The following is a 44,267-nucleotide window of genomic DNA, read 5'->3' on the forward strand; positions in this document are numbered from 1 at the left end:
GAGCCGGTGCGAAGACGGTCGGGCATGAGCCGGACGCCGACCGCGAGCCGGAGCCCGGGGTGGCCTGAGGGGCCCCGAGGGGGCGTGGGATTACCGCAGTTAACGCAGGGCGTCGATAGCGCCAACTCCCGTCGCGAGGGGGTTTCTTGACGCGGGCATGGCCTCATACTCACTGAGGCCATGCCCGCGTCCCCCGCCTTTTTCTGGAGTCTCCGTGGCACTCATCACCCGTCGTAGAGCCCTCACCATCGGTGCCGCGCTCGCCGGCACCGCAGCCGTCCCCGCGTACGCCGAGGCGAGCGAGCGCGGACACAGACCCCGACCCCGACCCCTCGTGCGTGCCCACGCGCACAACGACTACGAGCACCCCCGGCCCCTGTTCGACGCGCTCGACCACCGCTTCGGCAGCGTCGAGGCGGACATCTACCTCGTCGACCGCGCTCTCCTGGTCGCCCACGACCCGATCGACCTCGACCCCACCCGGACCCTCGAATCGCTCTACCTGGACCCCCTGGCCGCCCGCGTGCGTGCCAACCGCGGTTCGGTGTACCGGGGTTACCGCCACACCCCCTTCCAGCTCCTGATCGACATCAAGACCGAGGGCGCGGCGACGTACCTCGAACTCGACCGCCACCTGCGCCGCTACCGGCACCTGTTCACCACGTACGCGCACGGCAAGGTGCGCCGCGGTCCCGTGACGGCGGTGATATCCGGCGACCGGGCGGCCCGCGCGCCGATGGAGGCCCAGCGAGTGCGCCGCGCCTTCTACGACGGCCGCCTCGCCGACCTGGGCAGCGCGGCCCCCGCCTCGCTCATCCCGCTGATCAGCGACAACTGGACGCTCAACTTCAGCTGGCAGGGTGTGGGCGCGATCCCCGCCGCCGAGCGCGACAAGCTGCGCGGCATCGTCTCGGCCGCCCACAAGCGCGGGCAGCGCGTCCGCTTCTGGGCTACGCCCGACCTGGCGGGACCGGCGCGCGACGCGGTGTGGGGCGAGCTCCTGGCCGCCGGAGTCGACCACTTGAACACGGACGACCTCGCGGGCCTGGAGGCGTTCCTCGACGCCCACGGGCAGTAGCCCCCCGGCCCGGATCCGGACGGGAAGCGGCCCGGACAGGGACGGGACGCGTTCCGGCCGAAGCAACGCCCCGGCACATAACACCCGTTCGGAGGACATGCCGGTCGCCCGGACGGTCCCTCCGCTGCGCCACACTCGGCCCAGAGCCGCGGTGTGGACGTGGCGGAGGAGGTTGTCCCCATGGCCATTTCGGTCTCTGTGGTGCTGCTGCTGGTGATCCTTGCAGTGGTCTTTCTGCGCAACGGCGCGCTGAAGTTCTCGCACGCCCTGGTCTGTGCGCTGCTCGGTTTCTACCTGGCGAGTTCGAGCATGGCGCCGACCATCCACAACGGGGTGACGGCCGCCGCGGACATCGTCAGCGGCTTGCAGCCGTGATCACGCCGGCATGATCATTGCGTGTTCATGAACAACTGTCACCTTTCCATGGACACTTCAAGGGTCTGGCCCTAGCTTCGGCCCATGCCGCGTCGCAGAACCCTCAGCAGTGCCCTCGCCCTGACCGCGCTCACGGTCTCGGCCGCGTCCTTCGCGTCTCCCGCCCGGGCTGACGACATACCGAAGGCGCCGGGGCACCGGCTCGTCGACCAGTACTCCGGCACACCCGCCGAACCCCGCCCGCTGCCCGGCGAACAGCCGCCCCAGCACCCCCACCTCGCGGCCAACGGCCGCAGCGGGATGCACGCGGACGCGGCGGGCAGCGGAACGTACCCCTGGAACGGACCGCTGGGGAAGAAGCCCGAGGTCAGCAGCGAGAAGATGGCGGCGCTCGGCGGCGAGTGCGCCACCGTCACCTTCGACAAGGCCGGACGCATCGTCACCGTCTGCGGCACGTTCACCGGTTTCCTGGTCAAGCTGCTCGACCCCAAGACGATGGCGACGCTCGCCGAGTACAAGCTGCCGCAGCGCCCCTCCACCGTCGAGGCCATCACCCGCCTGGACTTCTCGAAAATCTTCAAGGACACCTCGGGCGGCGCCTACTCGTATCTCGACAACGAGGACCGGCTCGTCCTGGCCGACTCCCGCCAGCACATCGTGCGGCTCGCGCACGAGCAGACGGCGGACGGCAGTTGGCGGTTCGTCGTCGACAAGGACTGGGATCTGACGGCGCACGTGCCGCACGACTGCGTTACCTGGTCAAATCTCTACCCGAGCGGCGAATGTGACCCGGTCACGTCGGTGATGCCCGACTGGGAGGGCCGCATCTGGTGGGTGACCCGGCAGGGCCGCGTCGGCACGGTGGACCCCGGGTCGGGCGACATCCGCTCCATCCGCCTCGAAGGCGAGGAGATCCAGAACTCCTTCTCCGTCGCCGAGGACGGCGTGTCGATCGTCTCCGACCACGCCCTCTACAGCTTCCGGGCCGGGGCCGACGGCACCCCGAAGGCCGTCTGGCGCCAGACCTACGACCGCGGGACGGGCACCAAGCCCGGCTCGGTGAACCAGGGTTCGGGCACCACCCCCGACCTCTTCGGCAAGGGCGACGCCGACTACGTGGCGATCACCGACAACGCCGACGACCGCATGAACGTCCTCGTCTACCGCAGGGGCGACGACGTCGCCGACGACAAGCGCCTCGTCTGCAAGGTCCCCGTCTTCCGCTCCGGCGCGTCCACCACCGACAACTCGCTGATCACCTGGGGCAACAGCCTCGTCGTCGAGAACAACTACGGCTACGAGAACATCACCTCGCTCACCTTCGGGCGCAGCGTCGTCGGCGGCGCCAGCAGGATCGACGTACGCGAGGACGGCAGCGGCTGCGACACCGTGTGGGAGAGCGACGTCCGCGCCCCCTCGAACGTGCCCAAGCTGTCCACCGCCTCCGGGCTGCTGTACTTCTACACGAAGGAGCCCAACAGCCTCGGCATCGATGCCTGGTACCTGACGGCCGTCGACTTCCGCACCGGCGAGACCAAGTGGAAGCGCCTCGCCGGCACGGGCATCGCCTACGACAACAACTGGGCGCCGGTCACCCTGGGGCCGGACGGCACCGCGTACGTGGGCGTGTTCAACGGCCTGGTGGCGGTGCGGGACACCGAGTGAGCGCGTCCCGCCCGCACGGGGTTCAGCCGACGCGGTCGGCCGGACCCACCTCCAGCCAGGTGTAGCGGTCCGCCGAGCCGTTCTTGCCGTGGTTCTCGTGGGTCGTCTCCAGGAGGAGGCCGGTGTCCGGGTCGACGATGTAGCGGTCCGTCATCCGGTACTTCACGTCCTTGCCGGGGCCGGTCGAGAACCCGATGGTGGACCACCTGATCTCGAAGGCGACACCCGGGCGCCCCTTGCTGTCCTCGACATCACCGATCAGCTTCACGCCGGGGGTGTCCGCGAGGATCCGGAAGAGGGTGGCACGCAGTTCGGGGCTCGCGGGCGAGTCCTCCAGCAGGGCCGTCACCTGGTGGCGGCGGCTCTCGCCGTCCCTCGGCAAGAGCGCGGTGAGCGCCTTCTGGCCCGTGGGCAGCTTGTCGAGCGCGGGCCAGGTCAGCCACTTGCTGCCCACGGACCACTTCTTGGTCTTGCTCCCCTTGCCCGGCGCGTGGACCGTGCCGTTCGCATCCACCGTCCAGATGCGGCCCGCCCGGTCGAAGTAGGTGGTCGTCGTCGCATTCCCGTCGTCCTGGTTCACCGTCTCCATACGGACCTTCCAGTACGGGGACGCGGCAGCGGCCGGGGATCCCGCCGCGACGGTCGCCATGTCGTCCAGGAACTGCGCCGCCGACGCGGTGGCCGCCGGCTCGCCGCCCAGGTCGAGGACCGGATAGGCGACGGCGCCCGCGGCGATCGCGGCCACCGCCGCCGCGGCGACCAGGAGCCTGCGGCGGCGCGGAACCGCACGGCCGCGCAGGGGGACCACGGTCGCATCGCGGCGCGCGGCGTCCGCCACGGCGGCCTGCGCCGCCGCCACCGCCCCGGCTGCGGGCGGTGCCACGTCACCCGCCGCGATCAGGTCATCGGCGCCGGGAAAGTCGAGCAGGTCAGCGCGTTCGTTCATGACGGTTCTCCAGTCAGCTTCAGGGGCGCGCTCGCGCGCAGCCGGGTACGGGCGCGGTGCAGCCGCGAGCGGGCCGTCCCCGCGGGGATGCCGACCGCCGCGGCGGCTTCGCCGGGCGTGAGCTGCTCCCAGGCGACCAGGAGCAGCAACTCCCGCTCTTCCGGCGGGAGTCCGGCAAGGAGCTCACGCAGCCGTGGGGCCACCAGGGCCGCGTCGAGCCGCGCGTCCACCGCCTCCCACGGGTCGTCGTCGCCCCCGCCGGGCGGTCCCGGCCGTTGCTGCGCGAGCCGCCGCCAGTGCGCCGACAGGACGTTGCGTGCCACGCCGAACAGCCAGGCCCGTGCGGGGCCGCGGGCCGCGTCGAAGCCGCGCCGGGCCGCGTACGCCTGCAGCCACAGCTCGGCGAGCAGATCGTCGGCGGCAGCGGGTGCCCGCCTCGCGAAGTAGCCGTGGAGAGCCGCCGAGTGGCGTACCACCAGCGGTTCGAAGGCCGCCGGATCCCGCGCGGTGCGGGCCAGCAGCTCCTCGTCGTCCAGGTCCGTGGTCACGGGACCTCCGTATCCGTACCGCCGGTCGGCGGTCTCACCCCCTACTTGTCGGGAACCCGCAACCGCGTTCGCGCCCCGCCGCCGACTAGCCGCGTGAGAACACGCCGATGCCGTTGGCGACCGGGCGTTCCGCGCCGCCGCTGGGATTGTTGCGTACGGTGACGGCCTCCGCGCCCGGCGCCCTCGCGACCAGGGTGGCGGACGAGACCAGGGTGGAGGAACCGCCGCCGTCCAGGCTGAAGCCGTCCCTGGCGCCCAACCCGCGCAGGGTGTCGGCCACTTCGGCGATGGTCAGCCCCGTACGGAATTCGGGGGAGCCGTCGAGGGACAGGAGCAGGAGACGACGGCCGTCGTCGGAAATACCCGCCGCCGTGCGCACGGCGGAGGTGACGGGGTCGAGTCCGGGCAGCGGGGCTCCGCCGCGCAGGACCGGATAACCGCCGAGCGCGAAGCGGAACGGCGTGTGCGATTCGACGGGCACCAGGCGGTGCCAGACGTGCACCCGGTCGCCGATCGAGAGCTTGCGCAACTCCTGGGCGCCCGCCTCGCGTCCCACGAGGACCGTGCTGCCTGCGGCCACCGGACCGCTGCCGGGTGTGCCCGCGGACTCCACGACACGGCCGCCGCGCACCGTCACCTCATGTGTGTCCGTGCTGCAGGGGGCGCCGCGGTTGGTGTCGGTGCCGCAGGTGGAGCGCACCCGTGAGGTGCGGCCCCAGTCGCTGGTGAACGCGCCGACGGAACCCACCGGAAGGGCGTACTGATTGAGTCCGCCGAGCGGCAGACGGGTTTGGCCGACGCGTACTTGGCCTTCGAGACGCAGGCTGTCCATACGGGCCCGGCCGTCGAAGCCCACGCCCAGCACGGCCTCGGTGGTCACGCCAGGAGGCATGGCCGGACCGAAGCGCTGGCCGCCCGGCACCGCCCCCTTCAGGGCGCGGCCTCGTGCGACCGCCGGGCCGACGGGCGCGCCGGTGGCCTCGACACCCGGATGCTGTGTCTCGGAGATGTTGAAGAAGTCGCCGTTGATCCCGCCGACCGCCCCCGCGCCGTCCGCGAGAGCGGATACGGCGGAACGGGCGCCCACTTCACCCGGATAGAGCAGGCCGACGGCGGTGCGCGCGTCGCGCAGGTCGACGTCGAGCACGTGCGCGCGGGTCGTGCCGTGGGACGCCGGGATGTCGAAGTGCCAGTACTTCACGCCCGGCGCGATCTGCGACTCGGCCGTCTTCCGGGGTCCCTCCACGCCGCCGGCCGGTGCCGCTCCCATCAGAGCCGCACCGGCCAGCGTGCCGAATGCCGTCAATACCGAGAGCGCCGCTCTCGCCGATCTGAACCGTCTTGGGATGTGCTTGCGTCGTGTCGCCACCGTGCCCCCTGACATCTGTCCGGCCCACCAACTGCCTCAGTGTGATGGCCGGTCAGATCGTGCACCAGAGGGCAGCGCCGGACGGGTGCAGGGCGGGTGGCGAGCGGGTGGTCAGAAGCCCTCTAGGTGCCCACCAACCGGGAACGGATGAGGAATCGAACGCCTTCCGGGGCTTCGAGCGAGAATCCGCTTCCGCGGCCCGGCACCACGTCGACGATCAACCGGGTGTGACTCCATACGTCGTACTGGCTCTTGGACATCCAGAAGGTGACCGGTTCGGCCACTCCTGCCACGGCCAGCGAGGCCAGGCGTACATCGGAGTCGCCGGTGCGGAACTCGCCCTCGGGGTAACACATGGGGGCGCTGCCGTCACAGCAGCCGCCGGACTGATGGAACATCAGCGGCCCGTGGGCCTCCCTCAGCCGCCGCACCAGATCGGCGGCGGCGGGGGTCAGCTCCACGCGCGGGGTGTCGGTCATGGGCAGCCGCTCCTCGTCGAGACGGAGGCCCAGTCAACTGCGGACAAGGTTGCGAGGACGTTGCAGCGGCCGGGGCCGGGGCCGGGGCTCCCGGTGTCGCAGGGCGAGCACCGCACGGACGGCCTTGCCGCGCCGGCCGCTGCCGACGACTTCGAGGCGCGCGGCGAGGTGCCGCACCATCGCCAGGCCCCGGCCGCTGTCCCGCTCGGTGCTTGGCGCCAGCACCCGCGGGCCGACGGGGCTGGCGTCGTGGACCTCGACGGTCACGTGATCGTCGGACACTTCGAGGCGCAGGCGGCAGGAGCTGCGGCCGTGCTGGGTGGCGTTGGTGACGAGTTCGGACACGATCAGCGTGGCATCGTCCACCCGTTCGGCATCCACTTCCGTCAGGTGCCTGCGGGACCGGGTCAGGAACGCGGAGGTCAACCTCCGCGCCCGGCCGGCCGATGCGGCTTCCTGCGGCAGTGCGTACTCAACGCGGGCGACGTGCCGATGGGCGCGCTGGTGCGCACGCATGGCGACTCACTTCCCTCCCCTGGGACGACCGGTGTGCTCGCGACGGATTCAGCTCACCGCGCCCCCGGCGTATCTCTTGCGTGGTCGATCCTGCCCCACGGTGATGCCCGCCTCCGCTGATCGCCAATCAAGCTCCTGAGTGCGCGAATGCCGCCGCGGCGCGGAAGTGCGGGCTCCGCTCGCGCTGCGGCGACGAACATGTTCGTTCCGAACGTGCACGTAACGAACATGTTCGTTACAGTGGTCGTATGACAGCTCACTCCGATGCCCTGCATGCCCCGCGCAGCCGCCGGGAGCGCCCGGCGAAGCCGGCCCTGACACGGGCCGGGATCGTGGCCGCCGCCGTGGAGATCATGCGCGCCGACGGCCTGGGCAAGGTGACCATGCGCCGCCTCGCCCAGGAGCTCGACACCGGGCCCGCCTCCCTCTACGTCTACGTCCGCAACACCGCCGAGCTGCACGCGGCGATCCTGGACGAGCTGCTCGGCGGGGTGGAGGCGGCGCCGGCCGACGGCGAGTGGCGCGAGCGCCTGGAGCAGGTGCTCACCTCCTACACCGCGGTGCTCTTCCGGCACCGCGGTCTCGCCAAGGCCGCGCTCGTGGCCCGGCCGCGCGGCGAGCACTACCTGCGGCTCATCGAGACGCTGCTCGCCCTGCTGGACGAGGGCGGGGTTCCGCCGGGGCAGGCCGCCTGGGGCGTCGACCTGCTGTTGCAGTACGCCACCGCGACCGCCGCCGAGCATGCGCCGGGCGACAGGGACGCCGAAGTCGCGCAGGGGGAGTGGGACGCGGTCGCCAAGGCGCTGCGGGGCGCGTCCGAAGAGACCCACCCGCACGTCGCCGGACTTGCCGCGCAACTCCTGTCCGGTCGGCCGGAGGCCCGCATCTCCTGGGGCTTCCGCACGCTGATCAACGGAATCCTGCACACGCCCGTACCGGACGACGGCAACCGGATCTGAGCGCTGCCGCCCCCGCCGCCCCCCTCACCGCGCAAGCCACGCAAGGAGCACCACCATGACCACACGCCACCCCCATCACCCCGTCGCCATCGCCGGCGCGGGCCTCGGCGGCCTCACCCTCGCCCGCGTCCTGCACGTCAACGGCATCGAAGCCGCCCTGTACGACCTGGAGGCCTCACCGGCCGCCCGAGGACAGGGCGGCATGCTCGACATCCACGAGGAGTCCGGGCAGGCCGCCCTGCGCGCCGCCGATCTGTACGAGGAGTTCCGCGCGCTCATCCACCCCGGCGGCGAGGCCATGCGCGTCCTGGACAAGGACGCCGTGGTCCGCATGGAGGAGGCCGACGACGGCGACGGCGGCCGCCCCGAGGTCGAGCGCGGCCAGCTGCGCGACCTCCTGCTCGGATCGCTGCCCGAGAGCGCCGTGCACTGGGGCGCGAAGGTCACCGGGGCACGTCCGCTCGGCGGGGGCCGGCACGAGGTCACCCTCGCCGACGGTTCCGCCTTCACCACCGACCTGCTGATCGGCGCGGACGGCGCCTGGTCGCGGATCCGCCCCCTGGTCTCGCAGGCCACACCCTCCTACTCCGGCATCTCCTTCGTCGAGGCGGACCTCCTCGACGCCGATGCCCGTCACCCCGACAGCGCCGCCGTCGTGGGCGGCGGCATGTTCTTCGCGCTCGGCGAGGGCAAGGGATTCCTCGCCCACCGCGAGATCGACGGCAGCCTGCACATCTACACCGCCCTCCAGGTCCCGGAGGACTGGATCTCCGGCATCGACTTCACGGCCACGGAGCTCGCCAAGGCCGCCGTACTGGAGCACTTCGCCGACTGGGACAAAAGCCTTCAGGCGCTGGTCGCCGACGCCGACGGCGCGCTGACCCCGCGCCGCATCCACACCCTGCCGGTCGGCCACCGCTGGGACCGTGTCCCGGGCGTCACGCTGCTCGGCGACGCGGCCCACCTCATGTCCCCCTTCGCGGGGGAGGGCGCCAACCTCGCCATGTTCGACGGCTCCGAACTCGCCGGTGCCATCGCCGCCCACCCCGGCGACACCGAAGCCGCGCTCGCCGCCTACGAAGAGGCGCTGTTCCCGCGCGGCGAGAACGCCGCCGCCGAGTCCGCCGACAGCCTGGTCCGCATCTTCCGGGCCGACTCGCCGCAGGGCCTGCTCGACATGTTCGCCGGCAACTAGCCCTCCCGGCCGGGGAGGTCGGCGGCGAGGAACGGGCCGAGCACGTCGAGCAGGGCTCCGGGACGGTCGAGCGGGATGATGTGGCCGCAGTCCCGGATGAGATGACCCGTCAGTTCGTCGGCGAGGGGACGCACCTGCCGTTCGAGGGCCGCTCCGACGGGGTGGGAGCCGATCGTCATCGTGGGCATGGTCAGCCGGGCGTGTGCGGTGGCGTCCTGGATCTGCCGCCCGCTTGCGGGCATGGTCCGGTAGTGCGAGAAGGCGGACCGCAGGGCCTCGTGGCCGGTGTAGGCGGCGAGGAAGGCGTCCCGTACGCGGTCCGGGATGCCACGGCCGTGCGTGCCGGTGTCCAGGAACCAGTCGATGTACTCGGCCTCGTGCCCGGCCAGGACGTTCTCGGCGAGCCCCGGCACCGAGTGGAAGCCGAACCACCACGGCGGCCCTCCGGCCAGGAAGTCCTCCGCGCCGGGCAGGGGTCCCAGGAGTGACTCCATGACGACGAGCCGTCGTACGAGGTCGGGGCGGCGCAGTGCGAGAAGGAAGGCGGGCGGTGTGCCCGCGTCGATGCCGACGACCGCCGCGCTCCGCTCCCCGAGCGCGTCGAGGATCCCCTCGGCGTCGGTCGCGAGGTTGTCCGCGTCATAGCCGTCGGCCGCCCGGCTGCTGGCGCCGAGGCCGCGCAGGTCCGGGGCGATGACGCGGTGTCGCTGGGCGAGCCGGGGCATGACCTCGCTCCACAGCTGCCAGGTGTGGGGGAAGCCGTGGAGCAGCAGGACGGCGGGGCCGGTGCCGGAGATCGCCACGTTGACCGTGATGCCGTTGGTGGTGATCTGCCGCAGGGAGACGCCGGGGGCGGTGGAATCGGCCGGGGGGAGGGGCATGGTGAAGCTCCGAGGTGGTTACCATTGGTGACCATCTGAGGCTAGGTAACCCGCCCGGCCCTGCCAAGAACGCACTTTCCCGACAGGTGGTGAGCCCGAGGTGACCGCCCCTTCCACCCCTCCCAAGGCGAGGCCGTACTCCGCCGAGACCGGGCGGCGCGGTGATCTCTTCGATCCCGACTGCCCGACGCGACGGCTGCTCGACCGCATCGGTACGAAGTGGACGTCGATGGCGGTCAAGGTCCTCGCCGAGGCCGAACCGGACGAGGTGCGCTTCGCCGAGCTGCGCCGCCGTATACCGGGCGTCTCGCAGAAGATGCTCTCCACGACCCTGCAGGGCATGACGCGCGACGGCCTGGTCGCACGCCGGGTGGAGCCGACCGTGCCGCCGCGCGTGCACTACCGCCTGACCGCCCTCGGCCTTTCCCTGGAAGGACCGCTCGCCGCGGTCAGGGCGTGGGCCGAAGAGCACATGGTGGAGATCGACCGTGCCAATGAGCGCAGTGAAGCGGCAGCGGCCGACGGCCCGGGCGACGGCTGAGGCGCCCGGGCGTCCTGGTCCCTGTCGGGGCGTCAGGGCTTGCGCGCCACCGCGGCGTAGATCCCGCTGCCTTCCGCCTCCGGCTGCGCGCTGTCCCGGAACCACTCCGGGGCCGTCACCAGGCCCGGCTCCACGATGTCCAGCCCGTCGAAGAAGCGGCTGACCTCGGCGCGGTCGCGGAAGCCGAGCTTGATGCCGCCCTTCGCGTACTCCGCGGTGACCTGCGCGGAGAGCTCCGGGAAGATGTCGGACGAGGCGTGCGAGAGCACCAGGTGGCTGCCCGACGGCAGGGCGTCGACCAGCGTGTTCACGATGCCGTACGGGTCCTGGTCGTCCGGCAGGAAGTGCATGAGCGCGATCAGCGAGAGGGCGATCGGGCGGTCGAAGTTCAGCAGGCCGCGGGCGTGATCGAGGATCTCGAGGGGCTCGCGGACATCCGCCTGGATGTAGTCGGTCATCCCCTCGGGGCGGCTGACGAGCAGGGCCTCGGCATGGCGCAGCACGATCGGGTCGTTGTCGGTGTAGACGACCCGTGCCGACGGCACGATCTCCTGGACGATCTGGTGCAGATTCGGCTCGGTGGGGATGCCGGTGCCGATGTCGAGGAACTGGTCCATGCCCTGGGAGGCGAGCCAGGCGGTCGCGCGGTTCATGAACGCGCGGTTCTGCCGCGCGGCGTCCTTGGCCTCGGGCGGCAGCTTCTCGCCCACCGCCTCGTCCACGGGGTAGTTGTCCTTGCCGCCGAGCAGCCAGTCATAGACACGCGCGGGATGCGGGTTGGTGGTGTCGATCGTCGGCCTGGGCGCACCTGCGGTCATGACGTACTCCGTTGCTGCTGCGAGAGACGCTTGGGAGCCGCAGTCTGCCACAGCAACATCACCTTGGGCATGGGTTGTTGGGACCGGAGTCGGTGCAGGTCGCGGAGGGTTGCGAGGGCCTCACGGCCGGTAGAGATCGGACAGGAGTGCCACCGCGGCGTGCGTCATGGGGTGCGGGTCGTGGCGGCGCCAGATGAGGTGCACGGCGATCGGTTCGGCGTCGCGCAGCGGGCGGAACACGACGCCGTCGCGGCGGTACTGGTTGGCGGTGCTCTCCGGAGTGAGCCCGACACAGCGGCCCGAGGCGATGATGGCCAGCCAGTCGTCGATGTCCTGGGTGTACTCCATCGGAGGGCGGGCCTCCTCGGGCCACAACTCGGCGGTGGTGGTGCCGGTGCGCCGGTCGATCAGGAGCGTCCGGTCCCGTATGTCGGCCAGGGGGACGGAGCGCCGCCTGGCCCATGGATCGTCGCTCGCCAGGGCGCAGAATCGGCGTTCGTGACCGACGACGGCGCTGGCGAAACGCGCCTCGTTGAAGGAGGTGCGGACGACGGCGAGATCGCACAGGCCCTCGGCGAGGCCGCCCGTCGCGGAGTTCGTCCGGATCAGGTACAGCTCGACGTCGGGATGTCCGGCGGCCCAGCGGCGCTGGAACTCCGCCGTGTGGCGGCCCATCGCCGACCAGGCGTGGCCGATGCGCAGCCGGGTGTGTCCGGTGGTCGCCTCGCGGATGAGGTCGTCGGCCTCCGCGAGCAGATGCCGGGCCCGCGCGAGGACCTGCACGCCCGCGGTCGTGGGGGTGACGCTGCGGCTGGTGCGGTGCAGCAGCCGCACCCCGAGCACCTCCTCGAGGCCGCCGAGGGTCCGGGAGACGGCTGCCTGCGAGACGCCCAACTCGGCGGCGGCATCGGTGAAGCCGCCGGTGTCGACGATGGCTACCAGGCAGCGCAGATGCCGCAGTTCCAGTTCCATGGCCGCAGTCTATGGATGCGCGGAGCGTATGGATAACCAGAGCGTATGGATCGGCGTGCGCATGCATTTTTCGTATGCGCGCGGGTGGCGCATCCTGCGGTACATGCGAACGTCTCAGAGCCAAGGCGCACCCGTCGTCGTTCCGGGCGGCCCAGCAGTTCCGGGCAGCCCGGCCGGTCCGGGCGGCGGTCCGGCGGAGAGTTCACGGGGCCGCCTGCCGGGCATGGCGATGATGTTCGGCAGCGGACTTTCCAATCAAGTCGGCGCCGCCACGGGGGCGTTGGCGTTCGGCGCCATCGGCCCGGCCGGTGTGGTGGCCGTGCGGCAGTGGGTCGCCGGAGTCGTGCTCCTCGCGGTGGGCAGGCCCAAGGTGCGCGCCTTCACGTGGCGCCAGTGGTGGCCGCTGCTGTGCCTGGCGGCGGTCTTCGCCACCATGAACCTCTCCCTGTACACGGCGATCGACCGCGTGGGCCTCGGCCTCGCGGTGACCCTGGAGTTCCTGGGCCCGCTGTCGGTCGCCCTTGCCGCGTCCCGCCGTGCGGTGGACCTGGGCTGCGCGGTCGTCGCGGGGGCGGCGGTGGTGGCGCTGGCCCGTCCGCAGCCCAGCACGGACTACGCCGGCATCGCGCTCGGGCTGCTCGCCGCGGCCTGCTGGGCCTCGTACATTCTGCTCAACCGCACGGTCGGCGCCCGCCTCCCCGGCGTCGAGGGATCGGCCGCCGCCGCGGGGATCTCCGGGCTGCTCTATCTGCCGGTCGGCATCGCGGTGTTCGCCCACCATCCGCCGACAGCCGGCGCCCTGGGCTGCGCGGCTGCCGCGGGCATCCTCTCCTCCGCCGTCCCGTTCCTCGCCGACCTGCTGGCCCTGCGCCGGGTCGACGCCCGCTTCTTCGGGATCTTCATGAGCGTCAACCCGGTCCTCGCGGCGCTGGTGGGCATGGTGGTCCTCGGCCAGTCCCTCGGCTGGGTGGAGTGGCTGGCCATCGCGGCGATCGTGACGGCGAACGGGGTCAGTGTCCTGCGGCGGTCCTGATGCGCGGCCCGTTGCCGGGGGCGGTGACCGCGCTCAGTCCAGGCCGAGCTGGAGCGTCGCCGCCTCGACCGTCTGGGCGAGCAGCACGGCGATGGTCATCGGACCGACGCCGCCGGGGACGGGGGTGATCAGGCTCGCGCGCTCCCGGGCGGTGTCGAAGTCGACGTCGCCGACATTGCCCGCGTTGTAGCCCGCGTCGATCACCACGGCGCCGGGCTTGATGTCGGCGCCGGCGATGAAGCGCGGCTTGCCGACCGCGGCGATCAGGACATCGGCCTGCCGCACGATCGAGGGCAGGTCGACGGTGCGCGAGTGGCAGTACGTCACCGTCGCGTCCCTGCCCAGGAGCAGCATGCCCGCGGGCTTGCCGAGGATGGCGCTGCGGCCCACCACGACGGCGTGCTTGCCGGTCAGGTCGACGTCGTACTCCTCGAGCAGGCGCATGATGCCGCCGGGCGTGCAGGAGACGAAACCGGGCAGGCCGAAGCCCATCGCCGCGAACGAGTGCATGGTGACCCCGTCCACGTCCTTGGCCGGCGCGATCGCCTCGAAGGCGGCGCGCTCGTCGATGTGGGGCCCCACCGGGTGCTGCAGCAGGATGCCGTGCACGGTCGGGTCCTCGGAGAGTTCGGTGATCGTCGCGACCAGCTCGGCGGTGGAGACCGAGGCGGGCAGGGCCACGTGCCGCGACTCGATGCCCGCCTTCTCGCAGCGGGCGCGCTTCATGCGCACGTACGTCACCGAGGCGGGGTCCTCGCCGACCAGGACGGTCGCCAGGCAGGGGGACGAGCCGGTGCGGCGGCGGATGTCCGCGGCGGTGGCCGAGGTGGCTTCGACGATGCGGCGGGCGAGGCCGGTGCCGTCCATCAGGCGAGCTGTCTGCGTCTGGGGCATGTGCCACTCCTGGGCTGCTTCAGGGGGAAGTTGCCCAGGCGCGCGGCATCGACACGATGTCAGGCCGCTCCCCGGTGGTACTCCACCTCAGCGCCAGTCACGGCCTGCCTCCCACCCTAAGGGAGGCTGCGGGCGGTGCGGGAGCGCGCGTTGCGGATGTAGCTGAGCTTAACGAAACTTCAAAACTTGTTGCTTGTCCTTTCATGTCGGCGGCGGCATCGTTCACTGGCAGCGGCCGGAGGACACCGGATGACGACGGCCCGGACAAGGAGGTCAACAGTGAACGGCGTCCCCGGAAGAACATGGGCAGCGGCAAGGGTGGGCGTGCTCGCCCTGCTCTGGGGCTCCACCTTCCTCTGGATCAAACTGGCCCTGGAGGGCCTGTCTCCCGTGCAGGTCACGCTCCTGCGCTGCACGCTGGGCGCGGCGACCCTCACGGTCCTGCTCTTCGGCACGCGCGGCCGTCTTCCCGCGGGCCTCGCCACGTGGAAGCACATCTTCGTCGCCGCCTTCTTCTGCAACGCCCTGCCCTTCGGCCTGTTCAGCATCGGGCAGCAGACGGTCGACTCCGGGGTGGCGGGCGCCCTGAACGCGACGACACCGCTGTGGTCCGTGCTCATCGGCCTCGCCATCGGCACGGAGCGGGGGCTGCGCCCCGTCCGCCTCGCCGGGCTCCTGCTCGGATTCGCGGGTACGTCGCTGATCTTCGCCCCGTGGCAGCAGTCGGGGCTGACGAGTTGGGGCGCCCTCGCGATCGTGGGCGCGGCGGCGAGCTACGCCGTCGGCTTCGCGTACATGGGGCATCACCTCGTCGGCAAGGGCATGCCCACCCTCTCCCTCTCCGCGGCCCAGCTCATGGCGGCCACGGGCCTGACGGCGCTCGCCCTGCCGGTGGGCGGCCTGGAGACGATCCACGTGGATCACACGACACTGCTCGCCGTCGTCATCCTGGGCATCTTCGCCACCGGCGTCACCTTCCACCTCACCTACCGGATCATCGCGGACGAGGGCGCGACCAACGCGGCGACCGTCGGGTATCTGCTGCCGGTGGTCTCCGTGGCGCTTGGCGCCATCGTGCTCGACGAGGCCTTCAGCTTCCGGGTGGCGGCGGGCATGGCGGTCGTCCTGGTCGGAGTCGGCATGACGCGTCGGCAGGAGCGCAGGCCCGACCCGCAGCGTGACGTCCGAATCCCGCCAGCATCGATGGTCGCGACGCCGCACCGTTGAAGCGGAAGAAAGCAAGGAGAGGCAAAGAGAGGCAAGGAAGGAGGGAGGTCGCCATGACCGTCCACACCACCGTCACCAGCCCGTTCGGCGAACTGCTGTTGGTGGGAGAGCCGACACGGGACGGCGTCGCGCTGACGTCGCTGTCCATGGCCGGACAGAAGAACGCCCCGGCCGTGCGGACCGGTCGGACCCGTGACCCCGAGCGCTTCTCGGAGGTCGCACGGCAGCTGGCCGCCTACTTCGCCGGTGAACTCACTACGTTCGACATCGAGTTCACCCCGAGCGGCACCGACTTCCAGCGGCGTGTCTGGCACTCCCTGGACGAGATCCCGTACGGCACGACGACCACCTACGGCGCACTGGCCGAACGGCTCGGCGTGGACCGCGCGCGGATCCAGGCCCTGGGCGCCGCGATCGGCGCGAACCCGCTGCTCCTGGTGCGCCCGTGCCACCGCGTGATCGGCGCGGACGGTTCCATGCGCGGCTACGCGGGCGGCGTGGAGCGCAAGGTCCGGCTCCTCACGCACGAAGGCGCCCTGCAGCCCACCCTCGTCTGACCCGCCCTCGTCGGGCACGCGCGGCATCCGAGCCGCGCGACGCCCGCCCCGCCCTACCCGCACGACCACGAAGGGCCCCTGACATGATCGAGACCATGCGCCCGGCGGACGCCCGCGCGGGCGAACGCGTCGCCGCCGGGGACTGGGACGCGCTGACCGCCGAGCTGAACGAGCACGGCCACGCCCTCACCGACCGGCTCCTGACTCCCGGAGCATGCCGTGACATCGCCGCCCTGTACGACGAGACCGACCACTTCCGCTCGACCGTCGACATGGCCCGCTACCGCTTCGGCTCCGGCCAGTACCGCTACTTCACCCATGAACTGCCGGACGTCGTACGGGAGTTGCGCGAGGCCTTCTACCCCCGGCTGCTGCCCGTCGCCCGCGACTGGGCGGCGAAGCTCGGCAAGCCCGCCCCCTGGCCCGAAACCCTGGGGGAGTGGGTGGCCATGTGTCACGCCGCCGGGCAGGCCAAGTCCGCACAGATCCTCCTGCGCTACGGCCCCGGCGACTGGAACGCCCTGCACCGCGACGTCTTCGGCGACATGCTCTTCCCGCTCCAGGTCGTCATCGGTCTCGACGCTCCGGGAGCCGACTTCACCGGGGGCGAGTTCATCATGACCGAGCAGCGCCCCCGCGCCCAGTCGCGCGGTTCGTCCACCACCCTGCCGCAGGGCCACGGGCTCATCTTCACCACCCGCGACCGGCCCGTCGCCTCCCGGCGCGGCTGGTCGACCGGACCGATGCGGCACGGCGTGAGCACCGTCCGCTCGGGGCGGCGCCGCACGCTGGGCCTGGTCTTCCACGACGCGGCGTGAACCCCGCCCCCGTGCGGTCTGCATGCCAGCTCAGTACGCTCGCTGGAAAGCAGACCCAGAAAGCACCGGCACACCATGAGCATCCTGAAGGACCGGGAGACCTCCCGCTCGCCCCTGATCGGCGCCGCCGATCTCGCCGCCCACGCCGACCTGCCAGCACCCGCCGCGCACACCGAAGCCGAACTCGCCGCCCTCATCGGCCTGTTGGCGCGGCCGAAGGCGCGCATCGGGACCGTCACCGTCGGCCACAGCCGCGACACCGCCTCCCGCGCCGCCGCCGAAGCCTTCGCCGATGCCTGGACGGCCCGCGGCGGCACGATCCTCACCACGGTGAGCTGGCCCGAGACGGCCGCGTCCTGGCTGCGCCCCGCGCACCGCCTGACCGCGGAGCTCCCCGACGCCTGGGTCCTGGCCGCGGCACCGCTCGGCCTCGCCCAGCTGGCCCGCCGCCTGCGCCACTCCACCGCCTGGGATCCGGCCCGCAGCTACGCCTTCGCCTCCCTCCAGGACTCCCGCGTCCCCGCGCTCGCCGGAGCCGATGTGCTGCACGGCCTGCGCGGCGCCACCGCCGACGGCGCCACCTGGGACGTACGCCACGGCTGGGTCACCGTCCACCCGCCCGCCGAGGAGACCGCGTGAGCGCCCTGATCCCCCGCCCCACCACGGAGATCGCCCCCGGCGCGGTGCACGTGCCGCAGTGGCTCACCCCGGAGCAGCAGCGCGAACTCGTCACGGCGTGCCGCGGCTGGGCGACCGGTCCGGTGCCGATCCGGCACACCGAGCTGCCGCGCGGCGGGGTCATGTCCGTGCAGACGGTGTGCGTGGGCTGGCACTGGAAGCCCTACCGGTACACCCGCACCGCCGGTGACGTGAACGGCCGGCAGGTCGCCGCGTTCCCGCAGTGGATGGTCGAACTGGGCCGCAGGGCGCTGGCAGAGGCGTACGGAGACGTGTCGGCCGCGACCGACTACACGCCGGACACGGCCCTGATCAACTTCTATGACGGGCAGGCCAAAATGGGCATGCACCAGGACAAGGACGAGCGGTCGTCGGCCCCGGTGGTGTCCCTGTCCATCGGCGACACCTGCGTCTTCCGCGTCGGCAACACCGAGACCCGCACCAAGCCCTACACCGACATCGAGCTGGCTTCGGGCGACCTGTTCGTCTTCGGCGGGCCCTCGCGGTACATCTTCCACGGCGTGCCCAAGGTCCACGAGGGCACCGGGGACCCCGCGACCGGCCTGACCTCGGGCCGCCTGAACATCACGATGCGGGTCACCGGCCTGACCGGCTGACCCGGACGGCTACTCGAACCGCGACGTGTCGCCCGCGCCGCGGCGCACGATCTCGGCCTCGCCGCCGGAGAAGTCGATGACGGTGGTCGGGCTCGTGCCGCAGTCGCCGGAGTCGAGGACGGCGTCCACCTGGTGGTCGAGCCGCTCCTTGATCTCCCAGCCCTGCGTCAGCGGTTCCTCCTCGTCGGGCAGGAGCAGGGTGCTGGAGAGCAGCGGCTCACCGAGCTCGCTGAGCAGCGCCTGCGTGACGACATGGTCGGGGATGCGGACTCCGACGGTCTTCTTCTTGGGGTGCAGGAGCTGGCGCGGCACCTCCTTCGTCGCGGGCAGGATGAAGGTGTAGCTGCCGGGCGTCGCCGCTTTGATCGCACGGAACACGTCGTTGTCGACGTGCACGAACTGGCCCAGCTGCGCGAAGTTCTCGCAGACCAGGGTGAAGTGGTGGCGGTCGTCGAGGTTGCGGATCTTGCGGATCCGGTCCAGGCCGTCGCGGTTGCCCAGCTGGCATCCCAGCGCGAAGCAGGAGTCCGTCGGATACGCGATGAGCGCCCCGGAGCGGATGCTTTCGGCCACGGTGTTGATGCTGCGCGGCTGGGGGTTCTCGGGGTGCACGTCAAAATACTTGGCCATCCGCCGAGCGTACGTGATCGCTTCAGCAGTCCCTGGTTTCGCAGGGGACGCACCCCGGGCGGGCGCCCGCTAGTCGTCGTCGACGACGGTGACCAGCGCCAGCGTGATGTTGTCGGGGCCGCCGGCGTCGATGGCGGCTTTCCACAGCTCGAAGACCGCCCGGCCGCCGTCGTGGGCGGTGAGGAGCTCGTCGAGGAGCTCCTCGGGCACGGGGTCGGTCAGGCCGTCGGTGCACACCAGGAAACGTTCACCCCCGACGAGCGGCACCGTGCTGACGTGCGGGGTGACCGCGCTGAAGCGGAGTGCGCCGCCGAGTGCCTGCGTGACGATCGACGTGGTGCGCCGGCCCGGTGCGGGCGGCGGGCTGTCGTCGATGCTCACCTGGCGGAGCGTGCCAGGGGTGCCGGGGCGGCTCACGTCGAGCACTCTGCTGTCACCGACGTTGAACACGAGCAGTTCGGAGCCGAGGACCACCACTCCCGCGACCGTGGTGCCCATGGTGGCCAGCTCCGGATCGCGTTCGGCGGCCTCGTACACGGCGTGGTTGCAGGCGCTGAGCGCGTCGCGTACGGCCTGCTCGCTGTCCAGCAGGGGCCCGAGCGAGGCCAGGCGCCGTGCCACGATGCCGCTGGCCACCTCGCCGCCGGGCTGGCCGCCGATGCCGTCGGCGACCGCGACGACGAGCGGGTTGCCGAGCGGGAAGCCCAGCGTCTGCGGGTTCTCGCTCGTGGTCCCGCACAGCGTCCACGGGCCCACGGCCAGACTGTCCTCGTTCTGATCGCGTACGAGCCCCGGGTGGCTCAGCGCGGTGACTGTTGTGTACGGCATCCCTGTCCCGCCTCTCCGCAACGGCAGGCGTATTTCGCACCACCATTGTCACGCCGGGAGCCGCCCGCGGCTCTGTGGCGGCCCGTGGCCACCCCCTGCCCGTCGGTGACCGCGCGTGCCATGGTGGGGGACTCGGCTGGTCTGGACCAGTCTCCGGTCGCGGTGAGGAGCGTACGCATGCGCGGTACAACGGTCTTGCCCGGTGAGGGAAACAGCGGATTACCGGGCGAGGAAGGCATGCCGACGCACCGCCTGGAGGTGCCCATGCCCAATGCGCTGCCGTTCGCCATCGGCACGTTCGACACCATCGGACCGATGTCGCGTGCCCCGTTCCCGCACCGGCACACCTTCCACGAGATCGTCCACGTCACCGGCGGCACCGGCAGGCACGTCGTCGACCTGAGCCGCTTCGCGCTGCGGCCGCCGAACCTGTGCTTCATCGCCCCCGGCCAGGTCCACCACTGGGAGAACGTCACCGGCCTCGCGGGGCACGTCATCCTCTTCACCGACGACTTCCTCCTGGACCACCCGGCGGATCGCCACGCGCTGCGGCGGCTCGGGCGGCGCTCCTGGCTCGAACTGCCCGACGAGGCGGCCGACCCGACCGCACGGCTCGTCGCCGATCTCGACGGCGAGTACCGGGCGGGGGCCGAGGGCTTCCCGAGCGTGCTGCGGGCCCTGCTGCACGTCCTCGTGGTGCGGTCGGCGCGGCTGCCCGCACCGCAGCCGGCCGCCGCCACCGGGGCCGGACCGCGCTCGCGGCCCGGCTCGGTCGCTGCGGAGTTCGTGACCCTCCTGGGCGCTCCGGAGGGTTCCCTGCTGTCCGTGCACGAGTGCGCGCGGCGTCTGGGCGTTTCCGTGAGCTACCTCGGCGAGGCGGTGAAAGCCTCCACCGGCCGCACGCCCGGCGAACTGATCCGGCAGTCCCGCGTGCACGAGGCCAAACGCCTGCTCCTGCGTACGGAGTTGTCGGTACGTCAGGTGGCGGGGCGGGTCGGCTTCGGTGATCCGGCGTACTTCTGCCGCTTCTTCCGCCGCGAGACCGGCGCGAGCCCCGGCGACTTCCGGCGCGGCGGCGGCGATATTCACCACGACCACCGCCTTGAGTCCATCGCCCGCACCCCGCCCTCCGCATAGCTTCGGTGCCGATCCGGAACTCACCCCACCCCCTCAGGAGGAGCGATGGAGCACGAGATCGGCCCGACCGGAGACAGTGCGACCGCAGACGGCCCGACCGGAGACGGCATAGGCGACGGCGATGGCAGCAGGGGCGGCAGTGGCCCCAGCCGCAAGACCGTCCTGAGGGCGGCCGCGGCGGTGGGCATGGCCCTGCCCGCGGCCCTCATCGGGGTCCCCGCGCTCGCCAGGACCGCGGGCGAGCGGGGCATCGCGCCCGAAGCGACCCCGGCCTGCGACGACGGCGACGACCCCACGCCCCCGCAGATGGAGGGCCCGTACTTCAAACCCAACTCCCCGCAGCGCACCTCGCTCCTGCAGCCCGGCACACCGGGCGTACGGCTCACCGTCACCGGCTACGTCTTCGGGCGTGCCTGCCGGCCGATTCCCCGGGTCCTGATGGACTTCTGGCAGGCCGACACCTACGGGACGTACGACAACACGGGATTCCGCTTCCGGGGGCATCAGTTCACCGACGCGACCGGCGCGTTCAGGCTCACCACGATCGTGCCCGGCCTCTATCCGGGCCGCACCCGGCACCTGCACGTCAAGGTGCAGGCGCCGGGACGCCCGGTGCTCACGACCCAGCTGTACTTCCCCGGCGAACCGCGCAACAACACGGACCCGCTCTTCGACGCCCGGCTCCTCATGAACGTACGCACCGTCGGCAACGCGAAAGAGGCGGACTTCGACTTCGTGCTGAACGTGCCGCAGTAACCCGCCCGCGGGGGCGGCCCCGTCAGTCGCCCCGTCAGTCGCCCCCGCCCCCTCCGCCCCCTCCGCCACCGCCTCCGCAGCCGAAGCCGGAGTGGTCGGAGGAGTCCACCACCCCGTGGTCGTCGTCCAGGGCCTTGCCCATCCGGAGCAGGGCCCTGCCCAGACCGGCGGGGATCAGCTGCGCCTCCGTGACGCTGCGGCGTACCGTGCCCGCGGGCAGGACCTCGGGACCGCCGCACACGTACGCGGGCAGGCTCTCGTCCTCCTCGGCCCGCTGGAGCCGCTCCCTGCCGACCCGGGTCAGCTGATGCCTGACCCTGGTCACCAGGCCCCACTCGGCGAGCCGGTCGCCGATCTCCGCCACCTCGGGGGACCCGCGCAACTCCGCGCACACGGCCGCCGTGCTGCGGTTGCGCAGGCATGCCGTGACCAGCGTGCGCTCGACCGGGTGCTCGGGCGCCGCCCCGTGCACGGCGCGCACCCGCGACGCCCGGAGCCTGATCAGCCCGCGTTCAGCCAGCGCGATCACCGCGCACTCCGCCACCCGCTGCGGTCCGCCCGCCAGATACGCGACCTCATACACATCAAGGGTCCGCCGCGCTCCCACCGCGGTCGTGGCCCGTCTGAAGTACATCCGCATGCCCTCAACCCCCTTCGTGCACCCCGCTTTTCGGCTGTGGTGCCCGATGGCGGGAGCGCACACCCCTCTCGCACGCCCCTTCAGAGCAAAACTTGAGGGTTGCGACCCCACCCGTCGCTCTTGACAGCAACCGGCCCACGGCGATCGCCTGGTGCCCTGCCGCGCGGCGCCGCGGCGGCCACGAAGCAGGGCACGGGGTACGGGGGAGAGGCGGGCCATGTTGCGGGTGCACTTCACGGCCGAGGATCTGGCGCGGGTGCGGGTCGCACCGGGGCCCGACTTCCTCTGGGAGATCAGCAACAGCGTACAGACGCTGCAACGGCGGGACGGGGCGCGGGAGTTCGGGGAATGGCGGCGCTGGGCGAGACCGCGCTTGTCGGACAGCTGCCGGCTCCTTTCGCCGCTCCTGCCGCCGCACGGCTGCTCCCCGGACTTCCTCACCCCCACCCGCGGTGCGGACCAGACGCTGCACGCGGCCGTCGACACACTTGTGCGCACCCCTCGCCCGCGGCTGCGCACCGACCTGACGCGGGTGGCCGCATCGCGCCGTCTTCCGGGCTGGACGGAGACCCTCGCACGCGGTGACGGCGCCGCGCTGCGGCAGTTGGGGCAGGCCCTGCACACTTACCACCTGGAGGCGCTCGCGCCGTTCTGGCCGCGCATCCACGCCCAGATCGACGCCGACCGCGTCATCCGCCTGCACAGCCTCCTCGACGGAGGCACCGACGGGCTCCTCGCGGGCCTGGGGCCCCAACTGCGCTGGAAACCGCCGGTGCTGGAGGCGGATTACCCCGTCGACCAGGACCTGCGTCTCGACGGCCGGGGGATCACCCTGCAGCCCTCGTTCTTCTGCTGGCCCACGCCCGTCACGCTCGCCGACGGTGAACTGCCCCCGGTCCTGGTGTATCCCATCGAGCACGCGACGGACTGGACCCGCCCCGCGCCCCCCGACCGCATGGACGACGGCGCGCTGGGGCCGCTGGTCGGTCACACCCGCGCCGCCGTCCTCAAGGCGGTCCGCACCGGCGCCTCCACGGTCGAACTCGCCCGCCTCCTGGAGGTCACCCACCCGGCCATCAGCCAGCACATCAAGGTGCTGCGTGCGGCGGGCCTTGTGACCACGGTCCGCACAGCGGGACGCTCGCTTCATGTCGCGACCGCTGAAGGCCGCGCGCTGCTGCGCAGTTGCGCGCCGTAAGTCTGGGCTTTCATTGATTGCGCCTGGCATGGCCATGCAAGGAAGCTTGCCGGGCTGTTGCCCACGCATCCCCCCACCGCGTTGCGTCCCGAGCCCGACCCGAGCGCGCCGTTCAACGCGCGTCGACGTGCGAACTCACCCGCACAGCACGCCGGGACGCATCGACGATCCGATGAAGGAGTGGCGTTGCGCATTACCCGTACCCTCACCCGCCGCACGACCATGGCCGCCTCGCTCGCCGTGCTCGGCACCCTGTTCGCCGCGTCTCCCGGTGCCTCCGCGGCATCCCCCGGGCACGGCCTGAAGTGGTTCCAGGAGCGCCACGGGCTGCCCCGGACCGGCTCGGTCGACCGCAAGACGGCCACGGCCCTGCGACAGGCCTCCGATGCCGAACTGCACCGGGCCTTCAGGACCGCGGCCGACCTCGGCCCGGAGGAACTCGCCAACGCGCGCACCGTCATCGGTGTCGGCAAGGGCGCGCAGATTCCCGAACAGGGCCAGGTCATCGCGTTGATGACGGCCATGCAGGAGTCGAAGTTCGTCAACTACCTGACGCCGGTGGACCACGACTCCCTGGGGATCTTCCAGCAGCGCCCCAGCACCGGCTGGGGCACGCCCGAGCAGATCACCGACGTGCCGACCTCCTCCAAGTCCTTCTACGGAGTGGCCCCCTTCGGCAGCAATCCGGGACTGATCCAGATCGGCGGCTGGGAGACGATGCCGCCCGGCGAGGTCTGCCAGGCCGTCCAGCGGTCGGCCTATCCCGACCGCTACGCGCAGTGGGAGCAGTTCGCCCGCGACCTGCTCGCACAGGAAGGGCCCTCGGTCCCGCCGATCCCCTGACCCGCGCACGCCGGTGCCGGGCCGCATCGCATCCCGTACGCCCCTCCCGCACGTCGAACCCCTCACACCAGGAGCCCGTATGCGCAAGAGACTTGTCTCCACAGCGATCGCCGTCGCCGCCGTCGGCGCCCTCGTCACGCCCGCCGCCGCCGGGGCGGAACCCGCGCACCCCAGCAGCGTGTCGGTGCTCGGCCACGGCTCGAAGGCCGGGACCGCGGTCGTCAGCGGACAGAACGAACCCGGCACCCGGCTGCGCGTCGGCGGTGCCCGGACGCGCAGCGCCCACACGCTGCCGGTCGACTACCAGGTCCAGGAGACCGGCTACTGGTGCGGCCCCGCGGCCACCCGCATCGCCCTGTCCGCACGGATCGCCCCGCCCAGCCAGGGCGCTCTGGCCGCGCAGCTCGGCACCACCGAGGCGGGCACCGACCACATCAGCCAGGTGACCGGCGTACTCAACGCCAACCTCGGCACCGGCTGGTACGAGACCAAGGAGATGCCGAACGATCCGCCCACCCAGGCCCAGAAGGACCTGCTGTGGAACGACATCGTCCTGGACATCGACCACAACTACCCGCTGGTCACCAACATCGTGGCCCCGCCCGGCAACCAGCCGCCCGGCTATCCGTCGGACCAGACGATCTACCACTACTTCACGGTCATCGGCTACGACGACGCGAACCGCACGGTCCTGATCGCCGACCCCGCATCCTTCGGCGGCAACCAGATCTACTGGCTCTCCTTCGACCAGCTCGCCACCCTGATCCCGCCGAAGGGCTACGCCGCCTGAACCGTGGAGGGGGGAACGCATGGCGACTGTGGGTGGCGACGACGACACGTGCGCCACCCACAGCCCGCTCGGCCGCCGTTTCGGGGGCAACGGCGACAACCTCAGCGGCACCGACTCCGCTGAGGCCGAACAGGGAGCAGGGTCCGGGCGACCCTGCCGGCCTCAAGCACATGACGGTCGTTGATGAGCTGAGCTACCCCTTGCTTCCACCGGTACGGGGGCCGCAGATGCACCGGGCCCGGGAAATCCTCAACGGTTCTCCTCCACGTCCTCCAGGCGGACCCGCAGTCTGCGGATGCCGCGGCGGGCGTGGCTCTTGACCGTGCCCAGCGGCCATCCGGTGCGCTCGGCGATCTGCGGATGGGTGAGGTCCTCATAGAACGCCAGACACAGCACCGTGCGCTGCGGGACCGGGAGCCTTGCCAACTCCTGGGTCATCAGCGCCCGGTCGACCGCCGAGTCCATCCCTTCGGCGGCGCTGTGATCCATGGTCGCGTACTGCGCCCCGGCGCCCTCGACAAGGGCCGCCCTGCGGGTCCGCGCCGCCAGCGCGTCCGCGATCCTGTGGCGCGTGATGCCGGTGAGCCAGGCCGCCGGGCTGCCGAGATCGGGCCGGTAGGCGGCCCGGCCGCGCCAGGCGGCGAGGAACACCTGCTGGGTGATGTCCTCCGCCTCACGGCTGTCGCCGAGCGCGCGCTGGGCCAGAACATGAACCAGCGGACCCCACCGGCGATAGACCGCAACGAGGCTCGCTTCGTCACCACCGACCAGGTCCGCGGCCGGATCGGTGGTCACCGGAGTGCTCATCGACGCTTCGTCAGCTCCTCCCGGCGATCACAATCGCCGTACAATCGAACGCAAACGGGCAGTCGCGCCGTAGTCCCGGCCGCGATCCGGTCATCCTGGGAACAGCCGCTCGCACGCTGCAACTTGCATTGGTTGTGCGTCGTATCTTGGCCGGATGAGCGAGGGGCAGCACCGTGGGCAGGACAGCGAATCGGCCGGTACGGGAGTCACCACGGGTGCTCTGGCGCGGCGGTTGGGGGTGTCACCGACGACGTTGCGCACCTGGGACCGCAGATACGGTCTGGGCCCCGCCCGGCGCGATCCCGGCCACCACCGCCGCTGGTCGGAGCGGGACATCGCCATGCTGGAGGAGATGGGCCGCCTCACCTCGGCGGGCATGCCGCCGGCCGATGCCGCCCACGAAGCGATGAAGCTGCTCGACCCGGATACGGCTGCCGAGTCCGCGACCGGGACCGGGATCGAGGCAGTCACAGGCAGCCCGGCCTCCGTGCCGCGACCGAGGCGGTCCGCGCCGCCGGCACCGCAGCACTCGCCCGACGAGTTCGTCCGCCGGCGAAAGGGCCTTTCGCGCGCCGCCGTACGGCTCGACGCGCCCACCGTGCAGGACCTGCTGGCCGACGCGGTGCGCAGCCACAGCCTGGTCACCGCGTGGCAGGAGGTGATGGTGCCGACGCTGCACGCGGTGGGCCGCAAGTGGGAAGAGGCCGGCGACCGTTACGTGGAGGTCGAGCACCTGCTGTCCTGGCACATCTCCCGCACCCTGCACCGCTGTGCCACCGAGCCGAAGGACCCGGCCCCGTCGAGCACGCCGGGCACGGACGCACCCCTCGTCCTGGCCTGCGTGCCGGGTGAACAGCACTGCCTGCCGCTGGAAGCGCTCAGTGCGGCGCTCGGCGAACTCGGCGTCCCGCAGCGCATGTTCGGCGCGGCGGTGCCGGTCGAGGCGGTCTCCTCCGCCGTGCGCAGGACGGGCCCGGCCGTGGTCGTCCTGTGGGCGCAGGCCCGCTCCACCGCGAGCGTCCCGCTGGCCCGGCACATCGCCGACACCCGCTGGGGGGTGCGAGGCGCCCGCGGCCGTCCCGTCGTCATGCTGGCCGGGCCCGGCTGGGCGGGTCCCGCGGTGCGCGGTGCGCTGCGCCCCAACAGCCTGCAGGAGGCACTGACCCAGATCGGCAGGGTGCGCGGGTCGGCCTGACGCCTCGGTGCCGAGGCCCGGCGGCCCGGCGGCCCGTCGGTCGGTCAGCCGGTCGCCGTCAACGGCGCGCGCAGAGCGCTGCGTTCGTCACGCCAGGCGGACAGGAGCCGTGCGCCGAGGCGGTCCTCCAGAAAGCCCGTGGCCTCGATGCCGAAGACCACGTCGGACTCCAGGCCGGGCTCGCTCGCCAGGAGGCCGCCGATCACGTCGCGGCGCACCACCTGCTCGTGCACGGCGTCGGCCTCCACGTGCTCGTCGTAGAACCGCTCGGCCGCCGGCCCCGCACCGGTCCTGCGCATGGCCTTGGCCAGCCGCCGCGAACCCGGCGACGAGGTCACCTCGACGGCGGCGAAATGCCCGACGAGCGCGCCGCGCAGCGCCCGGTGCAGGCCGAGCAGCGACATCAGATTGACCGTCGCGAGCACCTCGGCGGGCGCGGCTTCGAGGTAGTACCCGTACGCCGTCCGCAGCGCGAGGTCCTCCATGAGATCGGCGTACAGCCGGGCGTGGATGTCCTCGGCGCGCCCGGCCCCGAACTCGTCGAACTCGATGGCCACCATGCCCGCCTTGGCCCGGCCGTGCAGCCGCGGGATGACCCAGGCGTGCGGGTCGGCCTCTTTGAGGTGGTAGAGCGAGCGGGCCGCGGCGTACTCCCGCAGCTGCCACAGTTCGCCGTCGCGCTGGAGGTGATGGCTGACGCTGGTGCGGATGTACCCGACGGGCTCCACGAGGAGGTCGGCCAGGGCGCGTTCGGCACTGTCCGTGGAGCGGCAGTTGGCGCGCAGGGCGCCGAGGAAGCGCCCTTCGAGCGCGCGGCGCAGTCCGAGCAGCTCGGGATCCCATTCGAGGTCCTCGCGGACACCGTCGAAGCCCTGGTAGTGCAGCTCGTACAGCAGGTACAGGGCGAGCTGGAGATCGTCGCCGTAGGGGTCGGCGTCGTGGGTGTCGAGGGACAGAGGGCCCGAACTGCCCCCGGCACGCAGCGTGCTGACCACCAGGCGGGACAGGATGCCGCGGGGTTCGGGCAGGGCGGGGCTCGTGCGGCGTGACTCGCGGGGGGTGTCATCGGGGGAGGGCGTCTGGTGGTCAGTGGGCATCGGGTATTTCCTCCCCCTCGGAGTCCTGGTCGTGGTCGGTGTCGGTCTCCGGCTCGGTCTTGTCGTCCGTTCTGACACGGCGGCGGTGGCTGGTGTCGCACCAGGGATACGTCCGGCTGCGGCGGCAGGTGCAGATCGCGGCGGTGAAGCGCCGGGAAGCGAAGATCCGGCCGTCGTCCCCGACCACTTCGACGGGCCCCTCGACGAGCAGGGGGCCCTCGGGATCGATGGTGACGCGGCGGGGCCGCTGCTCCCGTGCGCCCTGCGCGGGATCAGGTGCGTTCGGCACGGATGACCACCAGCTCTTCCAGGTACTCGGCGTTCTCGTTGTCCGCGTGGTTCTCGTCGTCCAGCAGGCCCCGCCCGCGCAGGTAGGTGCGACGCGAGCGCAGGACGGGCCCGAACGGTATGAGGGCATGGTCGGCGACCGAGGTCTCCAGGCCGGCCTTCGCGAGACGGCGCACCGTGGCGTCCGTGTCGCACAGAGCCGAGTGGACCATGAGCAGCACACCGCCGGGGCGCAGCGCTGCGGGGACCGCGTCGCAGATCCGGTCGACCACCGCGCGGCCGTCCTGCCCCGCGTCCCAGGAACGGGCCGCGCCGTGCCGTGGCAGCCGGACGGAGGGGGAAGGAACGTACGGGGGATTGGTCGCCACGAAGTCGTAGGACCGGCCGGGGACGGCGGCCGTGAGGTCGCCCCGCAGGACGGTGATGCGCTGCCGCGTCACCATCGCGTTGAGGCGGGCGGTCAGGACGGCGCGCCAGGCGATGTCCACCGCTGTCACCCGGGCGCCGAGCCGCGCCGCGTGGACGGCCAGCGCGCCACTGCCGGTGCCGAGGTCCAGTACGTCCGTGTCCGGACCGATGGCCTCGCGGCACAGCGCGCGTGCGAGGAGACCGGTGTCGTCCTGCGGTGCGTAGACACCGGGGAGGGTCAGCAGGCGTCCCGGGGCAGCCGGGGCGGTCGTGTGGGCGACCATCACTTACCTCCGGTCGTCTTGGGCGGGGCGGTGTGGAACCCGCTCCCGCCAGGCGCTCTCTCCACATTCCGCTGTTCCGGCACCCGCCACCACTCGGGTGATGACGCACGGTGACAGGTCCGGTCGACTCGGTGCACCTCTGGCCTCATGGATTCCTTCGGATGCTCGGGGCTCGCTCCCGCGACTGCCGTCGTCCCTGGTGCCCTGGGAACCCCGACGCACACGCGCCCCACTTACCAGGGGCCTTGCGTACGGGAGTGGGGCCGGGTGGCAGGGAGGGGCGGGGATTGCGCCACTTCCGCACGGGTACGCGGACCATCCGTCACCCGGCGGAACAGCTGCCGACCACGACGTCGAAAGGGCGCCATGCCGCACAACATCTTCGTTCTCGGCCTCGACGAGGCCAATCTGCCGACCATGCGCGCCGTCCCCGACGCGCAGGACTACGTCTTCCACCCCCTGCTCACCGTCGGGGAGCTGCAGGGCGGTGAAGTGTCGGTACCGGGGCTGCTCGCCAAGGCGGAGAAGATTCTGGACGCGTTCGACGGCCACATCGATGCGATCGTGGGCTATTGGGACTTCCCGGTCAGCACGCTCGTGCCGATCCTCAGCGAGCGCTACGGCACGCGCAGCACCAGTCTTGATTCCGTGGTCAAGTGCGAGCACAAGTACTGGAGCCGCCTGGAGCAGCGGCGGGTCACCGACGCGCATCCGCCCTTCGGGCGCGTCGACACCGAGAGCGACGATCCCCGGCCCCCTGAGGGCATGGACTTCCCGATGTGGCTCAAGCCGGCGCTCTCCTACTCGTCGGAACTGGCCTACGGCGTGAAGAACCAGGACGAGTTCGCCGAGGCGACCGCCCGCATCCGCGAGGGGATGGGGCGCATCGGGCGACCGTTCGAGGACATACTCGACCGCGTCGAACTGCCTCCGGAGATGGCCGACGTGGGCGGCCAGGTCTGTCTGGCCGAAGGTGAGCTGGGCGGCATCCAGGTGGCGGTCGAGGGCTACGTCCACGAAGGCGAGGTCACCGTCTACGGCATCATCGACTCGATCCAGTACCCCGACTCGTCGAGCTTCCTGCGCCACCAGTACCCCTCCCGGCTCCCCGAGCCCGTCCTCGAGCGGCTGCGGGACATATCGGAGCGGGTGATGCGGCAGATCGGCATGGAGGCGGCGACGTTCAGCATCGAGTACTTCTACGACCCGCGGTCGGACGCGCTCAACCTCCTCGAGATCAATCCGCGGCACTCCCAGTCGCACGCGGAGATGTTCGAGTACGTCGACGGGGTGCCCAACCACCACTGCATGCTGAGCCTGGCGCTCGGCAAGGACCCCGGACTGCCGCACCGCAAGGGCGAGTACCCCACGGCAGCCAAGTGGTACTACCGCTGGTTCGCCGACGCCACCGTGCACGACGTGCCCTCGCGCAAGGACATCGAGAGCATCGAGCGCCGCATCCCGGGGGTGCGCATCGACGTGGTGGTCGAGGAAGGACAGCGCCTGTCGGGCGTTTCCCAACAGGACAGTTACAGCTATGAGTTGGCGCACATCTTCACGGGCGGGCAGAGCGAGGAGGACATGCGGGCCAAGTACGACCAGTGCGTGGCGGCCCTCGGTCTCACCTTCGACGAAGCCGAGCCCGGCGGCCGCGAGACGAAGAACGACTGAACCACCGTCACCACCGCAACACGAAGGAGCGTCCTGGTTTGCGCTACGTGAACGACCTTCCGTACGAGACCAAGGAAGAGGAGAACGTCACCATCCCCGCGGCGGACGGAACCCGCCTCGCGGCCCGCATCTGGCGGCCGACGTCCTCCGACCAGGATCCCGTCCCCGCGATCCTGGAGTACATCCCCTACCGCCAGCGTGATCTGACCGCCGAGCGCGACTCCATCCACCACCCGTACATCGCCGGGCACGGCTACGCCTGCGTACGCGTCGACCTGCGCGGCACCGGGGACTCCGAAGGGGTGCTCAGGGACGAGTACCTGGAGCAGGAGCAGACCGACGCCGAGGACGTCCTCGCCTGGCTCGCCGACCAGCCCTGGTGCGACGGCACCACCGGCATGATGGGCATCTCCTGGGGTGCCTTCGCCGCACTCCAGGTCGCCGCGCGGCAGCCGGAGAGCCTGCGCGCCATCGTCATCGCGTCCTTCACCGACGACCGCTACGCCGACGACATGCACTACATGGGCGGCGCACTCCTGTCGGACAACCTCGCCGAGGCGGGCACCATGTTCGCCTACGGCACCATGCCCCCGGACCCGGCCACGGTGGGCGACCGGTGGCGCGACATGTGGCACGAGCGGATGGAGGGCACCCGCCCCTGGGTGATCGAATGGCTCAAGCACCAGCGCCGCGACGACTACTGGCGGCACGCCTCGGTCTGCGAGGACTACCAGGCCGTACGCTGCCCCGTCCTGGCGTCGAGCGGCTGGGCGGACGGCTACTCGAACGCCGTGACACGGCTGCTCGGCAACCTGGACGTGCCGCGCAAGGGACTGATCGGCCCCTGGTCCCACAAGTTCCCCCACCTCGGCGAGCCCGGCCCCGCCATCGGCTATCTCCAGGAAGTGGTGCGGTGGTGGGACCACTGGCTGAAGGGCGCCGACAACGGCGTCATGGAAGGCCCCATGCTGCGGACGTGGATGCAGGACAGCGTGCCGCCGTCCACGTCGTACGAGGAACGCCCCGGCCGCTGGGTGGGTGAGCCGTCTTGGCCGTCCCCGCACATCACCCCCGTGGTGCGCCGCCTGACGCGTCACGGGCTCTCCGGGCCGCTCACCGATGCGGAGGCGACCGATGCGGAGGCTTCGGGCGAAAGCGCCGGGAGCGGGGGGCCCGATGAGGGGCTCTCCGTCCAATCACCGCTGTCCGTAGGCCAGTTCGGGGGTAAGTGGGCCTCCTACAACGCGCCCCCCGACCTGCCCTACGACCAGCGTGAGGAGGACGGCGGCTCGCTGGTCTTCGAGACCGACCCGCTGACCGAGCGCACGGAGATCCTGGGCTCGCCGAGCGTCGAACTCGACCTGAGCGTCAGCGAACCCGTCGCCATGGTCGCGGCCCGTATCTCCGACGTGGCCCCCGACGGCAGTGCCACCCGCGTCAGTTACGGCCTGCTCAACCTCACCCGGGGCGACGCGCACAACAGTGACCCGCGCCCCCTCGAACCCGGGCGCCGCTATCGCGCGGTCATCCCGCTCAACGGCGTCGCCCAGGCCTTCCCGCCCGGTCACCGCATCCGGCTCTCGCTCTCCACCTCGTACTGGCCGCTGGCCTGGCCGCCGCCCAAGCCGGTGCTCCTGACCGTGCACGAGACATCGAGCACCCTGACGCTGCCGGTCCGCCCGGTGGAGGCGCCCGACGCCGTGCCCGAGGAGCCCTTCGGTGAACCGGAAGGCACCCGACCGCGGCCATCGACCCAGCTGGTCGCCCCCGAGGAGCGCTGGCAGGTCAAGCGTGACCTGGTCGACTACGCCGCGGAGCTGGAGATCGTCAAGGACCGGGGGACGACGCGGATCGACGACATCGGCCTCGATGTCGGCCGCCGGGCCTACGAGCGCTACACCTCCGTGGCCGAGGACTTCACCTCCGCCACCGGGGAGTCGGCCTGGACGATGTCCTTCCGCCGTGACGACTGGGACGTACGGGTGGAGACCCGCACCGTCCTCAGCTGCGACGAGGGCAACTTCCGGGTGGACGCCACCCTGGACGGATACGAGGGCGACCGGCGGGTGTTCTCGCGGACCTGGAACGAAACCGTGCCCCGCGACTTGCTCTGACCGGGCAGCGGAATTCGCCGCTGAGACGGCCGGAAGTTTCTGTTTGGCCCTTTATCGGCAGGGCACCCGATGCGTTGGAGGTTGATCATCCCCTCCCGTTATCTGAAATCCCTGCGTTTCAGGGAAAATCAATTGAGGAGTTCTCGATGAGCAACGAAATCTGGAGCTACGTTCCCACTGCCGGGCACGGCCCGGACGCCGACCTGACCGGCTACAAGGTCGAGGCCGCCGACGGCCACATCGGCAAGGTCGACAAGCACTCGAACGAGGTCGCCAACCAGTACATCGTCGTCGACACCGGCGTGTGGATCTTCGGCAAGGAGGTGCTGCTGCCTGCGAGCACCGTCACCGCCATCGACCACGAGGCGCGGAAGATCCTGGTCTCGCGCACCAAGGACCAGATCAAGGACGCGCCCGAGTTCGACAAGGAGAAGCACCTGGGCGACCCCGCGTACCGCGACCAGCTCGGCGGTTACTACGGCGGTCTTGGCCCGGGTCACTGACCCGAGGAGCCAGGCGCGAAAGCGCCGTTCTCAGGGCACTGATGGCGTCCGGGGCACTAGCTGCCCCGGACGCCGTCACGCGTATCAGGAGTATTCATGGCGCGGAGGGCTTGGTTATTCCGAACGAATTCTCTGCGCGGACCTACTGCAATAGGCTTAGGCGGGGCGGATTTTAGTTCCGTTTACCCGCCGGCCCTGTGTGATTTCCCCGGAGGTGGCGGTGACGGCGGCCGGGCGGGGGCTCCCCGGTCAGGCGATGCGGGCCGCGATGGCCCGTGCGCACTCCAGGGACTCGGTCTGCGTCGTGTCCACTTCCATGTCGTAGAGCACGCCGCGGTGGACCAGATCCGCCTGGGAGGCCGCCATGCCGAAGACCCGGTCGCCCCGCGCCGTCTCCCGGCCCGCGGCGATCGCGCCGGCACAGCGGACGCCGACCCACAGCACCGGCAGATCACCGAGGGACTTGCGCCAGCGCTCCTGTGACGCCGGACCGCCGAGGAAGACCTCGTCCACGATGACCCTGGCGCCCGCCCGGGCCATCGCCGCGATGCCCTCGATCCAGGCCGCCTCCAGGGTGCGGAACTCGGGGCCGACGGTCACCTCGCCGTCCGCGGCGACCTCGATGCCGTCCGACGCGGTGCGCATCGACGCGGGCAGCGCGTCGACGAACGTGTCGCATCCGAACGTCAGCCACGGATCGGGCAGCACCGCCTGCAGACACCGCGCGATGCCGGACTTGCCGGAGCTGGAACCGCCATTGAGAACGATCACTTGAGTCGTCACCGCGCCACAGTAGAAGCATCAACGCGCCACCGGAAACGATTTGCCGTGCCTCCGGCCGGGTCGGCCGGGGTCAGCGTCGGCCGGGGTCAGCCCGTGCCGTCGTACGGGCTGATGCGGCGGTAGGCGGCGCGGGCGTGCAGGACGCGGCCCGCCGTCGTGCCGATGAGGGCCGCGGCCAGCAGACAGCCCATCCACTCGGGGTCCCGGTGCCCGGCCCAGGAGATCTCCCCTATGGGATGGGCGGCGAAATAGTTCAGCAGCATCCAGCACAGCAGGGCCGTCCCCGGCGCCGCGGCGAAACGGCCCCGCACGCCGAGCAGCGCGGCAAGCAGCGAGAGAGCCGCGAGCGCGAGCCCCGTGCGGTCGAGCGCACCGAGCAGATCGAGCACCGTCACCAGCGCGAACGCGCCCGCGCAGGCACCCGTCCAGAGGAAGGGCGTGGCCACGGGTTCGGGAACCACCCGCACGCCCTTGGCGATGTACCGCCACTCCAGCACCGTCGACTCCTCCCCATCGCCGGTCCGCCGGGGCGCCGCTGCCCCGGGGACGTCCATGACCGGCGCCTCCCGCAACAGGACCGACGCTCCGGAGATCTGGCACGGGCGTGGTCCCGGCCAGATTGTCGCACCCGCATTCGGGGTGGTCTCCCGCTCGTCGTGTACCCGTCATAATTTCCGGATGGACCTCGCCCCCGCTCCCGAGCACTCCGCGCCGCGACGGCGCGCCCGCATCGTCGTCGTAGGAGCCGGACCGGCGGGGCTCACCGTCGCCAACATCCTGCGGGCCGCCTCAGTGGACTGCGTGGTCCTGGAGACGGAGAGCAGGGAGTTCATCGAACAGCGGCCCCGTGCGGGCTTCATCGAGGAGTGGGCGGTGCGTGCCCTGGAGCAGCGTGGCCTTGCCGACCGGCTCCTCGCGCACGCGCAGACCCACGGCGAATGCGAGTTCCGCTGGGCGGGGGAGCGCCACCGGTTCCCCTACGGCGAGCTGTCGGGGAACCGCCACTTCGTCTATCCGCAGCCCCTGTTGGTGACGGATCTGGTGGGCGCCTACGCCGACCGCGCGGGCGGCGACATCCGTTTCGGCGTACGCGACGTGGAACTGGACGGCATCGACACGGACCGCCCCGCGGTGTCGTACACGGATCCGGCGTCGGGCGAGCGCATACGTCTCGACTGCGACGCCGTCGCGGGCTGCGACGGCGCGCGCGGTGTGACGCGCACCTACCCGGGGCCGGAGCAGGCCACCGTCGCCCGGCACGACTACGGCATCGGCTGGCTCGCCCTGCTCGCCGAGGCGCCGCCGTCGTCGGACTGCGTCGTCTTCGGCATCCACCCGCGCGGCTTCGCGGCCCACATGGCCCGAAGCCCCGAGGTCACCCGCTACTACCTGGAGTGCCCGCCCGGCGACGACCCCGCGAACTGGCCGCACGAGCGCGTCTGGTCCGAGCTGCACGCCCGGCTCTCGGTGGCGGGGGCGCCGCCGCTCACCGAGGGGCGACTGATCGAGAAGCGCGTCCTGGACATGCACAACTACGTCGTGGAACCCATGTCCCGCGGGCGCCTCTATCTCGCGGGCGACGCCGCCCACCTCGCCGCTCCGATCGCCGCGAAGGGCATGAACCTGGCGCTGCACGACGCGCTGCTGCTCGGCGACGCACTCGTGGCCCACTGCGCGAAAGGCGACGACAGCGCCCTGAACGGCTACTCGGAGGCCTGTCTTTCGCGGGTGTGGCAGTACCAGGAGTTCTCCCAGTGGCTCTCCGAGCTGCTGCACGGCACGTCGTCGGGTGATCCGTTCAGGGCGGGCACGGCCGCCGCCCGGCTGCGCAGGATCCTGCGCTCGCCGGCCGCCGCCGCCGCGTTCGCCGAGCTCTACATCGGCAAGGGCGCCGGCAACTGAATCACCCTCGCCCGCTGCCGTAACGTTAGGGTCTTCGCATTTTTCGCACGCCCCGGGTCATGCCAGGCGCTGCCCGAGCACGACAGGTACCTCTCTTGTCCACGTCCGCACTGTCCCCGGCCGCACGGCTGCGTGGCCTGCGCCCCGACTGGCTGTCCGACCCGAAGGTCTGGCGCACCGAGGCGCTCGCCGGTCTGGTGGTCGGTCTCGCGCTGATCCCCGAGGCGATTTCGTTCTCGATCATCGCCGGGGTCGACCCCGCGATCGGCCTGTTCGCCTCGTTCACGATGGCCGTGACCATCTCCGTCGTCGGCGGGCGCCGCGCGATGATCTCGGCGGCGACCGGCGCCGTCGCGCTGGTGATCGCGCCGCTGAACCGCGAGCACGGTTTCGGGTATCTCGTCGCGGCCGTGATCCTGGCCGGTGTCTTCCAGGTCGTCCTCGGCGCGATCGGCGTCGCCAAACTGATGCGGTTCGTGCCGCGCAGCGTGATGGTCGGCTTCGTGAACTCCCTCGCCATCCTGATCTTCATGGCGCAGGTCCCCGAGATGCACGACGTGCCCTGGCCCGTCTACCCGCTGATCGCGGCAGGGCTCGCCCTCATGGTGTTCTTCCCCAAGGTCACCAAGGTGGTTCCGGCCCCGCTCGTCTCGATCGTCGTCCTCACGGCCGTCACGGTCGCCGCCGGGATCGCGGTGCCGGCCGTCGGCGACAAGGGGGAACTGCCGTCGTCCCTGCCGGTGCCGGCCCTGCCCGATGTGCCGTTCACCGTGGACACGCTGACGACCGTCGCGCCCTACGCGCTCGCCATGGCGCTGGTCGGCCTGATGGAGTCCCTGATGACCGCCAAGCTCGTCGACGACATCACCGACACCCGCTCCTCCAAGAAGCGCGAGTCCATCGGCCAGGGCATCGCCAACATCGTCACCGGCTTCTTCGGCGGCATGGGCGGCTGCGCCATGATCGGCCAGACGATGATCAACGTGAAGGTGTCCGGGGCCCGCACCCGCCTGTCCACCTTCCTCGCGGGCGCCTTCCTGATGGTCCTGTGCATCGTCTTCGGACCTGTCGTCTCCGACATCCCCATGGCCGCGCTGGTCGCCGTGATGGTGATGGTCTGCTTCGCGACCTTCGACTGGCACTCCATCGCGCCCAAGACGCTGCAGCGTATGCCCGCGGGCGAGATCACGGTCATGGTCGTCACCGTGGCGTGCGTGGTCGCCACGCACAACCTCGCGGTCGGCGTGGTCGCGGGATCGCTCACGGCGATGGCCGTCTTCGCCAAGCGCGTCGCCCAGCACGCCGAGGTCACCGCCATCCGTGACCATCACGACGACAACGTCACCTATACCGTCACCGGTGCGCTGTTCTTCGCCTCCGCCAACGATCTCGTCGAACGGTTCGACTACGCCGGCGACCCCGACAAGGTCGTCATCGATCTGACGGCCGCCCACGTCTGGGACGCCTCCTCCGTAGCCGCCCTGGACACGATCGGGATCAAGTACGCCCAGCGCGGCAAGACGGTGGAGATCATCGGCCTGAACGGTCCGAGCGCCCGGATCCACGAGAAGCTCAGCGGCGAACTCACCGGCAGCCACTGAGCGTCCTCGCGGCGTCATGGCACAGGATCACGAATACCAGGTGGGTTCCGGGAGCTCACCGGTGAGGACGTGACGGCCGACCTCGCGGCGCTTGTAGGCGACGGGGTCGTGCAGGGTGTGGGTGCGTACGTTGCGCCAGAAGCGGTCGAGTCCCTCGGCCGATGCGGTGGAGCGGGCGCCGGTCACCTCGAAGACCTGGTTGGTGATCTCCAGAGCGACCTCCGTGGCGCGCGCCTTCACCGCCGCGACCCGCACCTCGAACGCCCCGCGGGACTGCTCGGTGACCGCGTCCGGATCGTCGTGCAGCGCCTGGCCCTCCAGGGCGACGGCATCGGCCAGGGCCTCGACGGCCCACAGCTTGGCGGTGAGATCACCGTAGATGTCGATGACGTACGGCTCGTCGACGGCCGCTTCGTGGCCGCCGTGCAGCCAGGGGCGTGACCTGGCCGTGGTGTAGGAGGCGGCGGTCTCCAGGGCCCCTGCTGCGATGCCGAGGTAGAAGCTGACGAAGACCAGCTGGATGGTGGGGACGTTGAGCGTGTTGTAGACGCGCGGCGTGAACTCCTTGCCGACGTATCCGGCGGCCGACGCCCACGGTGTGCGCACGCCGTCCAGGCTCACGCCGCCGCTCTCGGTGAGCCGCTGGCCGATGTTGTCCCAGTCGTCGTGGAAGGTCAGGCCCTCGCTGTCGGAGGGCACGATGGCGAAGACATGCTTGTCCGTGCCCTCCAGCACCCCTTCGAGCACGGTGACGTCGGAGACCCTGCTGCCGGTGGAGAAGGTCTTGCGGCCGGTGAAGACCAGGTCGTCGCCGTCCTCCGTGACCACCACGTCGTGGTCGCGGGGATTGACCGCGCCGCCGAAGAACCACCGCTCGCGGGCGGCCTCGGCCTCGACGTGCTCCCACTGCTCGCGGGTGCCGACCAGGCGGGCGGCCCAGTTCCACAGGTAGTGGTAGCCGAGCAGCTGGCCGATCGAACCGTCGGCCTTGGCGACCTCGCGCACGACGCGGTAGGCCGTCGGCCAGTCCTGACCGGCGCCGCCGTGCTCGACCGGCCCGAGGAGCGTGACCAGACCGGAGTCCTTGAGCAACTGGACCTCGGCGTAGGGGGTGTGGCCCGCCTTGTCGCGGGCGACGGCGTCGGTGGCCAGGACGGCCGCGACCTGCGAGGCGCGGTCGATCCAGGCCCGGGAGTCCGTGGGGATGGGGAGGGTCTGCCAGTCGGCGGGCGTGACGGTGCTCATGTTGCTGCCTCTCTGGGGGAGTTGTGGTGGGGCAGGTGGTGCGTCAGTGGGTGGCCGCGGGGGTGGCCGAGGCTTCGAGCTCACGGACGATCGGGAGCACCTTCTTGCCGAAGTACTCCACCTCTTCGAGGTAGTGCAGGAACCCGAGCAGGAAGAGATCCACGCCGAGCTTCTTGTAGGCGACGATGCGCTCCGCGATCTGTTCCGGGGTGCCGATGAGACCCGTACGGAAACCGTCGTTGTACTGGACGAGGTCCTCGAAGGAGGAGTCCTGCCACATGCCCTTGCCGTCGGCGGCGGACCGTCCTGCCTGCTTCACGGCGGCGCCGAAGCCCTCCACCGCGTCGGTGTCGGCCTTGGCGACGATCTCGCGGAGCGTCTCGCGGGCCTCGGCCTCGGTGTCACGGGCGATGAGGAAACCGTTGAGACCGAAGCGGGGCGGGGTGCGTCCGGCCGCCGCGGCCGATGAACGCACGTCCTGGATCTGCTCGGTGACGCCGTCGAAGTCCTTGCCGTTGGAGAAGTACCAGTCGGACACGCGGCCCGCCATGGCGCGGGCCGCGGTGGAGTTGCCGCCCTGGAAGATCTCCGGGTGCGGGCGCTCGGGGGTGTTGAGGGGCTTGGGCTTGAGGGAGAAGTCGCGGATCCGGTAGAAGTCACCGGCCAGTTCGGCGTGGTCCTCGGTCCAGATGTCGCGCAGCGCCCGGATGAACTCCTCCGAGCGGCGGTAGCGCTCGTCGTGCTCCAGCCAGGGCTCGCCGAGTGCGGTGAACTCGTCCTTGAACCAGCCACTGACCACGTTGACGGCGAACCGCCCGCCCGACAGCTGGTCGGCCGTCGCACCGAGCTTGGCGAGCACCCCCGGGTGCCACAGGCCCGGATGGACGGCGGCGATCACCTTCAGGCGCTGGGTGGCGAGCAGCAGGGCGAGGCTGAAGCTGGTCGACTCGTGCTGGAACTCGGCGCCGTAGCTGGCCATGTAGCGCACCTGGCTCAGGGCGTAGTCGAAGCCGTTGTTCTCGGCGAGGACGGCCAGTTCGCGGTTGTAGTCGTAGCCCCAGTCGGTGCGCTGCTCGATCTTGCTGGTGACGAGGCCGCCGCTGACGTTGGGGACCCAGTACGCGAAGCGTGCGGGTTCGGATGACATGGGGGAGCTCCTGGGGGTTCGGGGCATGCGGGGGTACGCGTGCGGGTGAGACGGCGGGGCGAGGCCCGGGACAGGGGTATGCAGGCCGAGCGGCGCCAAAGAGGCATGCGTCAGGGCGCGTCGGTCACCAGGTGTCGATCACGCAGGGCGGAAGAGGCCGCGCACGCGTCTTCGGTCGATCAGCGAGGGAAAGAAGGGCCGAGCGGAGGCCGGAGGTCAGCGGCGACAGAAGGAGCCGGCAAGACGTCCGAGGTCGATGTGGCGGCGCTGCGTGAGCCTGCGCATATCGATCAACTCCTCGCTGGACAGGACCGCGTCCACCCCGCCGAACGGTGGGAGGAGCTCGGTCCGTTCACACGTTAGCGAGCGGAACCGCCCCGGGTCGATTCGGCATTGACGAGGGGCTGATAGGGCTCCCCTTCCACCGCCGCCGGGACAGGCGCGGGCCAGGTGACATTTGTACCGGCGGATCGGAGACATCCGAATCTGCCCGCTGCCTCGCCCGGCGAGCACGATGAGTTCAGTGACCGCGGTGGCGGACGAGCTGCCGCGGACGTCGGAAGAGGGAGGCGCGGGCGCCATGGTCCTGCCGATGCGGAAAGAGCAGAGCGTCCCGGAGAGCGGCACGTACGAGATCGACCCGGCGGCATCGACGGTGCGGTTCCGGACGCGCACGGTGTTCGGACTGTTCCCGGTGCGGGGCACCTTCGGCATCGGCCGGGGGCAGATCACCGTGACCGATGCCGTGGAGGACTCCTCGGTGGACGTGACGATCCGGGCGGACACGTTCGACTCGGGTCTGGGGCGCCGCGACCGGCATGTCGTATCCGCCGACTATCTCGATGCCGCCGGGTATCCGGAGATCGAGTTCCGCAGCCGCCGGGTGGCGGAAACCGCGAGGGGTACGGCGGAGCTGCCGGGGGAGTTGACGGTGCGGGGCGTCACACAGCCCGTCTCCGTCACTGTCGGGGCGGTGGTGCCGGACGGGCGGCGGCTGATCGTCGAGGGCACGGCCACCGTCGACCGGTACGCGTTCGGCGTGACCACGGCCAAAGGCATGACAGGCCGCCGCCTGAAGCTCCGCCTCGCCATCGAAGCGGTCGCCCGCTGAAGGCCGACGTGGTCGACCGTTACCCGGCGGGGCGGTCGTCGATCAGCGGCAGGGCGGAGAAGTCGTGGTGCTGCCAGATCCGGCGGGAGGACTCTTCCGGGTACGCCGTGACAGCCGGCCGGGTGTCGAAGAGCTGCACGAGGCGCTGAGCGGCGTCGTACCCGGGCCAGCCGGGATCGCCGTTCGCGGCGAACGCCGTCCACGCGGCGCGCATGCGGGCGGACAGCGCCTCCGCCTCCGGCGGCGGGCCCTCGCCGATCAGTGCGGCGGGCCGGCCACGGTCCAGGTTGCCGAAGACGAGCGGCACGTCGAGGCCGTGGCAGGCGCCCAGCATGCCGCCCATGCCCGGTGCGGGCCACGTCAGTTCGTAGACGTGGGCGCGACCACCGGCGGCGGTCTGGGCCAGGGCGAGGTGCAGGCTCGGCATGCGGAACAGCCAGTCGGACTGCACCAGTTCGTGCAACTGGTCCGGGCCCGCGGCCGGGAAAGCGTCGTGGTAGCCGCGTGCGCCGTCCTGCCCGGGGCCGAAGACGCGCAGGGCGCTCGCCGCCTGCTCCGGTGTCACCTGGCCCAGCAGCCCGTCGAGCGCGGTGAGCAGCCGCGCTTCGTCGCGGGTGTGGCCGACGAGGAGCCCGATGCCGCGGCAGGCGCCGTCGGCAAGGGCCTGCCAGGGAGTCACCGGCAGCACATCTCCCTCGACGACCGGCGAGAAGGCGATCGACCTGTGCGCCACCCGGCCCCAACGCGGTGCCCACCGGCCCATGTCGGCGCCGACCGCGTCACCGGCGGCGGACAGCAGCTCCGGGTCCACCGTGGACAGGTCGGCCACGGTGGGCTTCAGCCCGAGCTCGGCGGCGCAGGCGGCGGCGATGTCGGCGGCGAGCTCCGGCGCGAAGAACGTGCCCTGCACACTCTGCGCGGCGGCCCGGCCGAACAGCCCGGCCGCACGCGGCATCGCAAGGAGCGCGGCGACCGATCCGGCGCCCGCCGACTGGCCGAAGAGCGTGACGCGCGCCGGATCGCCGCCGAAGGCCCGGATGTTGTCCCGCACCCACTCCAGAGCGGCGACCTGGTCGAGCAGCCCCCGGTTGGCGGGCGCCCCCTCGATCTGCCCGAAGCCCTCGATGCCCACCCGGTAGTTGAACGTCACGACGACGACGCCGCCCTCACGCGCGAGGCGGCCGCCGTCGTACTCGGGAAGGCCTGACATGCCGATCGTGTAGGCGCCGCCCTGGATCCACACCATCACCGGCAGCTCCGCGCCGGGTCCCGGCCCGGGCGACCAGACATTGACCGTCAGCCAGTCCCCGTCCGTCAGCCAGTCTTCGCCCGTCACCTCGCGCGCCAGCGCGTCCATGCCGAAGTGGCCGCCCTGAGGGGGCGGCGGTCCGTACGACCGCGCGGCCCGCACCCCCTCCCACCCCTGTACCGGCTGCGGCGCGGCGAAGCGCAGCGGGCCCACCGGCGGCGCGGCGAACGGGATGCCGCGAAAGACCGCCACCCCTGCCTCCCGCGTGCCGCGCAGCGCTCCGGCGGCGACGCGGACCTCGGGCCCGTCCCCGGACGGCCCCGACGCGTCAACGGTCATCACGATGCTCCCTCCGGCCCGGACATCCGGGAGCATCCCGCCGCGACCGGACACGGCGCCAGCCATTTTCCGCGTCGCCCGGCAGTCACCGCGTCTGCTGGCGGGGCACCCGCGTTACGCGTGGGGCGCGTGATGGACTCGGGGCATGGCTCAGCAGGCACTCGTCATCGTCGACATGATCAACCTGTACGACCACCCGGACGCGGAAATCCTCCGGAAGTCGGTCAAGGAAGTGCTGCCCAACGTCCGCAGACTGATCGAGCGGGCGCGGGCCGACGACATCACGGTGATCTACGCCAACGACAATTTCGGCCTGTGGCGCTCCCACCACGACGAGCTCCTGAACATCGTCCTGAGCGGCCCGCACGCCGAGTTGGTCGCTCCGATCCGCCCCGAGGGCGACTCGCTCTTCGTGGTGAAGGCCCGGCACTCGATCTTCTACGACACCCCGCTGGAGTACCTGCTCCGCCAGCGCGGCATCGATTCCGTGCTCCTCTGCGGCCAGGTGACCGAGCAGTGCATCCTCTACTCGGCGCTCGATGCCCACATCAGGCATCTGGAAGTCGTCGTGGCCGAGGACGCCTGCGCGAGCATCCACAGTGACCTTGCCGAGGCCGCGCTACAGATGATGGAACGGAACATGCAGGCCAGGATCGTCCGTTCCACGGACGACGAGCTGTTCTGAGGACGGACGAACCGATGGAGGACGATCCGGGGTGGCCCGCATGGATCCGCTGACCGAGCTGGACGCACGTGTCTCGGGGTGCGCCGCCTGCCCGCGCCTCGTCGCCTGGCGCGAGGAGGTCGGGCGGGTCAAACGGGCCGCCTTCATGGACTGGACGTACTGGGCGCGGCCGGTGCCCGGGTTCGGGCCCGCGGATGCCTCCATGCTGGTCATCGGGCTCGCCCCCGCGGCGCACGGAGGCAACCGGACGGGCCGGATGTTCACGGGCGACCGCTCCGGGGACGTCCTGTACAAGGCGATGTACGAACTGGGCCTGGCATCGAAGCCGTTGGCGGTGTCCGTGGACGACGGACTGACGCTGCGCGGGGTACGGGTGACGTCGCCGGTGCACTGCGCCCCGCCCGAGAACAAGCCGACTCCCGGCGAGCGCGACATGTGCAGGCCGTGGCTCGTACGCGAGATGGAGCTGTTGGGGCCGCGTCTCAGGTCGGCGGTGATTCTCGGCGCCTTCGGCTGGCAGGCGGCGCTGCCGGCCTTCGCGGCGGCGGGGTGGCAGGTGCCGAAGCCACGGCCGAAGTTCGCGCACGGCACGCGGGTGACGCTGGAGCGCGCGGGAGTACGGGCAGCCGCCGGCGGCTCTCCGGAGCCCGTCACACCCCCGGCCCCCGGACCGGTCACCCTGTACGGCTGCTTCCACGTCAGCCAGCGCAACACGTTCACCGGACGGCTGACTCCGGACATGCTCAAGGACGTCCTGCGGGAGGCGGCGGGCGAAGCGGCCATCCCGCCGTACACGAAGTGAACACCCCGCCCGGCATCGGAAACGGCCGAAGCCCCCGCACGCCAGGTG

General features: G+C 71.4%; 47 protein-coding genes, 1 pseudogene and 1 riboswitch (1 of these 49 running past the window's edge). Of the genes and pseudogenes, 27 read left to right on the top strand and 21 right to left on the bottom strand.

Annotated features, from left to right (window positions below):
* The 4 genes from ACWFR3_RS15040 to ACWFR3_RS15055 all read left to right on the top strand — a co-directional run.
* Positions 1–68: the end of an ABC transporter ATP-binding protein gene (locus ACWFR3_RS15040; RefSeq protein WP_453734982.1), read on the top strand. The gene continues 652 nt to the left of window position 1, outside the view; only the last 68 of its 720 coding nucleotides appear in the window; its start codon lies off the left edge, out of view; it ends in the stop codon at positions 66–68.
* Positions 69–214: 146 nt separating this feature from the next.
* Positions 215–1,078 (top strand): phosphatidylinositol-specific phospholipase C/glycerophosphodiester phosphodiesterase family protein, encoded by an 864-nt coding sequence (locus ACWFR3_RS15045; RefSeq protein WP_453734983.1) that lies wholly within the window; start codon positions 215–217, stop codon positions 1,076–1,078.
* A 180-nt stretch (positions 1,079–1,258) separates the two neighbouring features.
* Positions 1,259–1,453 (top strand): hypothetical protein, encoded by a 195-nt coding sequence (locus ACWFR3_RS15050; RefSeq protein WP_160503040.1) that lies wholly within the window; start codon positions 1,259–1,261, stop codon positions 1,451–1,453.
* A gap of 84 nt (positions 1,454–1,537) precedes the next feature.
* The gene (locus tag ACWFR3_RS15055; protein WP_453734984.1) at positions 1,538–3,118 is read left to right on the top strand and encodes a hypothetical protein; all 1,581 of its coding nucleotides are present in this window, start codon (positions 1,538–1,540) and stop codon (positions 3,116–3,118) included.
* Positions 3,119–3,140: 22 nt separating this feature from the next.
* On the opposite strand, the gene ACWFR3_RS15060 is transcribed toward ACWFR3_RS15055, so the two are convergent.
* From ACWFR3_RS15060 to ACWFR3_RS15080, 5 genes are all read right to left on the bottom strand, one after another.
* Positions 3,141–4,064: a hypothetical protein gene (locus tag ACWFR3_RS15060; protein WP_453734985.1), complete on the bottom strand. Its 924-nt coding sequence runs from the start codon at positions 4,062–4,064 to the stop codon at positions 3,141–3,143.
* Positions 4,061–4,612, bottom strand: a complete 552-nt coding sequence (locus ACWFR3_RS15065; RefSeq protein WP_453734986.1) for an RNA polymerase sigma factor — start codon at positions 4,610–4,612, stop codon at positions 4,061–4,063. The genes ACWFR3_RS15060 and ACWFR3_RS15065 overlap by 4 nt, the downstream gene beginning before the upstream one ends.
* A gap of 85 nt (positions 4,613–4,697) precedes the next feature.
* The gene (locus ACWFR3_RS15070) at positions 4,698–5,882 is read right to left on the bottom strand and encodes a phosphodiester glycosidase family protein (RefSeq protein ID WP_453734987.1); all 1,185 of its coding nucleotides are present in this window, start codon (positions 5,880–5,882) and stop codon (positions 4,698–4,700) included.
* Between the two features lie 221 nt (positions 5,883–6,103).
* A complete protein-coding gene (locus ACWFR3_RS15075; RefSeq protein WP_453734988.1) occupies positions 6,104–6,460 on the bottom strand; it encodes a DUF779 domain-containing protein in 357 nt (118 codons plus the stop codon).
* 33 nt (positions 6,461–6,493) lie between these two features.
* Complete coding sequence (locus tag ACWFR3_RS15080) at positions 6,494–6,976, bottom strand: ATP-binding protein (RefSeq protein ID WP_453734989.1); 483 nt, start codon at positions 6,974–6,976, stop codon at positions 6,494–6,496.
* Positions 6,977–7,224: 248 nt separating this feature from the next.
* Between ACWFR3_RS15080 and ACWFR3_RS15085 the strand changes: the two genes are divergently transcribed.
* Both ACWFR3_RS15085 and ACWFR3_RS15090 read left to right on the top strand, forming a co-directional pair.
* Entirely contained in the window at positions 7,225–7,935 is a 711-nt protein-coding gene (locus ACWFR3_RS15085) for a TetR/AcrR family transcriptional regulator (RefSeq protein WP_453734990.1), read from the top strand.
* A gap of 55 nt (positions 7,936–7,990) precedes the next feature.
* The gene (locus tag ACWFR3_RS15090) at positions 7,991–9,130 is read left to right on the top strand and encodes an FAD-dependent oxidoreductase (RefSeq protein ID WP_453734991.1); all 1,140 of its coding nucleotides are present in this window, start codon (positions 7,991–7,993) and stop codon (positions 9,128–9,130) included.
* Here ACWFR3_RS15090 and ACWFR3_RS15095 read toward each other — a convergent pair.
* Complete coding sequence (locus ACWFR3_RS15095) at positions 9,127–10,011, bottom strand: alpha/beta fold hydrolase (protein WP_453734992.1); 885 nt, start codon at positions 10,009–10,011, stop codon at positions 9,127–9,129. The two genes, ACWFR3_RS15090 and ACWFR3_RS15095, sit on opposite strands and share 4 nt — an antisense overlap.
* Positions 10,012–10,111: 100 nt before the next feature.
* On the opposite strand from ACWFR3_RS15095, the gene ACWFR3_RS15100 reads away from it, so the two are divergent.
* Positions 10,112–10,552: a winged helix-turn-helix transcriptional regulator gene (locus ACWFR3_RS15100; protein ID WP_453734993.1), complete on the top strand. Its 441-nt coding sequence runs from the start codon at positions 10,112–10,114 to the stop codon at positions 10,550–10,552.
* A gap of 32 nt (positions 10,553–10,584) precedes the next feature.
* On the opposite strand, the gene ACWFR3_RS15105 is transcribed toward ACWFR3_RS15100, so the two are convergent.
* Both ACWFR3_RS15105 and ACWFR3_RS15110 read right to left on the bottom strand, forming a co-directional pair.
* Positions 10,585–11,370: an SAM-dependent methyltransferase gene (locus ACWFR3_RS15105; RefSeq protein WP_453734994.1), complete on the bottom strand. Its 786-nt coding sequence runs from the start codon at positions 11,368–11,370 to the stop codon at positions 10,585–10,587.
* Between the two features lie 120 nt (positions 11,371–11,490).
* Entirely contained in the window at positions 11,491–12,342 is an 852-nt protein-coding gene (locus ACWFR3_RS15110) for a LysR family transcriptional regulator (RefSeq protein ID WP_453734995.1), read from the bottom strand.
* A gap of 223 nt (positions 12,343–12,565) precedes the next feature.
* On the opposite strand from ACWFR3_RS15110, the gene ACWFR3_RS15115 reads away from it, so the two are divergent.
* Entirely contained in the window at positions 12,566–13,375 is an 810-nt protein-coding gene (locus ACWFR3_RS15115) for an EamA family transporter (RefSeq protein WP_453735036.1), read from the top strand.
* Between the two features lie 33 nt (positions 13,376–13,408).
* Here the strand turns inward: ACWFR3_RS15115 and ACWFR3_RS15120 are convergent, their stop codons facing one another.
* Entirely contained in the window at positions 13,409–14,269 is an 861-nt protein-coding gene (locus tag ACWFR3_RS15120) for a bifunctional 5,10-methylenetetrahydrofolate dehydrogenase/5,10-methenyltetrahydrofolate cyclohydrolase (protein ID WP_453734996.1), read from the bottom strand.
* Positions 14,270–14,294: 25 nt separating this feature from the next.
* Positions 14,295–14,380, bottom strand: a riboswitch (ZMP/ZTP riboswitch).
* A gap of 168 nt (positions 14,381–14,548) precedes the next feature.
* On the opposite strand from ACWFR3_RS15120, the gene ACWFR3_RS15125 reads away from it, so the two are divergent.
* The 5 genes from ACWFR3_RS15125 (at position 14,549) to ACWFR3_RS15145 (ending at position 18,166) form a co-directional block, all read left to right on the top strand.
* A complete protein-coding gene (locus ACWFR3_RS15125) occupies positions 14,549–15,496 on the top strand; it encodes a DMT family transporter (protein WP_453734997.1) in 948 nt (315 codons plus the stop codon).
* Between the two features lie 53 nt (positions 15,497–15,549).
* The gene (locus ACWFR3_RS15130; protein WP_453734998.1) at positions 15,550–16,053 is read left to right on the top strand and encodes a methylated-DNA--[protein]-cysteine S-methyltransferase; all 504 of its coding nucleotides are present in this window, start codon (positions 15,550–15,552) and stop codon (positions 16,051–16,053) included.
* Positions 16,054–16,136: 83 nt separating this feature from the next.
* Positions 16,137–16,871, top strand: coding sequence for a 2OG-Fe(II) oxygenase (locus tag ACWFR3_RS15135; protein ID WP_453734999.1), 735 nt, complete (start codon positions 16,137–16,139; stop codon positions 16,869–16,871).
* Between the two features lie 75 nt (positions 16,872–16,946).
* Entirely contained in the window at positions 16,947–17,510 is a 564-nt protein-coding gene (locus tag ACWFR3_RS15140; protein WP_453735000.1) for a hypothetical protein, read from the top strand.
* Positions 17,507–18,166, top strand: a complete 660-nt coding sequence (locus ACWFR3_RS15145) for an alpha-ketoglutarate-dependent dioxygenase AlkB family protein (RefSeq protein ID WP_453735001.1) — start codon at positions 17,507–17,509, stop codon at positions 18,164–18,166. Before ACWFR3_RS15140 ends, ACWFR3_RS15145 begins: the two co-directional genes overlap by 4 nt.
* 9 nt (positions 18,167–18,175) lie before the next feature.
* Here ACWFR3_RS15145 and ACWFR3_RS15150 read toward each other — a convergent pair whose 3' ends face one another.
* Both ACWFR3_RS15150 and ACWFR3_RS15155 read right to left on the bottom strand, forming a co-directional pair.
* A complete protein-coding gene (locus ACWFR3_RS15150) occupies positions 18,176–18,796 on the bottom strand; it encodes an L-threonylcarbamoyladenylate synthase (RefSeq protein WP_453735002.1) in 621 nt (206 codons plus the stop codon).
* 69 nt (positions 18,797–18,865) lie between these two features.
* On the bottom strand, positions 18,866–19,624 hold the full coding sequence (locus ACWFR3_RS15155; protein WP_453735003.1) for a PP2C family protein-serine/threonine phosphatase: 759 nt from the start codon (positions 19,622–19,624) through the stop codon (positions 18,866–18,868).
* A gap of 177 nt (positions 19,625–19,801) precedes the next feature.
* Here ACWFR3_RS15155 and ACWFR3_RS15160 point away from each other — a divergent pair, with 177 nt between their 5' ends.
* Both ACWFR3_RS15160 and ACWFR3_RS15165 read left to right on the top strand, forming a co-directional pair.
* The gene (locus ACWFR3_RS15160; protein ID WP_453735004.1) at positions 19,802–20,761 is read left to right on the top strand and encodes an AraC family transcriptional regulator; all 960 of its coding nucleotides are present in this window, start codon (positions 19,802–19,804) and stop codon (positions 20,759–20,761) included.
* Between the two features lie 186 nt (positions 20,762–20,947).
* A pseudogene (locus ACWFR3_RS15165) lies at positions 20,948–21,514 on the top strand (dioxygenase family protein); the annotation flags it as partial.
* A gap of 37 nt (positions 21,515–21,551) precedes the next feature.
* On the opposite strand, the gene ACWFR3_RS15170 reads toward ACWFR3_RS15165, so the two are convergent.
* On the bottom strand, positions 21,552–22,157 hold the full coding sequence (locus ACWFR3_RS15170) for a TIGR04222 domain-containing membrane protein (protein ID WP_453735005.1): 606 nt from the start codon (positions 22,155–22,157) through the stop codon (positions 21,552–21,554).
* 217 nt (positions 22,158–22,374) lie between these two features.
* Between ACWFR3_RS15170 and ACWFR3_RS15175 the strand changes: the two genes are divergently transcribed.
* The 3 genes from ACWFR3_RS15175 to ACWFR3_RS15185 all read left to right on the top strand — a co-directional run bounded on the left by ACWFR3_RS15175 (position 22,375) and on the right by ACWFR3_RS15185 (position 24,988).
* Complete coding sequence (locus tag ACWFR3_RS15175) at positions 22,375–23,355, top strand: ArsR/SmtB family transcription factor (RefSeq protein ID WP_453735006.1); 981 nt, start codon at positions 22,375–22,377, stop codon at positions 23,353–23,355.
* A gap of 222 nt (positions 23,356–23,577) precedes the next feature.
* Entirely contained in the window at positions 23,578–24,198 is a 621-nt protein-coding gene (locus tag ACWFR3_RS15180) for a peptidoglycan-binding domain-containing protein (protein WP_453735037.1), read from the top strand.
* Between the two features lie 79 nt (positions 24,199–24,277).
* On the top strand, positions 24,278–24,988 hold the full coding sequence (locus ACWFR3_RS15185) for a C39 family peptidase (RefSeq protein ID WP_453735007.1): 711 nt from the start codon (positions 24,278–24,280) through the stop codon (positions 24,986–24,988).
* A 249-nt stretch (positions 24,989–25,237) separates the two neighbouring features.
* Here the strand turns inward: ACWFR3_RS15185 and ACWFR3_RS15190 are convergent, their stop codons facing one another.
* Complete coding sequence (locus ACWFR3_RS15190; RefSeq protein ID WP_453735008.1) at positions 25,238–25,795, bottom strand: RNA polymerase sigma factor; 558 nt, start codon at positions 25,793–25,795, stop codon at positions 25,238–25,240.
* Positions 25,796–25,949: 154 nt separating this feature from the next.
* Between ACWFR3_RS15190 and ACWFR3_RS15195 the strand changes: the two genes are divergently transcribed.
* A complete protein-coding gene (locus ACWFR3_RS15195) occupies positions 25,950–26,990 on the top strand; it encodes a MerR family transcriptional regulator (RefSeq protein ID WP_453735009.1) in 1,041 nt (346 codons plus the stop codon).
* Positions 26,991–27,034: 44 nt separating this feature from the next.
* Here the strand turns inward: ACWFR3_RS15195 and ACWFR3_RS15200 are convergent, their stop codons facing one another.
* From ACWFR3_RS15200 to ACWFR3_RS15210, 3 genes are read right to left on the bottom strand one after another with little or no spacing between them, the layout of a single operon-like run.
* Positions 27,035–28,087: an iron-containing redox enzyme family protein gene (locus ACWFR3_RS15200; protein ID WP_453735010.1), complete on the bottom strand. Its 1,053-nt coding sequence runs from the start codon at positions 28,085–28,087 to the stop codon at positions 27,035–27,037.
* A complete protein-coding gene (locus ACWFR3_RS15205) occupies positions 28,077–28,376 on the bottom strand; it encodes a CDGSH iron-sulfur domain-containing protein (protein WP_453735011.1) in 300 nt (99 codons plus the stop codon). The genes ACWFR3_RS15200 and ACWFR3_RS15205 overlap by 11 nt, the downstream gene beginning before the upstream one ends.
* Entirely contained in the window at positions 28,360–29,067 is a 708-nt protein-coding gene (locus ACWFR3_RS15210) for a HemK2/MTQ2 family protein methyltransferase (RefSeq protein ID WP_453735012.1), read from the bottom strand. Before ACWFR3_RS15210 ends, ACWFR3_RS15205 begins: the two co-directional genes overlap by 17 nt.
* A 366-nt stretch (positions 29,068–29,433) precedes the next feature.
* Here ACWFR3_RS15210 and ACWFR3_RS15215 point away from each other — a divergent pair, with 366 nt between their 5' ends.
* The 3 genes from ACWFR3_RS15215 to ACWFR3_RS15225 all read left to right on the top strand — a co-directional run bounded on the left by ACWFR3_RS15215 (position 29,434) and on the right by ACWFR3_RS15225 (position 33,355).
* Positions 29,434–30,738 (top strand): ATP-grasp domain-containing protein, encoded by a 1,305-nt coding sequence (locus ACWFR3_RS15215; protein ID WP_453735013.1) that lies wholly within the window; start codon positions 29,434–29,436, stop codon positions 30,736–30,738.
* 38 nt (positions 30,739–30,776) lie between these two features.
* Positions 30,777–32,852: a CocE/NonD family hydrolase gene (locus ACWFR3_RS15220; protein WP_453735014.1), complete on the top strand. Its 2,076-nt coding sequence runs from the start codon at positions 30,777–30,779 to the stop codon at positions 32,850–32,852.
* A 146-nt stretch (positions 32,853–32,998) separates the two neighbouring features.
* Positions 32,999–33,355 carry a PRC-barrel domain-containing protein gene (locus tag ACWFR3_RS15225; RefSeq protein ID WP_453735015.1) on the top strand — a complete coding sequence of 119 codons (357 nt, stop codon included), beginning with the start codon at positions 32,999–33,001 and terminating at the stop codon, positions 33,353–33,355.
* Positions 33,356–33,604: 249 nt separating this feature from the next.
* Here the strand turns inward: ACWFR3_RS15225 and cpt are convergent, their stop codons facing one another.
* Complete coding sequence (cpt, locus tag ACWFR3_RS15230; RefSeq protein WP_453735016.1) at positions 33,605–34,138, bottom strand: chloramphenicol phosphotransferase CPT; 534 nt, start codon at positions 34,136–34,138, stop codon at positions 33,605–33,607.
* Positions 34,139–34,224: 86 nt separating this feature from the next.
* Positions 34,225–34,692 carry a hypothetical protein gene (locus tag ACWFR3_RS15235; protein ID WP_453735017.1) on the bottom strand — a complete coding sequence of 156 codons (468 nt, stop codon included), beginning with the start codon at positions 34,690–34,692 and terminating at the stop codon, positions 34,225–34,227.
* Between the two features lie 124 nt (positions 34,693–34,816).
* Between ACWFR3_RS15235 and ACWFR3_RS15240 the strand changes: the two genes are divergently transcribed.
* Together ACWFR3_RS15240 and ACWFR3_RS15245 are read left to right on the top strand one after the other, a co-directional pair.
* On the top strand, positions 34,817–36,040 hold the full coding sequence (locus ACWFR3_RS15240) for a 4-hydroxybenzoate 3-monooxygenase (protein ID WP_453735018.1): 1,224 nt from the start codon (positions 34,817–34,819) through the stop codon (positions 36,038–36,040).
* Positions 36,041–36,099: 59 nt separating this feature from the next.
* The gene (locus ACWFR3_RS15245) at positions 36,100–37,641 is read left to right on the top strand and encodes a SulP family inorganic anion transporter (protein ID WP_453735019.1); all 1,542 of its coding nucleotides are present in this window, start codon (positions 36,100–36,102) and stop codon (positions 37,639–37,641) included.
* 27 nt (positions 37,642–37,668) lie between these two features.
* Here the strand turns inward: ACWFR3_RS15245 and ACWFR3_RS15250 are convergent, their stop codons facing one another.
* A complete protein-coding gene (locus ACWFR3_RS15250; RefSeq protein ID WP_453735020.1) occupies positions 37,669–38,886 on the bottom strand; it encodes an acyl-CoA dehydrogenase family protein in 1,218 nt (405 codons plus the stop codon).
* A 43-nt stretch (positions 38,887–38,929) separates the two neighbouring features.
* Positions 38,930–40,033, bottom strand: a complete 1,104-nt coding sequence (gene sfnG / locus ACWFR3_RS15255) for a dimethylsulfone monooxygenase SfnG (protein WP_453735021.1) — start codon at positions 40,031–40,033, stop codon at positions 38,930–38,932.
* Positions 40,034–40,556: 523 nt separating this feature from the next.
* On the opposite strand from sfnG, the gene ACWFR3_RS15260 reads away from it, so the two are divergent.
* Positions 40,557–41,144, top strand: coding sequence for a YceI family protein (locus tag ACWFR3_RS15260; protein WP_453735022.1), 588 nt, complete (start codon positions 40,557–40,559; stop codon positions 41,142–41,144).
* 19 nt (positions 41,145–41,163) lie between these two features.
* Here ACWFR3_RS15260 and ACWFR3_RS15265 read toward each other — a convergent pair whose 3' ends face one another.
* Positions 41,164–42,732: a carboxylesterase/lipase family protein gene (locus ACWFR3_RS15265; RefSeq protein ID WP_453735023.1), complete on the bottom strand. Its 1,569-nt coding sequence runs from the start codon at positions 42,730–42,732 to the stop codon at positions 41,164–41,166.
* 145 nt (positions 42,733–42,877) lie between these two features.
* Here ACWFR3_RS15265 and ACWFR3_RS15270 point away from each other — a divergent pair, with 145 nt between their 5' ends.
* Both ACWFR3_RS15270 and ACWFR3_RS15275 read left to right on the top strand, forming a co-directional pair.
* Complete coding sequence (locus ACWFR3_RS15270) at positions 42,878–43,417, top strand: isochorismatase family cysteine hydrolase (RefSeq protein WP_453735024.1); 540 nt, start codon at positions 42,878–42,880, stop codon at positions 43,415–43,417.
* 40 nt (positions 43,418–43,457) lie between these two features.
* Positions 43,458–44,219 (top strand): uracil-DNA glycosylase, encoded by a 762-nt coding sequence (locus ACWFR3_RS15275; RefSeq protein ID WP_453735025.1) that lies wholly within the window; start codon positions 43,458–43,460, stop codon positions 44,217–44,219.
* Positions 44,220–44,267: the final 48 nt, after the last annotated feature.

It is taken from the genome of Streptomyces sp. NPDC055189, assembly GCF_053606765.1.

Excerpts from the sequence above, each read along its gene's own strand:
- ACWFR3_RS15050 (WP_160503040.1), top strand. The coding sequence starts at position 1,259 with ATGGCCATTTCGGTCTCTGTGGTGCTGCTGCTGGTGATCCTTGCAGTG.
- ACWFR3_RS15055 (WP_453734984.1), top strand. The coding sequence starts at position 1,538 with ATGCCGCGTCGCAGAACCCTCAGCAGTGCCCTCGCCCTGACCGCGCTC.
- ACWFR3_RS15060 (WP_453734985.1), bottom strand. The coding sequence starts at position 4,064 with ATGAACGAACGCGCTGACCTGCTCGACTTTCCCGGCGCCGATGACCTG.
- ACWFR3_RS15070 (WP_453734987.1), bottom strand. The coding sequence starts at position 5,882 with ATGGGAGCGGCACCGGCCGGCGGCGTGGAGGGACCCCGGAAGACGGCC.
- ACWFR3_RS15075 (WP_453734988.1), bottom strand. The coding sequence starts at position 6,460 with ATGACCGACACCCCGCGCGTGGAGCTGACCCCCGCCGCCGCCGATCTG.
- ACWFR3_RS15080 (WP_453734989.1), bottom strand. The coding sequence starts at position 6,976 with ATGCGTGCGCACCAGCGCGCCCATCGGCACGTCGCCCGCGTTGAGTAC.
- ACWFR3_RS15085 (WP_453734990.1), top strand. The coding sequence starts at position 7,225 with ATGACAGCTCACTCCGATGCCCTGCATGCCCCGCGCAGCCGCCGGGAG.
- ACWFR3_RS15090 (WP_453734991.1), top strand. The coding sequence starts at position 7,991 with ATGACCACACGCCACCCCCATCACCCCGTCGCCATCGCCGGCGCGGGC.
- ACWFR3_RS15095 (WP_453734992.1), bottom strand. The coding sequence starts at position 10,011 with ATGCCCCTCCCCCCGGCCGATTCCACCGCCCCCGGCGTCTCCCTGCGG.
- ACWFR3_RS15105 (WP_453734994.1), bottom strand. The coding sequence starts at position 11,370 with ATGACCGCAGGTGCGCCCAGGCCGACGATCGACACCACCAACCCGCAT.
- ACWFR3_RS15110 (WP_453734995.1), bottom strand. The coding sequence starts at position 12,342 with ATGGAACTGGAACTGCGGCATCTGCGCTGCCTGGTAGCCATCGTCGAC.
- ACWFR3_RS15115 (WP_453735036.1), top strand. The coding sequence starts at position 12,566 with ATGGCGATGATGTTCGGCAGCGGACTTTCCAATCAAGTCGGCGCCGCC.
- ACWFR3_RS15120 (WP_453734996.1), bottom strand. The coding sequence starts at position 14,269 with ATGCCCCAGACGCAGACAGCTCGCCTGATGGACGGCACCGGCCTCGCC.
- ACWFR3_RS15130 (WP_453734998.1), top strand. The coding sequence starts at position 15,550 with ATGACCGTCCACACCACCGTCACCAGCCCGTTCGGCGAACTGCTGTTG.
- ACWFR3_RS15135 (WP_453734999.1), top strand. The coding sequence starts at position 16,137 with ATGATCGAGACCATGCGCCCGGCGGACGCCCGCGCGGGCGAACGCGTC.
- ACWFR3_RS15140 (WP_453735000.1), top strand. The coding sequence starts at position 16,947 with ATGAGCATCCTGAAGGACCGGGAGACCTCCCGCTCGCCCCTGATCGGC.
- ACWFR3_RS15150 (WP_453735002.1), bottom strand. The coding sequence starts at position 18,796 with ATGGCCAAGTATTTTGACGTGCACCCCGAGAACCCCCAGCCGCGCAGC.
- ACWFR3_RS15155 (WP_453735003.1), bottom strand. The coding sequence starts at position 19,624 with ATGCCGTACACAACAGTCACCGCGCTGAGCCACCCGGGGCTCGTACGC.
- ACWFR3_RS15160 (WP_453735004.1), top strand. The coding sequence starts at position 19,802 with ATGCGCGGTACAACGGTCTTGCCCGGTGAGGGAAACAGCGGATTACCG.
- ACWFR3_RS15170 (WP_453735005.1), bottom strand. The coding sequence starts at position 22,157 with ATGCGGATGTACTTCAGACGGGCCACGACCGCGGTGGGAGCGCGGCGG.
- ACWFR3_RS15175 (WP_453735006.1), top strand. The coding sequence starts at position 22,375 with ATGTTGCGGGTGCACTTCACGGCCGAGGATCTGGCGCGGGTGCGGGTC.
- ACWFR3_RS15180 (WP_453735037.1), top strand. The coding sequence starts at position 23,578 with ATGGCCGCCTCGCTCGCCGTGCTCGGCACCCTGTTCGCCGCGTCTCCC.
- ACWFR3_RS15185 (WP_453735007.1), top strand. The coding sequence starts at position 24,278 with ATGCGCAAGAGACTTGTCTCCACAGCGATCGCCGTCGCCGCCGTCGGC.
- ACWFR3_RS15190 (WP_453735008.1), bottom strand. The coding sequence starts at position 25,795 with ATGAGCACTCCGGTGACCACCGATCCGGCCGCGGACCTGGTCGGTGGT.
- ACWFR3_RS15195 (WP_453735009.1), top strand. The coding sequence starts at position 25,950 with ATGAGCGAGGGGCAGCACCGTGGGCAGGACAGCGAATCGGCCGGTACG.
- ACWFR3_RS15200 (WP_453735010.1), bottom strand. The coding sequence starts at position 28,087 with ATGCCCACTGACCACCAGACGCCCTCCCCCGATGACACCCCCCGCGAG.
- ACWFR3_RS15210 (WP_453735012.1), bottom strand. The coding sequence starts at position 29,067 with ATGGTCGCCCACACGACCGCCCCGGCTGCCCCGGGACGCCTGCTGACC.
- ACWFR3_RS15215 (WP_453735013.1), top strand. The coding sequence starts at position 29,434 with ATGCCGCACAACATCTTCGTTCTCGGCCTCGACGAGGCCAATCTGCCG.
- ACWFR3_RS15225 (WP_453735015.1), top strand. The coding sequence starts at position 32,999 with ATGAGCAACGAAATCTGGAGCTACGTTCCCACTGCCGGGCACGGCCCG.
- ACWFR3_RS15235 (WP_453735017.1), bottom strand. The coding sequence starts at position 34,692 with ATGGACGTCCCCGGGGCAGCGGCGCCCCGGCGGACCGGCGATGGGGAG.
- ACWFR3_RS15240 (WP_453735018.1), top strand. The coding sequence starts at position 34,817 with ATGGACCTCGCCCCCGCTCCCGAGCACTCCGCGCCGCGACGGCGCGCC.
- ACWFR3_RS15245 (WP_453735019.1), top strand. The coding sequence starts at position 36,100 with ATGCCAGGCGCTGCCCGAGCACGACAGGTACCTCTCTTGTCCACGTCC.
- ACWFR3_RS15250 (WP_453735020.1), bottom strand. The coding sequence starts at position 38,886 with ATGAGCACCGTCACGCCCGCCGACTGGCAGACCCTCCCCATCCCCACG.
- sfnG (WP_453735021.1), bottom strand. The coding sequence starts at position 40,033 with ATGTCATCCGAACCCGCACGCTTCGCGTACTGGGTCCCCAACGTCAGC.
- ACWFR3_RS15265 (WP_453735023.1), bottom strand. The coding sequence starts at position 42,732 with ATGACCGTTGACGCGTCGGGGCCGTCCGGGGACGGGCCCGAGGTCCGC.
- ACWFR3_RS15270 (WP_453735024.1), top strand. The coding sequence starts at position 42,878 with ATGGCTCAGCAGGCACTCGTCATCGTCGACATGATCAACCTGTACGAC.
- ACWFR3_RS15275 (WP_453735025.1), top strand. The coding sequence starts at position 43,458 with ATGGATCCGCTGACCGAGCTGGACGCACGTGTCTCGGGGTGCGCCGCC.